The organism is Myxococcales bacterium (assembly GCA_016706225.1).
In the GTDB taxonomy this organism is placed as follows: Bacteria; Myxococcota_A; Polyangia; order Polyangiales; family Polyangiaceae; genus JADJKB01.
In genome coordinates this window covers 55,374-113,044 of record JADJKB010000012.1, presented here as the reverse complement: position 1 = coordinate 113,044, position 57,671 = coordinate 55,374, and the positions used below count along the sequence as shown (strand labels likewise).

Here is a 57,671-nt window from a genome sequence, read left to right as displayed (position 1 = left end):
TCGATGGTAGTGCAGGGCCGACGCATCGGGAACCTTCGCACCGCACGCCTCGCAATATGCGGCACGCTCGTCCATCACCGCCGCACACCGACCGCAGCTGCCGCGTGCACCTTCGTTCAACCCGCGCTGCAGGCTGTCGTCCGCGCGCACGACCACGCGCTCCGCTTCCTCGGCGCCAAAGCCATCGCGGCGAAGCCGCTCGATGACCTGCTCCGGCGTCTTGCTCGCACGAAGCAGGCGCAACGCGAGAAGCCGCGCCTGCCTACGCCGCTCCCGCCGCTCCGCTAGCTCGGCATCGACTCCGCTCATCGTCCCAACCACGTCCCAGTTCGGTGCAGAATAACATGACGCCCCGGCATCTGGACGCGTGCCGCGCCGAGTGGGCGGCGAGCAAGCGTTCCGCCAAGGCACACGCAGGTGTTTCTCTGAGCCCCCTCTCAGAAGAACTCGACCCTGCGCATGACCTTCGGCGGCAGGCTCAAGCTGATCCATTACCGGAGCCGGGCACAAGAGGCGTGGTCGAGAACGCTGGTGAGCTGTCCACGCACCGCGCCGACCGGGTACACTCTCTTCTCCCATGCGCTTCCTCCTCGCCGCGCTCCTCTTCTCCACCACGGCCTCCGCTGCCACGACCTCGGAGAACGCCGCCAAGTACCAAGCGCTGCGCGCGCGCCTGAGCACGGACTTCATCGTCGTCGGTGACGCCCCCGGCATGAGTCAGCCCGCCGACGAGCGCATCGAACCGCAAGGCATCATCCGCTGGTCGGACAGCAGCATCGGCCTGGGCTGTGTAGCTGCCCCCACTCGCCTCGCTGCGCTCGGCGGTCTCCCCCTTACGCGGCAGCGCGCGCCGGTTGAAGTTTTTCCAAGACCACCGGCGCCTTGCCGATGGCGCGCGCTGCGCGCGTGGGGGAGACGCGTCGCTCCGAGTCTGGATCGCCGTCGCGCTCGAAGGGAAGCGTCGCTCCGAGACTGGTGCGCCGTCGCTTCAGTTCCGGGCTCCAGGCGAATGCGAGTGATAGCCATGACAAGGGGCCATCTGGAGCACATGAACCGACACACCCGGTGCGAACGAAACGAGGCCGGTGAACTGCGTGAACGCAGCGGCGGGGATCAGTATCAACCCGCGAGAATGGTCTCGAGACCGACGCCCTTGTGCTGTGCCACCGACCGGAGGATCGCGTGCAACGTTCCGACACGAAGACTCTTGTGAGCCGGAATAGCGATACGTTGGTGCGAAGGCTGCTCGGTCTCTAGGATGAGGTGACTCCCGGCCTGATGCTTCAAGACGTACCCCCAACGCGTGGTGAGCATTTGCGCCAGCCGGCTGCCGCTGAGGTCACGGGGGAGCTTCAAGCCGTCGCCAGCAGTTCGTCACGAACGAGGTGGAGCCGGATATTGGCCGGCATCGGCTTGTCGAAAAAATAGCCGCGCACCGCGTCCCGCACGCTCTCGCGCAACCCATCCCACGAGTCGGCCTGCGTGAAGATGGGGTCGGTCAAGCATTCAGCAACGAACCCGCCGTCCGCTTCTTGCGTCACTTGGAACACCAACTCGTTCACTTCGAACAATGTAGCGAACGGATTGGTACTCGTCCAGCGCGACACTCATGCAGGCCGACCGCTGTCCTTGTTGGCCCTGCAGCAAATGCGCTCGTAGACCTTTCCCGTCTCGTAGGCACCGGGCACCGTCTGGCAGGTGAAGCCGGCTCCGACCTCGCGACAGTCGATGCTGTGGCCGACCTCGGACGCGGGTCATATGGTACGGTCAATCTCGAGCAGCACTTCGATGACATGGGGTTCCGGTGCTGCAAAGACCTGTGCCGACTGAACGCGACCTGGTACGAAAAGAAGTGAGCAGCTCCGTGCCGGCGCCTGCTCTTCCCGCCATGCGCTTCCTCCTCGCCGCGCTCCTCTTCTCCGCCACCGCCTCCGCCGCGACGACCGCCGAGAACGCCGCCAAGTACCAAGCGCTGCGCGCGCGCCTCGCCAGCGAGTTCATCGTCGTCGGTGACGCACCCGGCATGAGTCAGCCCGCGGACGAGCGCATCGAGCCCCAGGGCATCATCCGTTGGTCCGACAGCAGCATCGGCCTCGGCTGTGTAGCTGCCCCCACTCGCCTCGCTGCGCTCGGCGGTCTCCCCCTTACGCGGCAGCGCGCGCCGGTTGAAGTTTTTCCAAGACCACCGGCGCCTTGCCGATGGCGCGCGCCGCGCGCATGGGGGAGACACGTCGCTCCGAGACTGTCGAGTCCTCGCAACGGGAGTGCCGGGGCCGCTCCACGCTGGACGGCGCTCACTTCGATGACGGCGTCGTGAGCTTCCGCGCCGCTGGCTCCTGCCGGCACCGCGGCCGGGCTCTGCCCAAGTGGCGCACGAGTCGCGCCAGCCGCCATGCTCCCGCGAGTGCGCCGCGTGAAACCGACGCGCGCAAGGCGGGCTGCGAGGGATGGAGGCGGCTGTCACGACTCCTGCGCCGTGAGTGGGCAAAGCCCGGCCGCGGTGCCGGACAGGAGGTGCCATGTCTCGGAAGCTCACTCACTCGCACGTCATCGAAGCTCGGGCACGCGCCATGCGCTTCGCGCCAACGCCTGCGGAAGAGGCGCTGTGGCGGGAGCTCTCCGGCCAGAAGCTGGGCGCGGTCGTCCGTCGCCAGTACGTCATCGGCCGGTACATTGCGGACTTCGCCGTTCCTTCCGCGCGCCTCGTGATTGAAGTTGATGGTGCGTATCACGCGGCGCGGCGCGCGGCGGATGCGCGCCGGGACCGCGAGCTTGGTCGCCGCGGGTGGCGCGTGCTGCGGCTGCCGGCAGAGCTCGTGGCGCAAGACCTCGGGGAAGCCGTCGCGCGGGTGCGCGCGGCGCTCGGCGGGTGACGACGGGTAGCACTCCGCCGGGTGTCACGAAGCGCGTCGATCGCCACCCGCTCGCCGGCCGTTCGCCAGCATCGCCACGCGCATTGCCCCGCCTTCCTCGGTGGCACGCGGCTCGCCCAGGCGCGCGTGGCGTGCTGTTCTTCATCGAGCAGGACCGCACGGTGCTTGCCGACAAAAGCTTCCCGCTGAAGAACACCCGCTTCGAGCCCCACGCGCCCTCCGAAATCGCAAGATCCAAGTCCGCTTCGGCCGCTTGAACTTCGACCGCGCCATCGTGTACTTCAAAGGTGAGCGCATGGGCGAAGCGCGCCCCGGCAACTTCGTTGCCAATGACCGAAACCCCTCGTAAAAAAACCCTCGCGAACGCGCCGGCGCGTGACCAAGAAGGCGAGGTCCAGTCGTGGTCCGCGCTCACTTCCCTCTGGTTGAAGAGGCGTCTTCGGGAGAAAGTCTGGCCCTGCTGCCAAACCAGCGGGAAGTGCTCGAGACGCTGCGAGTCCATTTGGTTCCGGGCTCAAGTGCGGTCCAGGCGCGGTATGCGCTGGCACACCAGCGGTGTGTTCGCTGCCTGTGGCGCCTGCGACCACGGTGGTCTTCAGCGCTCTGCTCACGGGGCCGACCCCCTCGTCGACGCCGTCACGCCGTAGCCGAGCCGCGCCTTCTACCCAGGGCCGGCCGGCCGCGAACAGTGCACTTGCCGGGCGGCTACGCTGCTGCACGCGGCGGCCAGAACGAGAGCCGGGCGGGACGGCTCGGGGGATGCAGGTCACGAATGTCGCGCGCACACCGTGAGGGGAAAGAGCGCTTCTCTGGTGCGATGTTCGCCCAAGTTGACGGATGTCATTTTTTTCCTTGCTATCGAGCTTCACGAAGTGGGGCGAGGGGCACGAATCGGGCCCGTCAGCTTGTGCTGTCAGGTCGGGTCGAGCCGGATCCGAGGCGCTTCGATTGCTCGCCGTTTCGGCGATGCTTGGAGCAGCGTTATCTCGTCGTTGCGCTCGCCGTCGTGACGCGGGGCGGCTTGCGACCCGTTCGACGGTCGCTCGGCGCCGTACTATCATTCCCAAAGTCGACGGTGCATGAGAGTTCGGAGACCCTGTAATGAAACACATTTCTAGTTGCCTCGTCGCGCTATGGCTAGTGTCCGTCGCTGGCTGTTCGTCAGACTCTGCAGACAGCGGAAGCAAAGGCCAAACTGGCACTGGAACCGGCGGAACTGCCGGAGAAGGTAACGATGCTGGACAGGACGCGACCGGCGGAACACGCCCCGACTGCGCTCCGAACGTCTCGGGCGGATGCGTTGCGGAAATGTGTCGCCCGGAAGCAAACAACTGCGGGCATCCGTCCTCGATCTTGGATAGCAACGGCTGCTATCGTGCAAAGTGCTCGGCGCCGAGCGAATGTGCAGCCGGCGAGGAATGCCGAGAGGTGACGTACAGCCCGATCACCTGCGGCTACGGCCTGCCGCCGGACGACCAAGTTTGTTCCTGCGGAACGAACCTGAGCCTCATCACTGAGTCGATGTGTTTTCCGAAGTAGTTGCTGTCCAGACTGAAACCGGCGCGCGGACGTCCCCCGCGGCCGCGAGCTTCGGCGCAGCGGGTGGCGGTCGTGTAGCCGCCCGCGGAGCACGTGGTGAACGCTCTCGCGCGGGCCGCTGTGCCTGGTGAAAACCCCGTCCGTCGGGCGATCCTTGAACTTCACTTTAGCGGCGCTCTTGGACTGATCCACTCCACCGGGGGAAGATCACACCTGCTCGGTCCCGGCTCGAGCCGCTCTCCGTCGCGCGCTGGCGCTGCGCGCAAAGGTCGAGCTCGCCGTGAGCCTGGCCAGCCACTCCGTTCCGAGCGCAGCCTTGGCAGCGGTCATCGAGCAAGCGCTCGAACGCTACATCCCTCAGCACGGCTGTGCGGCGTCGAGCTTGGCGCCGAGCCACTCTTGCGTGCCGCCTTCGCGCTCTTGACTCCAGACGGACGTCGGAGCGCGTGAGGGCACAGGTCGCGCGTCCCGAGGCCAAGCTCGGCGTGCGCAAACTACCTCGTCGACCCATCCAAAACCTGGACACGCTCCACCGCGAGTGTGCGCCACGCGACCGCCCTGGGTTCAAACCGCTCGGTAGAACGCTGGTGAGCTGTCCAGGCACCGCGCCGACCAGGTACACTCTCTTCTCCAATGCGCTTCTTGCTCGCCGCGCTCCTCTTCACCACCACCACCACCGCCTCCGCTGCCACCACCGCCGAGAACGCCGCCAAGTAGGGCTGCCCCCACTCGCCTCGCTGCGCTCGGCGGTCTCCCCCCCACGCGGCAGCGCGCGCCGGTTGAAGTTTTTCCAAGACCACCGGCGCCTTGCCGATGGCGCGCGCCGCGCGCGTGGGGGAGACACCTCGTTCCGCGCTGGCGGGGCCTCGCTTCGATAACGGCGGCGTGAGCTTCCTCGCCGTACGCTCCTACCTGCGCCGCGGTCAGGCTCCGCCCAAGTGCCGCACAAGGCGCGTCAGGCACTGGGCCAAGCGAGTGCGCAGCAGCGGGCTCGACAACCGGCGACTCGCGGCGCAAGATCTGGTCATGTCCGCCGCCCGAGTCCGCGAAATCATCGCCAGTGCATCCGCGCTTTCCGAGGACGAACGGCGCGTTGTCGTCGACGCGATCGCTCCTCGGGAATCGATCGCGAAGCTCGCAGCAGATTGGGAAGTCGAAGTTGCCCGGCGCGCCGCGCGAGTGCGGTCCGGACAGTCGCACGGCAAGGCGGGTGACGAAGTCTTCGACCGGCTCGAGTCCAAGCTCAAGGCGCGATGACACTGCGGCTCATCATCGAGCCCGAGGCCGAAACCGAACTCGAAGAGGCGGCAGATCGCTACGAAGAGAGCGTTCCCGGCCTCGGCCTGGAGTTCCTTGAGGAAATGCGGCAACGCACACGCGACGTTCTGGACAATCCGCAGCGCTTTCCGCCATTCGGGGGCGTGGGAGGTGGGCAGTGCGCGCATGCCGTCGGCCGATTCCCACATCTGGTCGTGTACCTGCAGGTCGCCGACGCGGTTCACATTCTCGCGTACATGCACCCTCGGCAGCGCCCCGGTTACTGGGGCGACCGGGTGCCAACTCGATAGGGAAGCCGGCCGATTCGCCAATGCCGAAGGAGACTCGCCAGGAGGACCATGAGCCCGCGCTCGTGCGCCTTGAAGCTCATCCGCGCAACCGAGCGCGCGGCAAAAGTCCCCGGCGGGGGAGAACGCGCCCGCAGCCTGGTCCTGTGGGCCGTCGGACCGTTTCGCGTCCCCGAGTTCGCGCGCATGGGATAGTCCGGGATATGCGCTTCCTCCTCGCCGCGCTCCTCTTCTCCGCCACCGCCTCCGCCGCGACGACCGCCGAGAACGCCGCCAAGTACCAAGCGCTGCGCGCGCGCCTCGCCAGCGAGTTCATCGTCGTCGGTGACGCGCCCGGCAAGAGCCAACCCGCGGACGAGCGCATCGAGCCGCAGGGCATCATCCGATGGTCCGACAGCAGCATCGGCCTCGGTTGGTACATCGGCGCGCTGGCGACCGAGCACTACCTCCTCTCGCACCCCGCGCTCTATCCGGGAGCGCCGGGCACGCTGGCCACGACCGCCGACGAGCTCTACTTCGCGCTGCGAGCGATGGAACGCCTCGATCTGGTCGCGGACGCCTCGTTCCCGCCGCCGTGCAGCCAGGAGCCGAAGCTCAACGGCTTCTTCCTGCGCGACGACGTGCCGGACGGCTTCTACTCGAACTTCCCGCCGATGACCGCGATGACGTCGGACTTCATCGATTCCGCCATCACCAACAAGGAGATGAGCCAAGATCAGGTCTATCACGTGATCCTCGGGCTCGCGCTGGTGAAGGCGCTGGTGCCCAAACAGACCTTCGTGAAGGCGCGCGATCTGAACGCGTGGGCGGTCGAACAAGGCAAACGCATCCTCGAGCACGTGTCGGCTCACAACTGGGTGATCACCAACCCGGCGTGCGCCGATCGAAACGTCGCGCGCGGGCCGCTCGCCTCCGGTTTTTCCCACGGCACCCAGCTCACGGCGGGCTTCCTCTCCGATGGTGCGTTCCTGCCACCAGTCGAGGAGGCGCTGGCTGGGATCTGGGAGCTGTCGAAACAAAGCACCGCGCCGCAGTACATCGATGAGGACAACCTCCACATGGCCATGGCCATCGCCGCCGTTGGCAACGGCTGGGGCAGTGAGACGGCCGAGGTGCTCGCCGAGCTGTCGAAAAAAGAAGACTGGCCCGCCTACCCCCTCGCGCATCGAGTGCTCCACGACCTCGACGCGGGCTGGTGCACGGTCGGCTCGCAGGTCAATCAGCGCGCGCGGCAGATGCTCGATGAGCTCCCGGCAGGCGCCGAGCCGAAGTCTCCGCTGCCCGGCGGGCCGGCTGTCCACGGCTTCACGGTCTGGAACCGCTTCATCCGCGGCAAGAGCCAGCACTACGTCGGCTCGCCCAACAGCGAGGGCATTCGCTACAACGGGGTCGACTACCTTCTCCTCCACAACCTCTACGCCATCGCCACGCCGGCCACCTGGGAGGGAGGCGGCGGCCAAGGCATTCCAAAGTGCCCAGCGCCAGGCAGTGACGCAGGACCCGACGCAGGCACGAGCACCCCGGCCTCCAGCGATGACGCCGGCTGCAGCTGCGAGCTACCGCGCTCCCGCGGCACCGAGGGATGGGCGCTCGCCGGCTTGTTGGCCGGGAGCCTCGGGCTGCGGCGGGCGCGAAGGCGCCTTCGCCCCTGAACGCCCGGGGTCGAGGGGCGTGCTCTCGAAACCCCCTCAGCCCCGCGGCCCAACCATCCGAATCCACTTCTGAATTTATGAGCAGTGGAAGCGGCCTGGGCGCGGTACGAAATGTGCTTGACACCCCCCAGGGCTGGCGCTACCACGCGCCGGTCGTCCACGGGTCCTCACCCGTCCGCCATTGGTGTCGCTAAAGCAGCGCCGCCGGTGGCGTCGGTGGGGCGTCCTATCTCGCACACGAACACGGTCTTGCCCAGCGAAACCGTGAACGGTGCAGTCGCCTCTCAAAACAGGAGTCACTGCCGGTCGGTCAGAGTCGTTACGAGTCATCGCTAGAGCGCACAACGCTGGCGTAGCTCAACCGGTAGAGCACCTGTTTTGTAAACAGGCGGTTAGGGGTTCGAGTCCCCTCGCTAGCTCGAAAGCAAAGAGAACAGATCGAATCGTAGTCAGAAACTTGCGGAGGGTTGCCCGAGTGGCCAAAGGGAGCGGGCTGTAAACCCGCCGGCGTACGCCTACAGTGGTTCGAATCCAATACCCTCCACTCCGAAGACGACAGAACACGAAGGTTAAGAGGAGAACGAACGCGGGAGTAGCTCAGTTGGTAGAGCGTCAGCCTTCCAAGCTGAATGTCGAGGGTTCGAATCCCTTCTCCCGCTCCCAAATTCCGACAGAGCTCAATCGGCCCACATAGCTCAGATGGTAGAGCGCGTCCTTGGTAAGGACGAGGTCAGCAGTTCAATCCTGCTTGTGGGCTCGAAGGCAAAAGACCCTCTGAAATTGCAGCAAAGAAGAAGGTAGTGAAGCGATGGCCAAGGAGAAATTCGTACGTTCGAAGCCCCATGTGAACGTGGGCACGATTGGTCACATCGACCACGGCAAGACGACGCTGACGGCGGCTCTGGTGAAGGTGCAGAGCAAGAAGAATCTCGCGAAGGAGATCAAGTACGCCGACATCGCGAAGGGCGGAATCGTCCGTGACGACACGAAGACGGTGACCATCGCGGTCTCGCACGTGGAGTACGAGACGGCGACCCGGCACTACGCGCACGTCGATTGCCCCGGTCACGCCGACTACATCAAGAACATGATCACCGGCGCAGCGCAGATGGACGGCGCTATTCTGGTGGTGAGCGCGCTGGACAGCGTGATGCCGCAGACTCGTGAGCACGTGCTGCTCGCGCGACAGGTCGGGCTGAACGACATCGTGGTGTTCTTGAACAAGTGCGACGCGGTGGAAGACCCGGAGATGCTCGAGCTGGTCGAGATGGAAGTCCGGGAGCTCCTGGCCAAGTACAAGTTCAAGGGGGACGACGCGAAGATCGTGCGCGGCGCCGCGCTGCCCGCGCTGCAAGGCGATGCGAAGTGGGAAGCGACGATCGACGAGCTGCTCGCCGCGCTGGACTCGGAGATCCCGCAGCCCCAGCGCGAGGTGGACAAGCCCTTCCTGATGGCGGTCGAGGACGTGTTCTCGATCAAGGGCCGTGGAACGGTGGCGACGGGCCGCATCGAGCGCGGCAAGGTCCACATCAACGACGAGGTCGAGGTGATCGGCTTCGAGCGCGACAAGAAGACGGTCGTGACGGGCGTCGAGATGTTCCGCAAGCAGATGGACGAGGGTCAGGCTGGCGACAACGTGGGCTGCCTGCTCCGCGGCATCGACAAGGACATGATCGAGCGCGGTCAGATCATCGCAGCACCGGGTAGCATCAAGCCGCACAAGAAGTTCATGGGCGAGGTGTACGTGCTGAAGAAGGAGGAGGGTGGCCGCCACACTCCGTTCTTCACCAACTACAAACCGCAGTTCTACATCCGGACGACCGACGTCACGGGGAGCGTGAAGCTGCCCGACGGCATCAAGATGGTGATGCCGGGTGACAACGTGACGGTGGAAGTGGAGCTCATCACCAACGTGGCGCTGGAGGAGCAAATGCGCTTCGCCATCCGTGAGGGCGGCAAGACCGTCGGCGCGGGCGTCGTCACCAAGATCATCGAGTAACGAGAGGAGAGTGGCTGCGAACGAAAAGGCCGACCAACCTGGACGGCTCCGTATTGCCCTCGCTTGCGAGGTCTGCGGCGAACGCAACTACAAGACGACAATCGCGCGCCGCGACGGCTCGCAGCCACTCCAGCTCAAGAAGTTCTGCAAGACCTGCGAAAAGCACACGCTGCACAAGGAGAGTAAGTGAGAAAAACCCTGGGAAATTCGACAAAAGCTGTCGATTTCACGGGAACAACAGGGGTTTAGCTCAGTTGGTAGAGCAGCGGATTCCAAATCCGCAGGTCGTGGGTTCGAGTCCCTCAGCCCCTGCAACGTTGAGCGCCGGGTGCACCGGGTTCGACACAAGAAGCACTCGGCGACCGGAAAAACTTTCCGACCAGTCCGGCCCGATCGGGCAACACGGACGCAGAAGAGATCGAAGATGGCACGCAAGGACGAAGACAGAGACGACGAGCTGAACGAGGACGACGAGTCCACGGGCGGCGACGCGTCCGACGGCGAGCGCGAAGCCGACGACGCTTCGGAGTCCTCCGCGCATGACGACGCTCCGGAGTCCTCCGAGGAAGCCGACGACTCGGTCGACGATTCAGAGGACTCCGCTTCGGAGAGCGAGTCCGGCGCGGCCGACGAGAGCGACGACTCCGCCGCGGCTCACGAGCGTGAGCGAAGGGCGAACCTGCGCAACGACCTGGCCGAGGAAGCCAAGACCCTTGCCCACGAGTCGGAGCTAGAGGCCGCGGAGCAGCTGGGTAGCTCGGCGCGCTACGTGCACGCCGCGTTCTTCGTGGCCGGCATCCTCGTCGCTTTCGTCTCGTCGAAGATCATCATCGCGAGCTGGGGTGCGTTGGCCGATTGGCCCGCAGCAACCCGCGCGGTTCCGCAGCTGATGCGCTTCGCCGAAGACGAGCGAGGCAGCTACGCCCTGGGCGCTGGTGCGCTGATTGGCGTCTTGACGATTGTGCAGGTTTACCGCCGGGATCAAGTACGGCGCTGGGCCGACGAGGTAGCTCTCGAGCTCACCAAGGTGACGTGGCCCAACCGCGAGTCGGTGACCAACGGAACCATCGTCGTGATCGTCGCGAGCATGATTGCAACGGTCTACGTGGCGTTGCTCGACCGCTTCTGGTCATTTCTCACTCACCTGGTGTACGGCGCATGACTGAGCCCGAAACGAACGGAATGGTTGCTTCTGCGGCGGAGACTCCGAGCGAGGAGAGCTCTTCGGCCAAGAAGTGGTACGTCGTCACCACCTATTCTGGTTACGAGAACAAGGTGAAGACTGCGCTGCAGGAGCGCATTCGCCAGTTCAAGCTGGAAGAGAAGTTCGGCGAGATCTTGATCCCGTCCGAGACGGTGACCGCGCAGGCCAAGGACGGCAAACAGCGCGTCAAGACCAAGACCAGCTTCCCCGGCTACGTGTTCGTCGAGATGGAGATGAGCGAGCACGCCTGGCACATCGTCAAGGACACGCCCAAGGTCACCGGTTTCATCGGCAACCAGCGTCCCCAAGAGGTGAAGCCCCCGCACATCGAGGATCTCCGCAAGGGCATCGTCGAGGGCGCGGTCAAGCCGAAGGCCCGGCACCAGTTCCAGGAGGGCGACGAGGTGCGCGTGGTAGTCGGCGCCTTCGCCAACTTCTCGGGCACCGTTCAGGAAGTGAAGCCCGACAAACAGAAGCTCAAGGTCATGGTCAGCATCTTCGGACGCCCCACGCCCGTCGAGCTCGACTTCGCTCACGTAGAGAAGAGATGAGTTGACGGACGGGACGCCTGTTGCTCCCAAGAAGACTTGCGCTGGGCCTCCGAGACCTCGCGCCGAATCGCAAACGAACTAGCTCAAAGGCACGCAGATGGCAGCCGCAAAGAAAAAGATCAGTGCGTTCATCAAACTCCAGCTTCCGGCGGGCAAGGCCAATCCTTCGCCTCCGGTCGGCCCCGCGCTCGGCCAGCACGGTGTCAACATCATGGGGTTCTGCAAGGACTTCAACAGCAAGTCCGCGCCGCTCGGTGAGACCATCATCCCGGTCGTCATCACCGTCTACGCCGATCGTTCCTACTCCTTCGTGATGAAGTCGCCGCCGGCGAGCGTGCTGGTCAAGAAGGCCTGCGGCCTGCCGAGCTCGAAGAAGCCGGGCTCCGGCTCGAAAGAGCCGAACAAGGTCAAGGTCGGCTCGCTCACCTGGGCGCAGGTCACCGAGATCGCGAAATCCAAGATCCAGGACATGAACACCACCGACCTCGAAGCCGCGACTCGCAGCATCGCAGGCACGGCTCGCAGCATGGGTGTGGACGTCAGCCGCTAAGCGGCTGGCAACCAACAAACGTACTGGAACGGAGGCTCGGGCCTTCTGCCTCGAGTACCCCGCTCTCCAGGAGTCGAAAGACGAACAAACAATGGCAACCAAAGACAGCAAGAAGAGAACCAAAGCGGTGGCGGTGTTCGACCGCGACAAGCGCTTCACGGTCGAGCAGGCCGCGGAGCTCGTCAAACAGACTGCGTACGCGAAGTTCGACGAGAGCGTCGACATCGCCGTGCGTCTGGGCGTGAACCCGAAGCATGCCGATCAAATGGTGCGTGGGGCCATCATGCTCCCGAACGGCACGGGCAAGAGCGTGCGCGTGCTCGTGTTCGCTCGTGGTGACAAGGAAAAAGAAGCCACGGCGGCGGGGGCGGATTTCGCCGGCGCCGACGAGCTGGTGGCCAAGGTCACCGAGGGTTTCATGGACTTCGACCGCGTGATCGCCACTCCGGACATGATGGGCGCAGTCGGCAAGCTCGGCCGCGTGCTCGGTCCGCGCGGCTTGATGCCGAACCCGAAGGTCGGAACGGTGACCATGGACGTCACCAACGCCGTCAAGGACGCCAAGGCCGGCAAGGTCGAATACCGCGTCGACAAGGCCGGGGTGGTCCACTGCCGCGTCGGTCGTGCGTCGTTCGAGGCGGCGAAGCTCGCCGAGAACACTCACGCGCTGATCCGAGAGCTGAACAACAAGCGTCCTTCGACGGCCAAGGGTGTCTACCTCCGGAGCATCACGCTCTCGAGCACGATGGGACCCGGCGTGCGCGTCGACCCGGGCACGCTGGTCTCCAAGGAAGAGGAGCACTGAGATGCATCGCACCGAAAAAGAGGCGGCGGTCCAGGTCCTCAAGGCCCGCTTCGAGAAGATGACCTCTGCCGTCTTCCTCGACTTCACCGGCATGAAGGTCGAGGACGTAACCAAACTTCGCGACGCGTTCCGCGCCAAAGGCGTGGAGTACAAAGTCGTCAAGAACACCCTGGTCAAGCAGGCTCTCGCGGGAGAAGCCTGGGTCGGTGGGCTCGCCAAGGCCCTGAAGGGCATGACGGGCGTCGCGTGGAGCTACGAAGAACCCAACGCCGCCGCCAAGGTGGTCAAGGAGTTCAAGCGCGAGAACGACAAGCTCCAGGTCAAGGCCGGCGTGCTCGAAGGACAGGTTCTCGACGCCACGAGCGTGGAGAACACCCTGGCGAACATGCCCGGCAAGGACGAGGCGCGCGCGATGTTGCTCGCACAGATGATCGCCCCCGCACAGCGCTTCGTGATGCTGCTCAACGCTCCGGCCCGTGAAATGGTCGGTGTCTTGGCGGCAAAACAGCGCAAGGACGAGGGCTGACCCACGACCCACCGTTCGAAGGGCAAACGCGCTTGGCGGTGGGCCGCAGATTTCACGGAAAAGACGCACCGAACCAATTAACCAAGAACAGATTCCGGCGCCGCGACACACTCGTTTCGGGGCCTTGATGGAGCAAGAAAATGGCTGAGATTACTCGAGAGCAGATCGTCGATTACCTTTCCAACCTCCCGGTCATCCAGATCGCGGAGCTCGTGAAGGAGCTCGAGACCAAGTGGGGCGTGTCCGCTGCACCGGTCGCGGTTGCGGGCGTGGGCGGAGGCGGCGCTCAGGCCGCAGCGGTCGAGGAGAAGACGGAGTTCGACGTCATCCTCGCCGACGCAGGTCCGAGCAAGATCAACGTCATCAAGATCGTCCGCGAGATCACGGGCCTGGGCCTCAAAGAGGCGAAGGACCTGGTCGAAGGCGCGCCGAAGCCCGTCAAGGAGGGCATTGGCAAGGACGAGACGGCCGACATCAAGAAGAAGCTCGAAGAAGCTGGCGCAAAGGTCGAGGTCAAGTGAGGTCCTCGGGGCGGAGGGGCCATGGCGCGCGCCATGGCTCCAACGTCCCGGCCCAATCCAACTTGACCCCGCATCGACTTCGTCAGTCTCGCCCGCGCGTGGCCACCACGTGAAAGCCGTGGTGCGCCGCTGCGCTGGCGTTTTGTCGTCTTGGTCTTCGCTCTGCGAAGGCCGACCGCCCGCTCCACCAGTTTCGCTTTGGGCCCCTGGCCCCTTTTGGTCCCGGTTTGAAGGACCCGCGTCGCCCCGCGACGCTCTCTCGTGACTCCAGCAGAGGAACTACCGAATGGCATCCAAAGTCCAGTCGAACTTCCGGCATCGTAAGAACCTCGGTCAGATCGACTCCGTGGTCGAGATTCCGAACCTGATCGACATCCAGAAGTCCAGCTACGACAAGTTCCTCCAGTCCGAGGTCGGTCCGCGCGATCGGCGGGAAATCGGTCTCGAAGAGGTCTTCCGTAGTGTGTTCCCCATCAAGGATTTCGATGGGACCAGCGAGCTCGTGTACGTCTCGTACAACCTCGAGAAGCCGAAGTACGACGTCGACGAGTGCCGCCAACGCGGCATGACGTTCGCCGCGCCCATCAAGGTGACGACCCAGTTGATGGTCTACGACACTCGCGAGGGTGGCGAGCGCATCGTGCGCGACATCAAGGAGCAAGAGGTCTACTTCGGCGAGATCCCGCTGATGACCGAGACGGGCACCTTCATCATCAACGGCACCGAACGCGTCGTCGTCAGCCAGCTCCACCGCAGCCCCGGCGTGTTCTTCGATCACGACAAGGGCAAGACCCACTCCAGCGGCAAGCTGCTCTATTCCGCTCGCGTCATTCCCTACTCGGGCTCGTGGCTCGACTTCGAGTTCGACCACAAGGACATCATCTACGTGCGCATCGACCGCCGTCGGAAGATGCACGCGACGGTGCTCCTGCGCGCCCTGGGCTACAGCTCTCAGGATCTGCTCAACTACTTCTACAACACCGAGACGGTGTACATGGAGAAGGGCGGCAAGTTCGCCAAGAGCATCGAGTTCGATCTGCTCCCGGGCCAGCGTTCGACGCGCGACATCAAGGTCGGCTCCGAGGTGGTGGTGCGCAAGAACACCAAGTTCACCCGCGCCGCGATCAAGAAGCTGAGAGAGTCGAAGATTGACCGGCTGCCGCTCGAGATCGTCGAGCTGGTGGGCAAGGTCAGTGCTCAGGACGTGATCGACAAGGAGACCGGAGAGGTCCTGCTCGAGTGCAACGAGGAGGTCACCGAGGTGACCCTCGAGCGTCTGCGCGAGGCCAGCATCGACCAGTTCAAGGTGCTGTTCATCGACGGGCTCAACGTCGGTCCCTACCTGCGCGACACGCTGATCGCCGACAAGGTGAAGACCACCGAGGACGCGATCATGGAGATCTACCGGCGCCTGCGCCCGGGTGATCCGCCCACGCTCGAGACGGCCAAACAGCTGTTCAACAACCTGTTCTTCAACCCCGAGCGCTACGACCTCTCGGCGGTCGGCCGGCTGAAGCTCAACTACAAGTTCTACCGCGATCTACCCGAGGATCAGAAGCCGGGTCTGGATCAGACCATCCTGTCCCCGCAGGACATCCTCGAGACGGTGCGTCACCTGATCGAGCTCAAGAACGGCCGTGGTTCGGTGGACGACATCGACCACCTCGGCAACCGCCGCGTGCGCGCGGTCGGAGAGCTGATGGAGAACCAGTACCGCATCGGTCTGGTTCGCATGGAGCGCGCCATCAAGGAGCGCATGAGTGTGTCGCAAGAGATCGACACTCTGATGCCGCACGACCTGATCAACGCCAAGCCGGTCGGTGCCGTCGTCAAGGAGTACTTCGGAAGCTCGCAGCTCTCGCAGTTCATGGACCAGACCAACCCGCTCAGCGAGGTCACTCACAAACGCCGCCTCTCGGCCCTGGGGCCCGGCGGTCTGACGCGGGAGCGCGCCGGCTTCGAGGTGCGCGACGTGCACGCCACCCACTACGGCCGTATCTGCCCGATCGAGACGCCTGAAGGTCCGAACATCGGACTCATCGCCTCGCTGTCGACGTTCGCCCGCGTGAACGAGTACGGCTTCGTCGAGACGCCTTACCGCCGCGTCGAACAGGGCCGCACCACTCCCGACGTGCACTGGTTCAGCGCCCTCGAGGAAGAGCAGAAGTACATCGCTCAGGCCACGGCGGACATCGACGACAAGAGCAAGTTCAAGGGCCCGCTGGTCAGCGCTCGTTTCAACGGCGAGTTCCGCATGGCCACTCCGGACCAGATCGAGCTGCAGGACGTCGCGCCGAACCAGATGGTCAGCGTGGCGGCGGCGCTCGTGCCGTTCTTGGAGCACGACGACGCAAACCGCGCACTCATGGGCGCCAACATGCAGCGCCAGGCCGTGCCGCTGGTCCGCACCGAAGCACCGCTGGTCGGCACTGGAATGGAGAGCCGCGTGGCCATCGATTCCGGCGTCTGTGTCATCGCCAGGCGCGACGGTGTGGTCGAGGGCGTCGACGCCGAGCGCATCGTCGTTCGCGCCACGGGCGACCACGGCGACGAGGTACCGGACATCTACCAGATGACCAAGTACCAGCGCTCGAACCAGAGCACCTGTTACAACCAGAAGCCCATCATCCGTCCGGGTGAGGTGGTCAAGGCCGGTGACGTGCTCGCGGATGGCGCAGCCACGGACATGGGTGAGCTCGCGCTTGGGCAGAACGTGCTCGTCGCGTTCATGCCCTGGCAGGGTTACAACTTCGAGGACTCGATCCTGCTGTCCGAGAAGCTGGTCCGCGAGGACATCTACACCTCGGTCCACATCGAGGAGTTCGAGTGTGTCGCCCGCGACACCAAGCTCGGAAAAGAAGAGATCACCAAAGACATTCCGAACGTCGGTGAAGAGGCCCTCAAGGATCTCGACGACGCCGGCGTGGTGCGCATCGGCGCCGAGGTGAAGCCGGGCGACATCCTGGTGGGCAAGATCACTCCCAAGGGTGAGAGCCAGCTCTCGCCTGAAGAGAAGCTGCTCCGGGCGATCTTCGGCGAGAAGGCCGGCGACGTGCGCGACAGCTCACTGAAGGTGCCGCCGGGCGTCAGTGGCATCGTGATCAACGCGCGGATCTTCAGCCGCAAGGGCACCGACAAGGACGAACGCGCCAAGGCCATCGAAGACCAGGAGCGCGCCAAGCTCGAGCGAAACCGCGACGAGGAAGTGAAGATCTTCCGCGACAGCTACTTCCGCAAGATCCGCCGGGTTCTTTCCGGCAAGGTCACCACCGGCAAGGTCGTCGACGACAAGGGCAAGGTGCTCTTGGCCAAGGGCGCCGAGCTCAACGACGAGGCGCTCGACGGCGTGCCGCGCAAATACTGGGGCGAGATTCCCCTGGAAACCGGCGCGGACCAGGTTGGGCAGCTGCTCGTCGGCCTCGAGGACATGGTTCGGGCGCGCGAGGAGCACTTCCGCGAGAAGATCGAGCGCCTCTCGCGGGGCGACGAGCTGCCGCCCGGCGTGATCAAGATGGTGAAGGTCTACGTCGCCATCAAGCGCAAGATCCAGGTCGGCGACAAGATGGCAGGCCGCCACGGCAACAAGGGTGTCGTCAGCCGCGTGCTTCCGGAGGAGGACATGCCGTACCTCGCCGATGGCACCACGGTGGACATCGTTCTGAACCCGCTCGGTGTGCCAAGCCGCATGAACGTCGGCCAGATCCTCGAGACGCATCTCGGCTGGGCAGGACGCCAGCTCGGACGCCAGCTCAACGAGATGGTCGAGCAGAAGTTCAGCCCGGACAAGGTCAAACAAAAGCTGGCCGACGTCTACGCGGGCGACGAGAAGTTCGTGAAGGTCATCAAGTCGCTTTCGGGTGAAGAGGCCTACGATCTCGCGAGGAAGTTGAAGCTCGGTGTGCTGTTCGGCTCACCGGTGTTCGACGGCGCGCGCGAGTCGCAAATCAAGGAAGCACTCGCGCTCGCGGAGTTGCCGTCGAGCGGTCAGGCGATTCTGTTCGACGGTCGCGGTGGCGACCCGTTCGAGCAGGATGTGACGGTGGGCATCATGTACATGCTGAAGCTCCACCACCTGGTCGACGACAAGATCCACGCTCGGTCCATCGGGCCGTACTCCCTGGTCACGCAGCAGCCGCTGGGTGGCAAGGCGCAGTTCGGCGGACAGCGCTTGGGTGAAATGGAAGTTTGGGCCATGGAGGCGTACGGCGCCGCCTACGCCCTGCAGGAGTTCTTGACCGTGAAGAGCGACGACGTGCAGGGCAGAACCCGCATGTACGAGTCGATCGTCAAGGGTGAGTACGCGCTGGAAGCCGGGCTACCGGAGAGCTTCAACGTGCTCATCAAAGAGCTGCAATCGCTGTGCTTGAACGTGGAATTGGTCGAGGGTCCAGCGACTACGCTGGGCGCTGCGGCCGCGGAAGAGTGATGAGGGAGACCAACCATGCGTGACATCTTTTCGTTTTTCGAGAAGCCCAAGGATCCCCTCTCGTTCTCCGCGATGCGAATCTCGCTCGCGAGCCCAGAGAAGATCCGTGAGTGGTCCCACGGCGAAGTAAAAAAGCCGGAGACCATCAACTACCGAACCTTCAAGCCGGAGCGGGACGGCCTGTTCTGCGCCAAGATCTTTGGTCCGGTGAAGGACTACGAGTGCATCTGCGGCAAGTACAAGCGCATGAAGCACCGCGGCATCGTGTGCGAGAAGTGCGGCGTCGAGGTGATCCAGAGCAAGGTCCGGCGTGAGCGCCTCGGCCACATCAGCCTGGCGACTCCCGTTGCCCACATCTGGTTCTTGAAGAGCCTGCCCAGCCGCATCGGCAACATCCTCGACATCACCCTCAAGGATCTCGAGAAGGTTCTCTACTGCGAGGCCTACATGGTCATCGATCCGAAGGAGACCGGCCTGTCGGCGGGTGAGCTCCTGACCGAGGATCGGTACACCCAGCTGCTCGACGAGTACGGGGACGACAAGTTCTCGGCCGGCATGGGCGGCGAGGCGGTGCTCGAGATGCTGAAGCGCGTCGACGTGCACGGCCTCTCGGAGGTGCTCCGCCACGACATGCGCACCAGCACCAGCGACGCAAAGCGGAAGAAGTTCGCCAAGCGCCTCAAGGTGGTCGAGGCCTTCCGTGGGTCCGGCAACCGTCCGGAGTGGATGATGCTCACGGTCATCCCGGTGCTGCCGCCGGATCTGCGTCCGCTCGTGCCGCTCGATGGCGGGCGTTTCGCCACCAGCGATCTCAACGACCTCTACCGTCGTGTGATCAACCGCAACAACCGCCTGAAGCGCCTGCTCGAGCTCAACGCTCCGGAGATCATCATCCGGAACGAGCGCCGCATGCTGCAAGAGGCCGTCGACGCACTGTTCGACAACGGCCGTCGTGGCAAGACCATCACGGGTCCGAACAAGCGCCCGCTCAAGAGCCTCTCCGACATGCTCAAGGGCAAACAGGGCCGGTTCCGTCAGAACCTGCTCGGCAAGCGCGTCGACTACTCGGGCCGCTCGGTCATCGTGGTCGGCCCGGCGCTGAAGCTGCACCAGTGCGGTCTGCCGAAGAAGATGGCGCTCGAGCTGTTCAAGCCGTTCATCTACAACAAGCTCGAAGAGCGCGGCTACGTCAACACCATCAAGAGCGCCAAGAAGATGGTCGAGAAGGAGCGTCCCGAGGTCTGGGACATCCTCGAAGAGGTCATCACCGAGCATCCGGTGATGCTGAACCGTGCCCCGACCTTGCACCGTCTAGGCATCCAGGCGTTCGAGCCGGTCTTGATCGAGGGCAAGGCCATTCAGCTCCACCCGCTGGTCTGCGCGGCCTTCAACGCCGACTTCGACGGTGACCAGATGGCGGTGCACGTCCCGCTCAGCATCGAGGCGCAGATGGAAGCGCGCGTGCTGATGATGAGCACCAACAACATCCTGTCGCCGGCCAACGGTCGCCCGATCATCAACCCGACGCAGGACATCGTGCTCGGGCTCTACTACGCGACCCGCATGCGCCGGTTCGCACCAGGCTGCTTCCGCGACGGCTCCTTCAAGTTCGACGAGAAGAAGGGCGAGGTCTCGGGCTACCTGCGTGGTGTGTTCTCGTCACCCGGCGAGGTTCGCATGGCCTACGACAACGGCGTCGTCGACCTGCACGCGGACATTCGCGTTCGCGTGACCGACCGCGACGAGGAGGGCCAGCTGCGTACACGCTTGCTCGAGAGCACCGTGGGTCGAGTGCTCATCAGCGAGATCCTGCCGGAGAGCATCCCGTTCGACTACGCGAACAAGGTGCTCAACAAGAAGGCACTGTCGGCGCTGATCGACGTCTGTTACCGCAAACACCGCAACAAGGAGACCGTGCTCCTGGCGGACCGGTTGCGCACACTGGGCTTCAGCTTCGCGACCCTGGGCGGCGTGTCCATCTGTATGGACGACATGATCATTCCGCCGAAGAAGAAGGTGCTCATCGACGAGGCTCAGGCCGAGCTCGAGAAGGTCGTCGACCAGTATCAGGAAGGTCTGATCACCGACGGCGAGCGCTACAACAAGGTCGTCGACATCTGGGCGGGTGTCGCTGACCGCGTCACCGAGGAGATGATGAACGTGATCGGTCGCGAGATCGTGACCGATCCGGAGACGGGCGAGAAGGTCGAGGAGGCCAGCTTCAACCCGGTCTACATCATGGCGGACTCCGGCGCGCGTGGCTCGACGCAGCAAATGCGGCAGCTGGCCGCCATGCGTGGCCTCATGGCCAAGCCGTCTGGCGAGATCATCGAGACGCCGATCACCGCGAACTTCCGCGAGGGCCTCAGCGTGCTGCAGTACTTCGTCAGTACGCACGGCGCGCGTAAGGGCTTGGCGGACACCGCGCTCAAGACCGCGAACTCCGGTTACCTGACCCGTCGTCTCGTCGATGTGGCGCAGGACGCCGTCGTCGCGGAGTTCGACTGCGGCACACTCGACGGCATCCGCGTCACCAAGCTCGAGGAAGCCGGCGAGGTCATCCAACCGCTCGGCGACCGCATCCTGGGTCGTGTGATGCTGGAGGACGTCGTCGATCCGCTGACCGGCGAGGTGCTGGTCGAGAACAACACCGAGCTCGACGAGGCGCTCGTCCGCAAGATCGAGGACGCCGGCATCGAGGAGGTCGTCATTCGCTCGGTGCTCACCTGCCAGACCCGACGTGGTGTGTGCGGCATGTGCTACGGCCGCGACCTGGCGCGCGGCTACCGCGTGAACATGGGTGAGGCCATCGGCATCATCGCGGCGCAGAGCATCGGCGAGCCCGGTACTCAGCTCACGATGCGTACCTTCCACATCGGTGGCGCGGCGGCCCGCGGCAAGATCGAGCAGAGCTCGCTCGAGACGCGGACCGAGGGCACCCTTCGCCTGCGGAACACGCTGCTGGCCAGCAAACAGGACGGCACTATCGCGGTGATGAACCGCCACGGTGAGCTCGTGATCATGGACGACACGGGCCGTGAGCGTGAGCACCACCGGCTGGTGTACGGCGCCATCCTCAAACACCGCGAGGGGGACCGGGTCGCGGCCGGCACCATCGTGGCGGAGTGGGATCCCTTTGCCAGCCCGATCCTCACCGAGGTCGGCGGCATCGTGAAGTTCGGCGACCTGGTCGAGGGTGTGACCGTGATCGAAAAGGTCGACGAGGTCACCGGCCTGTCGCGCAAGATCGTGATCGAGAGCCGCGCCGCGGATCTGCGACCGCGCATCACCATCACCGATCCCCAGACCGGAGAGGCGATGAAGCTGCCGAACTCGGAGCTCGACGCGCGATATCTGCTGCCCGTTGGTGCCAACATCGTGGCGCTGGAGGGCGAGGAGATCCATCCCGGCGAGGCCATTGCCAAGATCCCCCGTGACACGACCAAGGTGCAGGACATCACCGGCGGTCTGCCTCGTGTTGCCGAGCTGTTCGAGGCGCGCAAACCCAAAGATCACGCCATCATCAGCGAGATCGACGGCGAGGTTTCGTTCGGCAAGGACACCAAGGGCAAGCGCAAGATCCTCATCACGCCCTACGGCGCGGATGGTGCGCAGCTGCCCGATCAGGCACGCGAGTACCTGATCCCGAAGGGCAAACACATCCAGGTGCAGCCGGGCGACCGCGTACGCGCGGGTGATCCACTGCAGGACGGCCCGGCCAACCCGCACGACATCTTGAAGGTGAAGGGCGAAAAAGAGCTCGCAGCGTGGCTCGTCAACGAAATCCAGCAGGTTTACCGGCTGCAAGGCGTCGGCATCAACGACAAGCACATCGAGGTGATCGTGCGTCAGATGCTGCGTCGTGTTCGGATCAAGGAGGTGGGTGACACCAACTTCCTGGTCGATGAGCAGGTCGAGAAGTACCTGTTCGAGCGCGAGAACACCCGCGTGATGGAGCGCGGTGGTCAGCCGGCAGTCGCCGAGGCCATGTTGCTCGGCATCACCAAGGCGTCCCTCTCGACGGAGAGCTTCATCAGCGCCTCGTCGTTCCAGGAGACGACCAAGGTGCTCACCGAGGCGGCCATCTGTGGCAAGACCGACGATCTCCGCGGCATCAAGGAGAACGTGATCATGGGTCGCCTGATCCCGGCGGGCACCGGCCTGCCGCCGTACAAACGCTTGAACCTGGTCGTTGATGACCAGGGCGAGCGTTACGCGCCGATTCCGATTCAGCGCGCCACTCCCGCGGAGATTGCCGCGGCGGTCGGCGAAGACTGACCGGGAGCCATTCGGCAAGCGGAGTGAGGCGTTCGATCCACGGGTCGGGCGCCTCGCCTGCTTTGTGTGTTCGGGTCAGCGCCGCGGCGCGTGCCCTGCAACGTGGGCTCCGCGCTCAGCGTGTGCTCCGCCCGTTGCGCGCGCCGGACGTCATTACGCGGTGAGGTCGTCGCGCGTCTTTCAGCCGGTAGTAACTGAAACGGCCGCCGACGCGGTTGGCGTCGTCGGCTCGTTTTGTGCCGATTTCCGCAGGATTCAGTCGCTCGCGGAGTCCGCCGCGGCGTCGCCTGGTGCTGCGTCGGGGTCCGGTCCTGCGTCGGACGGGTTGTCGAGCGCCGTGCAGTACTCGCCGGTGTCGCACGCGGCCCCACAGAAGGTGCAATACTGGCACTTCTCCATCGCGAGGTACAGGGCCTTGCCAGTGGGGTGAACTGCAGCGCACTCGCTCACACAGGCTGCGGCGTCCGTGCTGAACTCGGGCGGGCAGGCCCCGACACCGCCGTCAGCCTCACCGTCGATGACGCAGTCCCACAGTGCAGAACACTCCGCGTCGTCCAAGCAGGCCTGGATTTCGGTGTCGCAAGCGCAGCCAGCACGGTCGTCGTTCTGGCAGACGTCGCATGCGTCCGTCGAATTGGGATCGGGAGCGGGCTTGCATCCGCCACCGCCGCCGGTGCCGCCGCCGCCGGTGCCGCCGCCACCGGTGCCGCCGGTAGTTGAGGTGCCGCCTGTGCCGCCGTCCTTACCGCCGGTGCTGGTACTGCCGCCGCCACCGCCGCCGTCGCTGCTGCTACAGCCACTCGCAAGTGCAGTTCCAACCAAGAGGGTCGTTCCAAGAGCGAAGAGCCCACGCCAAGTTGATCGCATGCAGCAGAGATTACACGAAGCCCATGCAGCGGCGGGCCACTGAAATCTCACGACGATGAGCGCACCTGCGTCCACACGGCGGTGGCGCCGCTCGCAGGAGCTTCACGACCAAGGCTTGGGCGACGGGCCCGGCCGCGGCCGGGCCGCGCCTCCTTGTGCATGGGCGATCCCGGCACGATTTAGGCTGTTTGGGATCACATCAAAAATAGTGGTTGCAGGTACGTAGATGTAGGTGTTAGTTACACACGCACGTACCGATTCGCACCAAGTGGGCAAGTTTTCGGGGAACGCGGTCCCCGGCCCATGCGAGTCGGAGGGTCTCGTCCCACTCCCAAAGGAAATACACCATGCGCCTCGCAAAGCTCACGAGCCTGATTGCTCCGACCCTTCTCGCGCTGGCTGCCGGATGCGCGATGGACACCTCCGAGCCCGGTGGCGGCAGCGGGAATCAGGTCATCGACGGTGACGACCTGGTGAAGCCCGAAGAGGGCAAGGCCGACTCGAGCGTGCAAGCGATCGTCGTCGACTTCGAGTGGGACGGCGAGGCTGTCGTGGACTCGGCGTGGAATGCCAAGCGCACCGTCGAGGACCAGTTGCTCTACACCATTGGTCACCTGAACGCCGACAAGAGCGTTGGGCGCCTGGACAAACTGGAGCTGACCAACGTCAACACCACGGACGAGAACGGCAAGAAGAAGATCACGTATCACGCGAAGATGCCGGTCGCCTGGGGCAAGAAGAACAGCGTCCCGACCAGCTACAAGCTCAGCATCCCGCGCGATGCGAGCTACAGCGGCTACGAGGCCTTCACCGAGAAGTACAAGCACACATGCGTCGACTGGGGCGCGCACGACGTGGACTCGGGCAGCATGTGGTACTACTTCCGCCCGCTGGCGTCGGAATGCCGCCTCGACGAGGCCGACGTTTACACGGCCAGCGCGACCGTGACCGTGAGCTCCGTCAACACGACGGGCAAGTACCCGGAGTACAACAAGGTCTGGGAGGACAACCTCTTCAAGACGGTGGCCATCTTCGGCAAATACGAGGACGGCGCCACCGCCAACTCCGACGCGGGAATCGCGGCCTACAACGAGTTCGTCAATGCGGTGAAGGCACGCTTTGCAGGCGCCGGCATGACCACCGTTCCGGAGAGTGTGCCCTCTTCGCCCGGTGTTGCCCACCCGGACCTCGAGTTCCACGTCACCCTGGCTGATGGCAAACAGGTCGAGATCTACGCCCTGCTCGTCGACAACGTGCGCACCGCCGGTCCGGTCTTCGACGACCGCTACGAGTCGCTCTCGACTACGGCGGACTTCGTCGTCTACAACGGCCACGCCGGCCTCGGCGCGAACATTCGAGCGCTGGCCCAGAAGGGCAAGTGGGCGACGGGCCAGTACGGCATCTTCTTCGAGAACGGGTGCGACAGCTACGCCTACGTGGACGACGAGCTGTGGAAGGAACACGCCGCGATCAACCCGGACGATCCGACCGGCACCAAGTACCTGGACATGGTCATCAACGCGATGCCTGCCTACTTCCGCTCGGACGCCGAGGCGACCATGGCGTTCGTGAACGGACTGCTCAGCTACGACGAGCCCAAGACCTACGAGCAGATCTTCAAGGACGTCGACCCGTCGCAGGTGATCTTGGTCACCGGCGAAGAGGACAACACGTTCGTGCCCGGCGGCGGCGGCGGAAACCCGGTGCCCGCGTGGAGTGGCCTCACCGAAGGTGGAAGCGTGAACAAGTCGGTGGAGACTCGCTACGAGACGCCGACCCTGCCGAAGGGCTCTTACCGGTTCGATCTGACCGGCACGGGTGACGCGGATCTCTACGTGCGCATCGGACAGGCTCCGACCACGAAGCTGTACGACTGCCGGCCCTACAAGGCGGGGTCGAAGGAGAGCTGCAGCGTGGACCTGAACACCGACGCACCGATTCACGTGATGGTGCGCGGTTGGGCCAGCAGCTCGACGTTCCAGCTCGTGGGCAAGTCCCAGTGAGCTGAGTCAACCGGCAGCTCGAGCACCACCTGCCCGGCGGGTTGGCGAAAGCGCTGCTCCAAGTCTAGAGACGAGTTCGATGGGGCCGACCCGCGGTTGGCCCCGTCGCCGTTTTTGTGGATCTTGGCCAGCAGACTCCGGGGAAAACGCGGGACGGCGCACTCACGGAGAAGGGGCCATGAGCTTCTCGGTGTTCATCTTGTCCCAGGCCATGTACGCGCCGTACCCGAGCACCAAGAGCGCGGCGGCGAAGCCGAGGAAGATGAGCGGGCCGCGGCGGCGTGTTCCGAATTTCGATGTGTCCGGGATCGAGTAGAACTCCCGACGCGACGCCGGGTCTTCGGCTGCCGTGATCACCGGTGGCGCGGGGATGGCGATCTTTGGTTTCGTTGCTCGCGTTGGCTCGCTCCCGGCCGCAGGCGGCGCCCTGGGGATGGGGGGTAGCGCGTCGTCGTCCGAGCTCTGCGGCGGCGGGGGCCGATCAGACGCGGGTGCTCGCGGCATCGGTGGCAGTGGACCGGGGGCCTTCTGCACGCTGGCCGGCATGGGGATGTCCGGCAAGTTGGTGGGCGGCTTCTTCAGCGTGGGGGCGTCCGAGAAGGCGGGCGAATCCAGCGACGCGGGCGCGGGCAGCTCCAGCGCGGGTGCGGGTGCGGGCACTGGTGCGGGCGCGGGTGCGGGCGTGGGTGCGGGCGCGGTTGAGGTGGGGTCGCCGATCAGCGCGTCGATGGCGGCGTCCGACGCCTCTTCCGAGCGGGTGAACCCCTGCATCGAAGACGGAGTCTTCAGCTCGAACGCGGCATACAAGCTGCTGCTCGACTGCTCGATGGCGGTCTCGAACTCTTCCACCAGCACCTTGCGCTGTTCTGCGGCCTCGAGCGCTCGGGCCACGGTGCGCTTCCGCCGCGCGAGCCGCTCCGTCATCTTCGAGTTCAGGTAGCCGGCGACATCGGTCTGTGTGGTCGGCCCGCAACACTGAACCAGCGCCCGCTCGATGGAGCGCTGCATTTCGTCGGCGGAAGCAAATCGCCCGTCCGCGCTGTACGAGAGCGCCGTGTAAGCGACATCCGCCACCTCTTTGGGTATTCCGCGGATCGGATCCGGAGGCAGCCCCTGCACTACCCGGTGCAGCGTGGCAATCTGGTTGTCGGCCTCGTAGGGCGTGCGGCCCGCCAGCAGGTGATAGAGCATGATGCCGGCCGACCAGACGTCGGAACGCCGGTCGACGGTCTTCCCGAGCGCTTGCTCGGGGGACATGTACGCGACCTTGCCCTTGATCACACCCGCCGCAGTCTCCGGGGAAATCCTGTCGACGGCCTTCGCGACTCCGAAGTCGATCAGCTTCACTTCGCCGCTGGTGCTGACCAGAACGTTCGAGGGGGATACGTCTCGGTGTACGACGTTCAGGGGCTCGCCCTTGTCGTTCTTGAGCTCGTGAGCCGCGTGGAGTCCAGCGCAGGAGTCCGCCACGATGCGGAGGACGATGTTCAAGGGCATCTTCTCACCCTTGCCGTGCACGGCCCGTCGAATCGCCGCCACGGACTCGCCCTCGACCCACTCGAGCACCAGGAACAAGACACTGCCCTGCTGACCCAGGTCGAGGATCTGAGCGACGTTTGGGTGGCGGATGCGCGCGATGATGTGCGCTTCGTCGAGAAACATTTTCTCGAACCGATCATCCTGAGCGTGCTCGGAAATAACGGTCTTGAGCGCGACGAGCTTCTCGAAACCGAGCTTGCCCTGCATTCGAGCGACCCACACCTGGGCCATGCCGCCCTGGGCGACCGGGCAGAGCAGCTCGTAGCGGTCCAGATTCTGGCCCGGAACGAGCGTGGGCGGCGGCGGGTTCGAGCCCATGCTGAGACTGGTTTTCGGCTGTCTGGGACCGCGTTTCAAGTCGAGAGATTCGCCCGCAGGCCGTGCGGTGGTCCGTGGGGGCCCAGTCGTGGACGCTGGGCGCCCGGTCCCGGGCACAGGAGACCGTTCTCGCCGGGTGCCTACCCGGTGTAGTCTCTAGCTCAAATGGCGACGAACCCCATCCTTGGGCTCGACGTTTACATCGCCCTGGCCGCTGTCGGCTGGGCGGACGGCGAGCTGACGCGCCAGGCGGCGGACGCGATCTTGCGAACCGCGGTGGAGGAGGGCCTCGATATCGAGTCCCTGCAGCGGCTCGAAGAGGCGGTCAAGAGTCCGGTCGACGTGGGGGTGGTCGATCGCATGAACATGTCGAAGTCCGACCGGCTGTTCGTCTACGCAGTCGCGTCGTGGATTGCGACCCTGGACGGTGAGGCATCGGTGCGAACCAGAGAAGCGCTGACGCAGCTTGCGACGGCGCTGGGTGTGCCCGAGCCGCCGCGGCAGCGTGCCGATGAAATCTTGCGCGAGATCGCCGGTGAAGACAACCGCCCCGACCGCTTCGACGTGCGCACGCTGCGCGAGACGCTGGACGCGCGCTTGGACGCCGCGCGTGCCGCGCGCCTGGGTCAAGCCGTCGACCCCTGAGCGTCAAGCGTCGCGGGCGTGGGCATGGCGCACGGTGACCAGCAGCAGACCTATGCGTTGGCGACTGGCTTCCAGGACCTCGAAGCGCACCTCGCCGACCTCGACGGAATCCCCAACCTTCGGCTCGCGCCCGAGCTCTGACAGCACGACTCCGCCGACGGTGTCCTCGTCCCGATCACTGAACTCCACGTTCAGCGCGTCCTCGAGGTCGACAACGAGCATTGCGCCCGAGACGCGGTAGACGTTCTCGCTCTCTCGGGAAATCTCCGGCTTTTCGTGATCGAACTCGTCCTGGATCTGGCCGACAATTTCCTCGATCACATCCTCGAGCGTGACGATTCCGCTCACGCCGCCGTACTCATCGACGACGGCGACCATGTGCTCGCGCTCCTTGCGCATGCGCCTGAGCAGGCGGTCGAGGGTCAGCGTCTCGGGTACGAAGTGGATCTCACGTTTCACCGACTGCAGATCCTTTGGCAGGACGGCCGTGCGGAAGAGATCCTTGATGTGCACGATGCCCACGGCCTGATCGAGATCCTCTTTGCACAGCGGGAAACGCGTGAACTCGGCCTGTCGAGCGATGTCGAGGTTCTCTTCGAGGGAGCGGTGCAGGGACAAGTAGATGACGTCCGCGCGCGGCACCATCACCTGACGCGCCGTGCGGTGGGAGAGCTCGAATACGTTGTCCAGCAGCTCCCGCTTCTGCTTGGAGAGGCGTTCGGTCGGGCCGGACGACAGCAGCAACCGTAGCTCATCTTCGCTGTGTTCGGAGTGCTCGCCGTCCGCAACTTCGACACCGACCCAGCGCAGAACGGTGTTCGTGGAGCGGTTCAACACCCAGGTTAGAGGAAACGTCAGCTTGTGAAAGAGGTAGAGCGGTGCGGCGACCCAGAGGGCGACCGCCTCCGCGTTCTTGATCCCCAACCACTTCGGCGCCTGTTCACCCAGCACGATGTGAAGCGCGGTAATGGTGAAGAAAGCGCCGGTGATGCTCGCGGAGTGCAGCAGAGCGGGACTTGCGCCAGGGATGAACGCAAAGAGCGGGCGTAGGAGCCAAGCAAAGGCTGGTTCACCGATCCAGCCGAGGGCCAAGCTGGCCAGGGTGATGCCGAGTTGAGCGGCGGAGAGGTAGGAGTCCATCTGGCCCAAGATCGTCGCCGTCATCCGCGCGCGGAGCTCGCCGCGATCCGCGCGCGGCTGGATCTGCGTGGGCCGCACCTTGACCAACGCGAACTCTGCGGCGACGAAGAAGCCGTTCAGCGCGACCAGCAGCAAGCCCAGCGCAAGGCCGAGCCACGGGTCCATGGAATTGGGTGCATGCGCTCCCTCCGTCAGGTTCGTGCTCAAACTCCGGGTCCTTGCGCTGTTCGTTCTCGTGCGAAGCCGGCGCGAGCCGGGCTTGCCACCCCGTGCGCGTCAGACACGCACACTTGTGCGAAGACCTATACCGCAGCGCGGGCTCGCGGAAAAACATTGGCTTTTTCCGCTGCTTTGCCGCCGAAATGAGCGGACCGGCGTTGTGCCTTTCGCGCCGAATTCTTGGCCCGAGTCGAAGAATACCGGTACGCGCGTACAGAGGGAGGTTGGACGCATGTTGGGAGCGAGTGAGCTCGACGCTGCATTCATCGGGATCGTGCTGCTGGAGGGGGCGTTCGTTGCCTGGCTGATGGCACGCTCGCGCCGCGAGCCCGGCGCGGGACTCGTTCACGGCGCGGTTCGGCTCGGCATGCAGGCGAGTCGTCGCAGGGTTTGAGACGGGCCGCGCCTGCACTCGACGGGCTGCCCCGGGTCCTGCAGGCTTCCTGCTGCACGTGGGCACGACTAGTCTTGGCTCGAGCGGGGCGGATGGATGAGCGGTCGTCGAATCGTATGGGCGCTGGCGCTCTCGGGTGCGGCGGTCGTCATCTTTCTGCTTTTCCGGCCTCCTACTCTGCCGTCGCCCCGAGCAAGTGAGAACGCGGTCCCGAAGAGCGAGGCGCCGCTCGCCGCGAGCCTGGAGGTCGTGGTTCGCGCTGGCGGCGCGCCGATCAGTGGGGCCAAGGTGGGGCTGGCGCACGAGGACGACCTCCTGGCTTCGGGAGTCACCGACGTGCACGGCGTGCTCGTCCTCGGTCCGCTACAAACCGGCGAGTTTCGCCTGATCGTCGCGCACCCACGGCATCTGCCAGTGGAGCGGAGCCTCGGCATCTCCGCGGGCAAGGCCAGGGTCGAGATCGACCTCGAGCCAGCGGTCGCCGTAGAGATCTGGATCAGTGATTTTCTCCGACGGCCGGTCGCGGGGGCGAAAGTGCGAGTGATTGCTTCGGACGACCGCGAGCGCGGTCACTGCGAGACCGGAGCCGACGGGAAGTGCGAAGTGGGAAGCCTCGAGCCCGGGGAGATCACTCTTGCGGCCGTCTCCGCCCGGCATCGCCCCGGACGCATGACGCTGCGGCTGGAGCCCCAGCCCCCGGTTCAGGTCCAACGACTGACCCTGGACGAGGGCCGGGTGATTTCCGGGCGGGTGGTGGATGGCGCCGGCGTGCCGCTGGTGGGCGCCCACGTGGGGACCTCGGACTCCTCGGGCGGCTTTGCGACCACGGATGCCGAGGGTCGATTCGAGCTTCCGGGCCTCGGGGTCGAACCCGTCAACATCTTCGCGAGCGCCGAAGGTTTCGCGGCGCGTCACCTGCGCGGGGTGCGGACGGGTTCTGCGAACGTCGAGCTCCGACTGTCTGCGCCGGCGAGCGTTGATGCGCGCGTGCAGTTCGCGAGTGGGACTCGGTCGCTGATGGTGAGTGTGTGTGAGTTCAACACGCATTTTGCAAAGGAGATCTGCGTGGCTCGCCGCGCGTATGACCCGGCCGAGTCGGAGGTAGTCCTCGAGGAGTTGCCTTCCGGCACGTACGACGTCGTGCTCGAAGCGCCGGGCCATTTTGCGGAGCGTGTTCGAGTCAACCTGGAGCCCGGCAGGCGAACGAGTCTCGGTTCGGTGCGGCTTCGCCCGGAGTGAGCCTCCGGTTTTCCTGATTGTCAGCCGGTCGCTCCGCGTTCACACTCGCAGCAATGAGGAAGAGTGCTCGCTGGTTCGCTGCGCTCTTGCTTGGATGCGCTCCCGGCTGCGCGAACGTGCTCGGGTACGACGACGTGACGTTCGAGGACGGCACCGGCGGCCAGTACGGAGTTGGAGGTGCGAATAGTGGTGGCGCCAACTCTGGCGGTGCGGGCGGGACGGCAGGAACCGGGGGTGATGGCGGCGCGGCGGGTGCACCGAGCGGCGGAGCCGGCGGCGCGGCGGGTGCCCCCGGTGGCGGCGGAGCACCAAGTGGCGGCGGAGCACCAAGTGGTGGCGGAGCGCCCGGTGGTGGCGGAGCGCCCGGTGGTGGCGGAGCGCCCGGTGGTGGCGGAGCGCCCGGTGGTGGCGGAGCGCCCGGTGGTGGCGGCGGAGCGCCAAGCGGTGGTGGTGGCTCACCGAGTGGTGGCGGTGGCTCACCGAGTGGTGGCGGTGGCTCACCGAGTGGCGGCGGTGGCTCACCGAGTGGCGGCGGTGGATCACCGAGCGGTGGCGGTGGCTCACCGAGCGGTGGCGGAACGGGCGGAACGCCGACCGGGGCACACTACGAGACCAAGACCAACCCGGGTGGTACCGGAAGCGAGGCGGGCAAGCTGATCCCCGTCTGCTGTGTGCCGAGCTCGAGCGAGAAAGCCAAGATCACCGAGGTCTTCAACCTCCTGAATCAATATCGAATCGCCAGCGGCAAGGGTGCTCTCGCCAACGACGCCAAGCTCGAAGCGACCATCGAGGGGCATTGCCACCACATGGCCGTCCACACCTTCTTCTCCCACACCGCCCCCGAAGCCGCCGTGTCCAGCCCCTGGACACGCGCCGGACTGTGCGGAACCAGCGCCAATGGAGAGAACATCGCGGCCGGTTACGCCAACGCGTCCGCCGTCATGACGGGCTGGAAGAATAGCCCGGGCCACAATGCCAACATGCTCAACGGCACCTTCAAGCGGGTGGGGGTGGGGAGCTACGGCAGCCAGTGGGGACAGATCTTCGGTAACTGACGGCCCCCCCCGAGTATCTGCGTGAAACGGCCTTACAGCGCGAGAGCATCGTCGACTTGCCAACTGGAGCGCCCGCCCGAGTGCCGTTAGCTACTGCTCGACGCCGGCGAAGCCGGTAACTTATCGAGCCCATGGCAACGGATCTAGCGGCGGGCTTCGGCGAAGCGTTGGACGCACTGAAGAACACGGTGGTCGACGTCGTGCGCCGCCGGGACGATCCCCTGTGGCGGGAGACGATCCTGTCCGCGCTGCATACCACGCCGATTGCCGTCAGGAAGACGCTGCCCTGGTTGGTGCGCGCTCGTGATGGTCGAGACGAGAGCCTGGAGCGCATGCTGCGCGAACACGCGCGCGTGGACCCAGATGCGCTCGCCCTCGAGATGGACGACCAACAGCTCACCTGGGCCGAGCTGGAAGAGCGGGTGGCGCGCGTCGCAGCCGTGCTGGACCGCGACGGCGTGCGCAAGGGCGACGTCGTGGTGCTTCTGGGAGAAAATTCCCCCAGCTACCTCTGCGTCCTGTTCGGCATTTCCCGGCTCGGCGCCACGGTGTCACTCATCAACAGCCACCTCGAGGGTGCACCCCTCGCTCACGCGATCCGCGTTTCGAACGCGCGCCTCGCGGTGGTGCAGGAGTCCCTCCTCGAGCGCGTGCGCCGACTCGGCGAGGTGGGAGTCACGCGCCTGGTCAGCTTCGATGCGGGCGATCTCGAGGACCGCATGGCGAAGACGTCGCCCCTCGCCGCGCGGAGCAGCTCGGACACGAGCAGCGACTTCGTCTACATCTTCACGTCCGGAACGACGGGCCTGCCGAAACCCTGCCGTGTCACCCACGCACGTTCGGTGCTGGCCGGCGCCGCGTTCGGCCCGCTGCTGTTCGAGTTTCAGCCTGGGGACAAGCTCTATTCGGTGCTGCCGCTCTACCACTCCAGCGCGCTCTTGATCGGCGTGGGCTCCTGCGTGATGACACGCACGCCGCTGGCGATTCGACGCAGCTTCAGCGCCAAGGCCTTCTGGCCGGACGTCCAGCGATATCGCGCGACCGCGATGCTCTACATCGGCGAGCTCTGCAGATACCTGGTCAACAGCCCCAGGTCCGAGCTCGAGCGCAACAATCCAATCCGCGTGGCGGTGGGCAACGGGCTGCGCGCCGATGTGTGGGAGGAGTTCCGGGATCGCTTCCAGATCGCGGCCATCCGTGAGTTCTACAGCGCGACCGAGGCCCCCGGCATCATCGCTAACTTGACCGGCAAGGTCGGGTCGGTTGGTCATGTCCCGTTCCGACGCCTGGGCGCGCTCAAGCTCGCCCGCTACGACGTTGAACGAGACGAGCTCGTGCGGGACGCGTCCGGACACTGCATCGAGTGCGAGCCGGGCGAAGTGGGAGAGCTGCTCATCAAGCTCAAGGAAGTGCCCCGCACCGCGCTCGGAGAATTCCGCGGTTACACCGACGAAGCCGCCACCAAGAAGAAGCAGCTGCGGGACGTGTTCAAGCCGGGCGACCGCTTCTTCCGCTCCGGTGACCTGATGCGCTTCGACGAAAACGACTACTTCTTCTTCGTCGATCGAATCGGCGACACGTACCGCTGGAAGGGCGAGAACGTCTCGACCGCCGAGGTCGCCGAGGTCGTCAGTCTGGCCCCGGGCGTGCAGGGCGCGACCGTCTCATCGGTTCACGTGCCGGGCGCGGAGGGGCAGGCTGGTCTGGCCGCGCTCGAGATCGACGGCGAGTTCGACGCCGGAGGTTTCTGGCAGACGGCCCAAGGCCTGCCGAGCTACGCCCAGCCGCGTTTCGTCCGCATCATCGAGCGATTGAACACGACCGGCACGTTCAAGATCCAGAAGATGCAACTTCGCTCGGATGGCGTCGATCCGACGCGAGTGCCGGATCCCCTGTATCTTCGGACCGACGAGGGATATATCCGTCTCACGCCCGAGCGCTTTGCCGATGTCGTAGAGGGACGCATCCGATTGTGAGTGACGACAGCCAACGCCAACGCATCGTCGTTGCGCTCGCGCTCCTGACTCTCGCGGCTTCGATCTACGGACTCGTGCGCCTTTCCCGTCATCAGCGGCCGGCGCCTGCGGCGGCCGCGCCGTCCAGCAAACCAGCGCCAGCGCTGCCCCCGCTCGCGGCGGAGAGCTGGCTCACGGAGCTCGAGGTGCCCGGCTTCGGTAGCTCGTACGTCGCGGTGCCGATCGGCGCCCGAGAGCCGCGCCCCATCGTGATTGCCCTGCATGGTGGCGCCGATCGCCCGGAGTGGGCGTGCGGGACCTGGACCGGCATCACGAAGGCTCGCGCGTTCGTGCTCTGTCCGCGCGGAGTCGAGACGTCGGGTTCGGGTGGCGCGCTCCGCTACGGTTGGGGCAGCCAGGCAGAAGTCGAGCGAGAGCTACGAGGCGCGCTCAAGGCGTTGAAAGCTCGTTTCGCTGAGCACGTCGCCTCCGGTCCGGTCACGTTGGTGGCCTTTGCAGCCGGGGTGAAATACGCCCTGGAGCTCGCGAGGACCGAACCACCTTTCTTCGCTCGCATCCTGGTAGTCGGTTCGGAGCCCGACACATGGTCCGCAGGGCGCGCCGCCGTTTACGCGCGCGCGGGTGGCAAGCGCCTGCTGTTTGCCGTGTCCGACCCAGCCAGCCGGGCCTCCAGCAGCACCTACTGGGTGTTCGCGAGGGGCGCCGGACTGGAGACCAAGCTGAGCGACCTGGGCGATCTTGGGCTCGTTTTGGACGCCGCCGTAGCCCGCGCGCTCACGCCCCAGTTCGAGTGGCTGGTCTCCGACGACCCGCGCTACCCGAAGTCACCAGGCTAGCAGAGTGGATTCGGTGCTTCAGAGTGGTATCATTCTACCAATGTCCGCTCGAACCTTCGCCGTGGTCCTCGCAGCGTTCACGGTGTTTGGCTGCGACCTGCTCAAGCCTCCGCCGCCAAAGCCGTTTGAAGCGCGGGTCAAGGTGTTCGGTGAGCCCGGCCAGCCGCTGAAGGGCGCAGAGGTCTGGTACAAACAGAAGAAGATTGGCGTGACCGACGACGCCGGAGTCGTGAATTTCCGACTCAAGGGCGCTGAGGGCGAGGTCTACGATTTGACCCTGAAGTGCCCGACGGGGTTTCAGAGTCCCCCGAAGCCGGTCAGCGTCACTCTGCGCAAGACCGCCGACCCCTCGCAGCGCCCCGAGTATCAGGTGGACTGTCCCAAGGCGACCCGCAGCGTGGTCGTTGCGGTGAGGGCGGATTCCGGCCCAAATCTCCCGGTGATGTACCTGGGCCGCGAGGTGGCGCGGACCGACGTGTCCGGCGCAGCCCACGTGTATCTGGATATGCCGCCGAATCAGATGTTCCAGCTGCTTCTGTCCACCGACGCCGACACCGCCAAGGACCTGCGGCCGCAGAACCCGGCGGCGACCTTCGAGGTCAAACACTCCGACGACGTGTTTGTGTTCGACCAGAAGTTCAAGATTGAGAAGAAGCGCGTGATCCGTGGAGGCGGCCACAAGAAGCCGTCCGGGCCGACGCCGATCTGAACGAGTTCCGGCGGCGCCCGGCCCGCCGCAGGGAGGGCTCCGAGCTCGCCGGATACCTGCGCTCGCGGCTGGGCAATCGAAAGCTGGCCAGCGTCGAAGCGTGTTCCGCTCCGCCAGACGTGGCGCCGCGATCGGAACTTTCCGAGCCCGTCGGACGACCCCACAAGCCGACTGGAATTTTTCGCCGAGGACGGCAAAAACATCAAAAAATTCGCGGCCTTCGGGTTCATTTTGTGTTGCGAGATGGGAAGGCTGCCTGCTACCTTCCGTAACAGAGTTGAGAGTGTCGATACGTCTCCGAACGGCACTCCGAGCACCGCTGATGAATCATTCCTCCCCCGTGACTCGACGCCGCATGCGCGCCCTGGCCAGTGATGGCCGCGGGGCAATCATGACGGAGTACGTCGTGCTCCTCGGGACGGTGTGCATCGGCTTCGCGGCGGCCATCCTGGGCCTCGGCCCGAGCCTCGTGGCGAACTACGAGCGCTCCCAGGCCATCATCCTTTCACCCTTCCCCTGACCCAATCTAAACCCCGGCGATCCGGACCCAAAGCACGAGGCAAATGAACATGGACAAGATTCGGCAGCTGATTCAAGACAAGCGTGGCGCGAACATGGTCGAGTACATCATCGTGGTGGCTGTCATCGCGCTGATCGCAATTGCCGCGTTCCGCACGTTCGGCAACAACCTCAACAGCAAGACCAACGAGAAGGCCGGTCAGATCAACGCACTGTGATGGGGTCGCCGGAGGGCGCGCCGAGAGTCGTGAATCGGCGCGCCGCTAGGGACCGCGAGAATGTACGGCGAGCAATACTTTCTACTTGCCGCAGTTCTCGTGACCGGGCTCTCGGCCTGGTTCGACTGGCGCACAGGCGAGATCCCAAACTGGTTGACGCTCGGGCCAATGGCCATCGCACCCCTCGCTCACGCCGGCTTCGGTCTGGCGCGGGAGGGCTGGGGCGCGGCAGGGCAGGGCTTCGCTTTGTCGATCGTCGGAGTCATCACATGTGGAGTGATACCGATCTTCTTGTATCGCTCAGGAGCAATTGGAGGAGGTGACGTCAAGCTACTAGGGGCCATGGGAGCACTGCTCAGACCAATGACAGGCATCGAAATGGAGATGTACTCCTTCATCGTTGCCGCGCTCTACGCCCCGGTGAGATTGGCCTACGAAGGCAAGCTGCTCAGGACCCTAGGAAACAGCGTGTTGCTCGTACGCAACGTGTTCGTTCCGAAGGACAAGCGGAAGGAGCTGACGACGGAGATGATGTCGGAGCTCCGATTTGGGCCTTCGATATTCGTGGCGACCCTCATATCGGTGCTGTTGCACTGGAGGGTGTAGCAAAACTGCTCGAGGCGATTCGAAACAAGCGAGTGAAGGAGGAAAACCCGTGAGCCGTCCCAGTCAGCCGCCTAGCGGTCTAAGAAAAGACAAACGGGGCGCCGTCTACGTGGAGTTCCTCGGGGCATTCTTCCCCATCTTCTTTGGCTTTTGGTGCCTGATGCAGTCGGTCGGCATCTACGCCGGCAAGCTCGTCACGATGCACTCCGCCTACCTGGGAGCGCGCGCCGCAGCTGTCGTGCTGCCGGACAACCCCAAGGGCTACAGCAGCGCAGCAGTTGGTTCCGCCAGCGGCAAGCGCAAGGACGCGATTCAGCGCGCGGTGCAGATGGGTCTCGGAGGCAATCGCAGTCTGCTCTGGCCGCTCGCCCAGGTCACGATTCGTGGCGGCGACGGCAAAGAGAAATCGAGTTTCAAACGGGACGAGGTCGTCACCGTTCGTGTCGAGGTGCCTTATCGCTGCCGCCTGCCGGTGGCCGACAAGGTGATTTGCGGGTTTGCAGGTCTCACCACCGTCAGCGCCGAGGCGAAGATGGTCGTTCATGGAGCGGACTATGAATATCCTTGACCGCTTCCTCCACTGGGTTGGCCGCCCCGAACAGCGCATGCGGCGCTGCGGTGCGGATCGCGGCAATTTGGCCAGCGATCAGAGCGGCGCCATCATGATCGCCGGCGTCTTCATGGCCGCGCTCTTGGCCGCCGGCGTCTTCTACATCATCGGCATGGGCAACGCGATCGTGTATCGCGAGCGCATCCAGGACGCAGCCGACGCCGTCGCCTACACCTCCGCCGGTGTGCACGCGCGCGGCATGAACATCATCGTCTTCATCAACCTGATCATGGCTGCGCTCCTGGCCGTCTTGATCATGATGCGCATGCTCATTCTGATGCTGGGCATCACGATCGTGGCGTGCGGCATCTGTATCGCCGCCACCATTTTCTGCCCGCTCTCGCCAGTGTGCGCCGCCGCCATGCCGACCATGGTCAAGATGGAGCAGGGCCTGATCAAAGGGGCTAACCAGTACGAGAAGATCCTGGACAAGGTCCTGCCGGCACTCAGCATCTTCGAGAAGGTCGTGGCAATGACCACGCCCTACGTGGGTGCGTACAAAGGCAACAAGGTCTCGAAGGCCTACAAACCGCTGATCACGACTGGCGTGGCGATCAGTCCGTCGATGGTGCCCTTCGTGCCCTCATCCAAGAAGCTGGGGCTGCCGGTCGAGGAGATGGAGTGGGGCAAGTTCTGCAAGAAGAGCGCGGAGCTGGCCATCGAGAATGGCTTGGGTTGGATCCCCATCCCGCCCGTCGTGACGGTGTTGAAGGCGATCGCCGGCGCGGTGTCTGGCACGTTCAGCGGTTACTTCTGTGGTGGAGGGGGTGCGAAGAACATCCAAGACATCATGGACAACAAGATCAAAGAGCAGGTCAACAACGGCTGCAAGAATCAGAAAGATGACTGCGCGGACAAGGTCAAGAGCGGGAATTCCTACCCGCAGTGCACTGGAGACGTGGACAAGGACAAGGCCACGCCTTGCATGTCGAAGTTCTGCACGGATCTCGGTGGCAACTTGGCGGAGTTCAACACGGCGAACTGCAAAAAAGAGGGTACGCAGGCAGCCAAAGACAAGATGAACGAGACCGGCTTCGACCCCAAGGGTGGAGGCATCGCGAACACCAAGAACAAGACCCCGAAGGAGATCTGGTCGGGCGCCGAGCACGGCTCGATCTGGTTCCAGGTGTTCGGCTTCACGGGCGGCGACGAAAAGTGGCCGCGCAACGTGGACAAGGGTTTGGCCATCGCCACCAAGACCGGCCAGATGCCGAAGGTGGACGCGGGCTGGGGTAACTGGCGCTTCGGCCAGGCAGAGTTCTACTTCGACGACTCCGGCAAGTGGTCGGACTTGAAGAAGGAATGCATGTGGAAGATGTACTGGCGGGCGCGCCTCCGGCGCTTCTCGGTCAGTGGCATCAACCTGGGTCAGCTGGGCATCGGCAAGGTCTTCGACGTCGTCAAGAAGTACGTCGGCGGCAAGTGGGTCGACCCGGCGGTCAATGGTGGGACCAGCATCATCCTGGGTGGTCTCGGCAAGGACACCTACGACAAACTCGCCGGCAAGCTGAAGTCGACGGTGACGGGTGCGCTTGGCAAGGGGATCGACAACGCAATCGACGGTTGGGTGATGCCATCCTGGGAGGTCATCCATTGAGCTCGCAAATCCTGCTCCAGCGTGCGCGGGCGCGACGAAGGCGTCGCGGCGCGGCCATGACCGAGTCGGCGATCATCGCGGCCTTCATGGTGATTCAGTTCGCCTGTATCTGGGCGTCCGTCAGCTTCCAGAAAGCGAAGATCGGCGTGATGGACGAGGCTCGCCTCGCCGCCTGGCAGACCGCCATCAACTACTGCAGTGGCGGTGGTGACATCTCGACCGACATGGACCAGAACGTCGGTGATTCGAAGGCCGGAGGGGTGCCCGACATCAGCGGCGCTCAGGAACAGGGCGGGGGCTCGTTCGGCCTGGGCAACGACGTCTTCAAGGACTCGGGATATCCGCAGATCACCAAACAGCGGCAGACCAAGTTCCCCAACGTGATCGGTGGTAGCAGCTACACGATGTACGGCAAGATGCACATGCGGTGCAACGAGCCGAAGAAGAACGACAACGGCAAGAAGTACTTCTTGATTGCGCTCGGTGCGGGCGCAATTGGAGCACTTCTCGCGAGTCTGATCTGAGGACGCCATGGCACGTTCCTACCAAGACAGACGAGTCGGCCGCTCCTTCTGGGAGTGGCCCCGCCGCGTGGCGGGCGCCGTGTTCACCCCCCGCGTACGCGGTGTGCTCAGAGTCAGCGCCTATCTGATGATCGTGTCGCTGGTCTGTGCGGGCCTGGCAGCTCGCTCCGCCTACGGCAGCGTTTCGGAGCAAGCGCTGGTGACGGGCCGCCAGCTGGCGAAGCTCGGCGAGTTCACCAAGGACTCGGAGCGGCTGGTCCTGAACGGGCAGCCCATCAACCTGGCTTCGGCCACGACGGATCTGTCCATGGGGCAGGTGCTCGATCGCTTCGAGGCGATCTGCAAAGAAGAAGGCGCGATGCCTCGGGACTTCCGCGAGGTGAAAGGTCTGCTCGAGGATCCGGTCCTCGCCAAGCAGGCCGCGCGTCTCAACTACGGTGTGTTGCGCGAGGAGTCGAAGGACGACGGAGTCATTGCCTGCGCGGTGGCCGACAGCTCGAACGGCAAACGCCGCTTCTGGGATGGGCTCAGCGCCTTTGCGGAGAACTGGGATCTCGCCGAGGTTGGTCACCTGCGTTACGCCTACGTACGCAAGCTCGAGTCGGGTCACACTCACGTTCTGGCCGCTTGGACCGACGGTTCTTTCAAGGTGAACGCCATGGCTCCGCCCACGGAGGGCACTGACGCGCCCGGCGCGGATTCACCGAACGTGCCGCGTCCGCCGAGCTCCGTGCGATATCTCTCCGCCGCGGCCGAAGGCCGTCCACATGGAGTGCGGGTCTACGAGTCGAAGGCCCCGGCCACCGAGATCCTGGCGGGCTACGAGAAACAGCTCGGGGACGCTGGATGGGAGCGGGTCTTCATCGGCGAGGACGCACCCATGGCTCGCTACTTCAGTCGCAACGGGGTGGACGTCATCGTCGCCGCGGAGCAGACCGGCGACCACAGCATCGTCTCGATGCTCGAAACCCGCGGATTCTGAGGCCCGGAGGCGGGCTGGTTGTTCGTGCAGTAGGCGGGCGTGCGCCAAGGTCCGACCCCTGGTCGCCTGAATTCCCCGCTAGTCCCGCCAATCTGGCGTGGTAGGTCTGAGAGCCGCTGAAGGTCGGCTGGAGGATTTCATCTCCGGCAGAACGAGGCGATACTCCGGGTCTGGCATGAACAAGAGGGCATTGCTCATTTCGCTGGTGGTCGGCGTGGTAGGAGTCCTCTTACTCCTGCTGTATCTGTCGCGGTTCGAGCAGGAGGCGTCGGGCGGTGAGCGTGTTCGCCTGCTCATGGCGATGAAGGCCATCGATCCCGGCACCTCGATTCAGGAAGATGCGCTGACCATTCGGGAAGTTCCGCTGGCTTACGTGGAGGACCGAGCCGTCAAGGCGGTCGAGAAGCCGAAGGTCGTCGGGCTTCGAGTGGGCACCAAGGTCGAGGCCAACCAGACCCTCATGTGGACGGACCTGGCGATTGCGGCAGACGAGCGTCGTGACCTGAGCTCGCTCGTACAACCCGGCGCCCGTGCCGTTTCGATTCGCGCCGAGAGCGGTGACAAGAGCTTCTCGATGATCCAGCCCGGCGACTACGTCGATGTGATCGCGAGCATGCCCGGAAGCGACCCGGACAAGCGAAACGCGGTCGTGCTCTTGCAGAAGGTCCTGGCGCTGGCGGTGGGGCTCGAGACCGCGCCGGAGAAGATCAGTGACTCCAAGGACGAGCGGCGCGAGATGGTGCTGACTCTCAGCGTCAGCTTGCAGGAGGCGCAGCTGCTGTCGTTGGCGGCGGAGCGCGGCAAGCTATTGGTCGCGCTCCGGAATCCCGACGACCAGACCCTGCTCGACGGCATTCCCGACATGCCCTCCACGGCCCTCGAGGACAAAGTCATCCGAAACAACATCCAGGGAGCCCGGAAGACGGGTCCTGTCGAGCTCAAGGCGAAGTGAAGATGAAACGAGTTTGGCAAGTCTCCGTTGCACTGTGCCTGGCCGCAGGCGTCACACTGACCGCAATCCCCGCGTTGGCCCAGGATGACTCGGCGGGCTCACCGGATGCGGAAGGTCAAAACGAACTGACCCTGGTCGTCGGTGAGAACAAGACGCTACCTGCGACCGGAGTGAAGAACTACTCCGAAGGCGTCAAGGGCATCGTCGAGGTCAAGCTGACCACCGACAACGCCAAGTTCGTGGTGGCCGGCAAGAAGCCGGGGACGACGACTCTCTTGTTGATCAACAAGGACGACTCGACGGTGACCTGGGTCATCAACGTGTTCTCGCGCGCGCCGGAAGCCGTGAGGAGGGAGCTGCAGCAGCTCCTGGGAGAGATGCCCGGTGTGCGGGTGCGTCGTGTTGGTTCGCGGTTCTTCATCGAGGGCGGTGTGGCCAACGAAGGGGACGTGAAGCGCATCGAGAAGATCGCGGCGCTGTATCCCGGCCAAGTCGAGTCGTTGGTGGTGGCCGGCGGCGGAGGCGTTGCCGATCGCAAGGTCAACATCCGCATCGATTTCTTCTTCATCCGCTACGACAAGACGTCCGGCTACAACGTCGGCGTGGATTGGCCCTCTCGCATCGGCGGGCCCGGCGTGGTCGAAAGCGAGTTCACCTACGATTTCTTGGCCGGCACGGCGACGACCGCCGAGGCATCGGTGGTCAATCAGCCGCTCCCTGCGCTCGACGTGGCGTCGCGGCGCGGTTGGGCCAAGGTGCTGAAGCAGTCCACGGTGATCACCGTCAACGGCACGAAGGCCTCCTGGGAGTCCGGTGGGGAGCAGAACTTCCCCATCGCCTCGGGACTCAGCGCCAACATCAAGGAGATCGCCTTCGGAACCAAGGTGGAGGTCTTGCCTCGACTCGACGAACAGACGGGCGAGCTCGAGGTTCAGGTCGACGCCGACGTGTCCGACCTGACTCCGCCGGTCGAGGCGACCAACCTTCCTGGCCGCAACATCTCCAAGCTGAAGACGCTCGTGCGCCTCAAGCTCGGTCAGTCCCTGGTCTTGTCCGGAATTCGCACGACCAACCGTCGCCACGACATTCGGGGGTTGCCGATCTTGAGTGAAATTCCCGTGATTGGCGTGCTCTTCGGCTCACACCGAGATTCGGCGGAGGACGTCGAAGGCGCGCTGTTCATCATTCCGACGGCGGTCGAGTCCGTTCCCAAACCGGCAATCGAGATCGTCAATGGCGCGCTCAGTCAGTTCGAGGAATACTCAGGGGACATCGAGGCCGTGAACGCCTACAACAAGCGTCCTTCACAGTGGCGCAAGGTGAACAAGTAGCCCCGGACTGTCCCGGGGCCCGGCCCCGGAGCCGTCCTCGGCACGCATCGGGTCATGAACGTCCTCGTCGTCATCGAGTCACAATCGGGCGGCAAACGCACCATTCAGCTGCGGGCGAACGGACTACTATCCATCGGCCGCGATCCGGAGTGCGGCCTGCGGATCAAGAGTGACCTCATCTCGCGCCAGCACGCGGTGGTCGAGTTCAGTGGGCAAGCCGTGCGAGTGGAGGACCGCTCCACCAACGGCACTCTAGCTGGCGACCAGCTGCTGAAGAAGACCAGCGTCTGGGTGCCGTTTGGTACACCAATCGTCGTCGGTGATCACACCTTGACCTTTCAGTCGGCGGGGCCCCCGGTTCGGGAAGACCTGCACGAGGGCACGGTGCGAGGTGGCCCTCAGCACCCTCCGCCGGGTCAGCATCGCGGGCCCGCCATGCCAGCGCCGACGCCGCTGCCGGCGTTTGCCTCGCATCCGGCCCACCCGACACCCCATCAGAGCGGTCCGCATCATCCGCCGCCGCATGCTCCGGGTGGGGCCACGCTGGACATGCGGCGTGCGCCGATGCACTCGCAGCCGCCGCCGGCTGACACGACCGGGCGTCAGGGGGGAACCACCACCGGACAGGGCGGGCAGACCGCGACGGTTGGGCGGCGCAAACGCAGCCCCGAGCAGGAGGCGGTCAACGAGCTGAGGCGGGAGATCCACCGGCAGCTGATCGAGAACCTGGATCTCGCTGCGCTCAAGTCCAAACAAATGGACGACCCGTCCATGCGCCCCAAGGTGATCGGCGCGCTGCGGCGCATCGTCGATCAGATGGGTACGCGACTTCCTCACACCGTCGATCGGGATCGGCTGGTTGGTGAACTGGCAGACGAGGCACTCGGGCTCGGCCCGCTCGAACACTTGCTCGCGGACCCGAGCGTTTCCGAAATCATGGTGGTGGATCCAGACACGATCTACATCGAGCGTAACGGCAAGATTGTGCTGTCGGATCAACATTTCACCGACGACGAGCGCGTGCGCGCAGTGATCGAGCGCATCGTCACGCCGCTCGGGCGCCGAATCGACGAGTCGTCGCCGCTGGTCGATGCCCGCTTGAAAGACGGCTCCCGCGTGAACGCCGTGATCAAGCCCATCGCCCTGCGCGGCTCGGCCATCACGATTCGAAAGTTCGCCAAGGTACCGCTCACGATCGAGAAGCTCTACAGCTTCAACGCCTTGAGCCCGCAAATGGGCCGATTTCTCACCCGCAGTGTGATCGCCAAGAAGAACATCATCATCTCCGGCGGTACCGGCAGCGGCAAGACGACGCTCCTCAACATCTTGTCCGCGGCCATTCCGGACGACGAGCGCATCGTGACCATCGAGGACGCGGCCGAGCTGCAGCTCGTCCAGCCCCACGTCGTGTCGCTCGAGACCCGCCCTGCGAACATGGAGGGCAAGGGTGAGTACTCGATCCGCGATCTGCTCAAGAACGCCATGCGTATGCGTCCGGACCGGGTGGTCGTGGGAGAGTGCCGTGGTGGAGAGGCGCTCGACATGTTGCAGGCGATGAACACCGGCCATGACGGTTCGCTGACGACGACGCACGCGAACTCTCCGACCGAAGCGCTGAAGCGCATCGAGACACTGTGTTTGATGGCGGGCATCGATCTGCCGTCCCGCGCCGTGCGAGAGCAGATCGCCGGCAGCATTCACCTGGTGGTGCAGCAGTCGCGCTTCTCGGATGGGTCCCGAAGGGTGTCGGCGATCTCCGAGGTGCTCGGGCTGGACGACGAGCTCAACTTCGAGATCATCCCGATCTACGCCTTCGTGCGCTCGGGCACGGGGCCGAAGGGAGAGGTGCTCGGCGCCTACAAGGCTACCGGCTATTTGCCCAGCTTCCTCAACGACTTCATCCTGAAGGGATTGATTCCGAAGGGAGGACCGTACCTGTGAACGCAGCCCTCAGCCCAGAGCTCGCCGTACAGCTCCTGAAATGGTCAGGCGTTCTGCTGGTTTTTGTCGGCCTTTTGATCGGCAGCTGGGGTTCCGTCGCGGACACCCAGGGGCCGGTGATGCGCTACTGGCAGCGCTACTGCGCATCGCTCGAGCGCAAGCTGCGCCTGATGTTCATTTGGACTCCGGGGCAGCAGATCGCCATCGGGCAGATCGTCGCCGGAGTGGTGGTGTTGGCGTTGCACGTCGGGATCGGGCTCGACCCGTACTGGTGGATCTTGATGCTCATCATCATCATCGCGCCGTCCCGCTACATCGAATACCTGCGCACTCAGCGTGTGCTGCGACTCGAGGACCAGATCGACGGGTTCCTGACTGCGCTCGCCAACTCGCTGAAGGCGACCCCCAGTGTGTCCAACTCGTTCATCGGCATTCAGCCGCTCTTGCCATCGCCCATTCGCGAAGAGGTCGAGCTGTGCGTCAAAGAGATGAAGGTCGGAAGCACGCTCGACCAAGCGCTCTTGAACATGGGCGGCCGCATCAACAGCCGGCAGCTCGACACGGCGCTCTCGGCGGTGCTGATTGGCCGGCAACTGGGCGGTGACTTGCCGCGCATCTTGGACACGACCGCCAACACCATGCGCGAGATGATCCGCCTGGAAGGCGTGGTCAAGAGCAAGACTGCGGAAGGCAAGGCCCAGCTCTGGGTGCTCGGTGCGTTCCCGTTCGTCTTCGCCGTCGTGCTCAACATGATGGAACCGGGGTTCTACGATCCACTCAAGAAGCCGGTCGCGGGCTGGGCAATCGCGGGCTTTGCCGGCATTTCCTGGCTCGTTTCGATCGTGCTCGCCCGAAAGATATTGTCGGTCGACATATGAAGATCAGCTACCTGGAGATCCGCTACGTCGTCATTCTGCTCCTGGCGAGCGCGGTGGCTTGTGCGGTTTACGCAGTGGCGAGTGCGCCGTCGCGGGTGGCCAGCCGGCTCGGTATGCGCGGACTGCGGCGGCTGCGCGCGCTCGAGAACAGTGACCAGTGGCGGCAAATCGAGCCCTTGGTGCGCTGGCTCGGCGTGCGCGTCAGCGGCATCCTCACGGAAGATCAACGGGCGAAGCTGGACAAACAGCTCGCGTTGGCCGGGGACTACCTGGGCATCACCCCGGAAGAGTACGTCGGGCTGAGCCTGCTCTCGTTCATCGGGGGCGCCCTGTTCGGTCTCATCGCCGGCTGGATGACCGGCATGGGGATCGTGATGGTCATCATCGTCGCACCGCTGGGTGCGGCTGTGCCCTACCTTCAAGTCTCGAGCGCCTCGACGTTGCGGATGCAGCAGGTCAACCGCGGTCTACCCTACGCCGTCGATCTGCTGGCGCTGGCCATGAGCGCTGGTAAGGATTTCCCGGGCGCGGTGCGGCAGGTCGTGGAGAAATCCAGCGATCCCGACGACGCCCTGATCGAGGAGTTCAGCCGCATGCTGCAGGAGCTCAGCATCGGGCGGACTCGGCGGCAGGCGCTGCTCGATTTTGCGGACCGCGTGCCGATCGAGACCGTGCAGGAGTTCGTCAACTCGGTCGTGCAAGCCGAAGAGAAGGGCAATCCACTGGCCGACGTGCTGCAGATTCAAGCCGGAATGTCCCGCATGCGCCGCGGTGTCCGGGCCGAGCAGCAGGCCGCGAAAGCCGGCGTCCAGATGATCGGCCCGCTCGCGCTGCTGTTGCTCTGCATCATTGCGCTGATCCTGGGGCCGATGTTCCTCAAGCTCGGCGACCAAGGGGCCGATACCTGATGCAAGCTCTCAAGTTCGACATCCGCCACCCCGACGGCCGAACCGAGGAAGTTCGTCTCGACTCCGACCGCGCCATGATCGGCAGCGGCGCACACTGCGAAATCCGCCTTGGCATCGACCAGGCGGGGGTCGAGAGTGTTGCCATTCAGCTCACGGCTGCCGGCATCTTCGCCGACGCGCGCTCGTTCCAACCCCCTCCCACGATCAACGGCAGCCCGTTCACGCGCACGCAGATCGCGCCGGGCTCCGTGCTTGGTGTCGGGTACACACAGATCGTCGCAAGCGTCGTCGAGGTGGCCGGCACGGAGGGCGCCGCGCAAAAACCGGAGCAGAAGACCAGCCCGCTCACGCTGCTCATGGCGCTGATCGTGATGCCGCTGGCGCTCTACATCATCTTTCAAGACCCGCCCAACGACGGCGTCGGCAAAGCACCGCACGAGGTGCCCGAGCTCTGGGGGCCGCCGGCGACCCAGTGTCCGCAGTCGGCGCCCCAGGCCGCGATGGCCAAGGGCCTCGAGCAGTTCACCAAGGCGGCATCCAAACAGGAGCGACGCCCCTTCTACGTCCCGGACGGCGTGCAAGCCGTACCGCTGTACGAAGAAGCCGCGGTGTGTTTCCAGGCGGGGGGAGACGCCGAGCGGGCCAAGCGCGCGAGCTCGATGGCGGCGAAGTTGCGCGTGGACGTGGGTGAAGACTTCCGCATGCACCGCGTCCGGCTCGAGCACTCTTTGTCGACCCAGCGCTACGAAACAGCGCAAAAAGAAGTGCGAGTGTTGCTCGCGTTCTTGCAGGGCAAAGAGGGCGAATACGTCGAGTACCTCTCGGTGATCGAGCGCAAGCTGCGCATCAAGTATGGCGATCAGAGCCGCCAGAAGAAGAGCCCATGAGGCTGCGCACGGCGGTCTTGCTGATTTCGATGGCGGCGGCTACCTCCGCTTGCGGGGCTTCACGCGGCGACAAGGTGCGCGAAGCCGAACGCACGGTCCGCGCCGAGCAGACCGCCGACAAGCTGCTTCACCGGGGCAAGCTGTTCGCTCGAGTCGGCGATTTCACACGGGCCTCGCAGTACCTCAATGCCGCGCTCGACGCCGGTGCGAAGCGCGAAGAGGTTTTGCCCACGCTGATGCGGGTCTACGTGGTCAGCGGGCGCTTCCGGACCGCCATTCAGCTTGGTGAGGAAGAGCTGGCCCAGCGTCCAGAGAACCACGCTCTCCGGTTCCTGGTCGGCACCATGTTCTCGGCAATCGGCCGCGAGGACCTGGCTCGCGAGTACTTCGAACGCGTGCTGCTTGCTCAACCCAAACACGCCGAGGCGCATTATGCGCTCGCCGTCCTGCTCCGGGACGGGGAGAACGATCTGGTCGGTGCCGATCGACACTTCCGCGAATATCTCCGACTCGAGCCCACTGGCGCACACGCCGAAGAAGCGCGTGGCTCCTTGCTCAAGGACGTCCCGTGATCCCCCAAGAAATCTTCGAAGAGGCACTGCTGGAGTTCTTCGCCCCGGTGCGGCCCTTCCTCGATGATCCGGCGGTCAGCGAGGTGATGATCAACGGACCGAATCAGGTATTCATCGAGAAGGGCGGCAAGCTCGAGTTGACCGGCGTGAGCTTCGAGAGCACCGACGCACTCATCGCCGCGCTCAGGACGGCGGCACAGTTCGCCGGGAAGTTCGTCGACGAGACCCGACCGATCCTGGAGGGGCGACTGCCGGACGGGTCGCGGCTTCAGGCCATCATTCCACCCGCGGGTCCGGGTGGACCGTTCATCGCAATTCGTCGCTTCTTCAAGGAGACCCTGACCGTCGATCGCCTGGTTCGGTTCGGCTCGATGGGCCAGGACGCCGCGGACACGCTCAAGGTTCTGGTGGAGGCGAAGCTGAACGTGATCATCGCTGGCGGAACCGGTAGCGGTAAGACCAGCATGCTCAACGCCTTGTCGTCGTACATTCCCGAGGGCGAGCGGATCGTGGTGATCGAGGACTCAAAGGAAGTCCAGCTTCAGAAGACGCACGTCGTGCAGCTGGAGGCCCGCGCTGCCGACCCCAAGGGTCGCGGGGCGGTGACGATCCGAGACCTGTTCAGGGCGACGCTGCGCATGCGGCCGGACCGGGTCATCATCGGCGAGATCCGCGGCGGCGAGGCGCTCGACATCGTGCAGGCCATGACCAGCGGTCATGGCGGTTGCATGGGGACCTGCCACGCAACCTATCCGCGCGACACGATGACCCGGCTCGAGACCATGTGCATGATGAGCGACATCGACATGCCGCTGCCGGCAATGAGGGCCCAGCTGGGGTCGGGCATCAACCTGATCGTGCAGGTTTCACGGCTCCAGGACGGCTCCCGTAAGACCACCCACATCACCGAGGTCCTGGGTTACGACACCGACACCGGCAAGTATCAGATGCAGGATATTTTTGCGCGGCAGTACTTGGGGATGGGGCACGACGGAACGATTCAGAGTGAGTTCAAGCCGACGGGCATCATCCCGCACTGTGAGGAGCAGCTGCGGGAGCACGGTGTCGAGCTTCCACCCGTGATATACGATGCTGCGCGGCGGCGCGGCGCCGATCCGAATCATCGTGAGCACGGGTAACCTCACCATCCAGCTCCAGGGCGGCTCGAGCGACCGAGCCTCCGTCCAGCTCGTTGCTGGCACGGCGGTGGAAGCGTTCAGTGTCGGCACCGAGGGCGGCTGGCGTGTGAGCGGTCCGGGGCTCGTCGCCGTGCACGCCTATCTGTTCTTCGACGGCACCACTCTGTACGTCGCCTGTGCGCCGGGCGCCATCGTGCAGCTTGGCCAAGCAACGGTGGGCACGGACTGGAAGCCGGTGTCGGCGCCGGGTGCGATCCGCATGGGGGGGATCACACTGCAGGTCGAGCCGACAGGCGCGGCGCCAAAGGCTGCGGTTCAGCGGCCGCGAGAGAGTGTGCGGCCCGTCGCGCGCCCGCAGCCGAGCGCGCAGCCAGCTGCCCGACCTCAAGCGAGCGCACAGCCAGTTGCCCGACCCCAAGCGAGTGCGCAGCCGGTTGCTCGTCCGCAAGCGAGTGCTGCGCCCGCCGCAGCCCGCCGCGAACCGGGCGCACCCCCCGCACGGCGCGGTCCCCCTCCCATGCAACGTCAGCCGCCGACGCCGCGCCCCGCACCGACGGCGGGGCCGTCCCGCCCGTCGGCTCAGCGCCCGCTTCCGACGAACGCTCCGCGTGCGACCGGACCGACTCCGAGGCCCCAGGCTACCGCCCCGCGCGCGGCCCCGAAGCCCGTCCGTCCTCCGTCGGAGATGCTGGCGGCCGCCGAGAAAGCCAAACCCAGCCCGGGTGATTTTGGTTACGACGACTCCGAGTCGCCGACGCAGTACCAGCCGATGCCGGACGGTTTCAGCGAAAAGACGCTGCCGCCGCAGGAGGCCGCGGTCGGTCCTGGATCCGAGCCGCCGACGCAGATCCACCTGCCATCGGACGAAGAAGTCGTGAGCGAAGAGGCCACGCGGGTGATCCAATCGCCAGCGGACGCCCAGCCTTCTCGACCGCGTACTCCGCAGGCACCACCTGTGTACGCAGCACCGCAAGCGCCGCCGGCGTCTGCACCAAACCAACAGCCGCCGGCTGGTGGTGGGGCCGGGACCTCTGCGAAGCGCACGATGCTTGGCATAGCCCCGCCGGCGATCCCGCCTCCCCCGGGTCAGCAGATGGGGCACTCGCCGGTGGTCGTGTCTGCCGCTGCGCCTCCAGCTCAACCCGAGGTCGCGAGGCCAGAGCGGCCGCAACCACCATCGAGTCCGCCCGCGGGCGACAACGCGACGGTCGTGAAACCGCTCGAGCAGTTTCTGGCGGAAGCGGGAGCGCGCGGCCTTCCCGAATCGCCCGACACTGCGAAGCGACCGCTGCAGGCGCCGCCGGGTCAAGCCGGGGCTCCACCCTGGGCGGGAGAACAGGCGAGCGGCGCGAGTTATCCTCAACAGCAGGCGCCACAGCCGAATGCCTACGGTCAGCAGCCGCAAGGATACGGCGCACCCGAAGGCTACTCTGGCGCGCAGTTTCCGCAGCAGCAGTACAGTGCGCAACAACCCGGCGGTTACGGGCAACAGCAACCCGGCGGTTACGGGCAACAACAACCCGGCGGTTACGGGCAACAACAACCCGACGGTTACGGGCAACAACAACCCGGCGGTTACGGGCAACAACAACCCGGCGGTTACGGGCAACAACAACCCGGCGGCTACGCGCAGCAACAACCCGGCGGCTACGCGCAGCAACAACCCGGCGGCTACGCGCAGCAACAACCCGGCGCGCTCGGCGGTGATCCGGCCGCAGCCTACGCCGCGCAAATGGCGGGCACACAACCGCCTGCTTATGCAGGCCAGTCCGGGTCGTTTGGTGTTCCAGGTGGCGCGGGTGCGTCGGGGCAGTATCCGCAGCAGCAGTACCCGGGAGCGTCGGGCACGTACGGGCAGCCCGGTGCCAGCTACCCGGGACAACCCGGTTGGGTTGCAGCTCCGGCCGCAGCGAAGGGACCGCTTGCGATCTGGCAGGCGATGCCCTTCCCGCGCAAGCTCATGTTCATCATGCTGCCGTTTGGACTGATCGCATTTGCGATCGTGTTCACGGATCCGCCGGCGCCGCGTCCCGCGAAACCAGCGGGGTCGGGTTCGGCATCCGCCGGTCCGTCGTCGAGCGGTGCGCCAGATCCTTCGAGCGCGCCGCCCGGAACCTCACCCGAAACGGTCGGCACCGCGCCGACAGCGTCGGGCGCACCGACCGACACCGGCACACCGCCAGAGGCAACCGGCAAGCCGCCAGAGCCCACGCCAGCCGAAACGACTCCCGCGCCCAGCGCGTCGGCAGAGCCACCCTTGGCGAAGGGAGAGCTCACGCTCGAGCGCAAGGCCGCGGACGCGGTTGCGTCGAACGAATACGCAAAAGCCGCCGAGCTGTACGACCAACTTGCCGCCCAACATCCCGAGCGCGCCGCGTACGCCCGGGCCGCAGAGATCCTGCGCAAGAAGGCCAAGAAGTAGCTACCCGAGTGTTCAGGCATTTTCGAAAGCCTTGACACACGGAGCACCGCGGCTACCCTCCCGTTCCCCCGAAAGCCGGGCCCCCTCGGATAGTCCAGAAATGCCGACGATTCAGCAGCTCATTCGCAAGGGTCGCGACCTCGTGAAGGTCAAGACCGCATCCCCCGCACTCCGTTCATGCCCGCAGAAGCGTGGCGTGTGCACGCGCGTGTACACCACGACTCCGAAGAAGCCGAACTCGGCGCTTCGCAAGGTCTGCCGCGTGCGGCTGACGAACGGGATGGAAGTCACCAGCTACATCCCGGGTGAGGGACACAACCTGCAAGAGCACAGCGTGGTGCTGATCCGCGGCGGCCGCGTCAAGGATCTCCCCGGTGTTCGCTATCACGTGGTGCGTGGAACGCTCGACGCCTCGGGCGCCGTCGGACCGAGCAGCACCAACAAAGCCAACCGCAACCGCAAGCGCTCCAAGTACGGCGTCAAGCGCCCGAAGAGCTGAGACTAGGACAGAGCCATGCCCCGCAGGCGCGACGTACCCAAACGCAAGATCACGCCCGATCCGAAGTACAAGGACAAGCTGGTCGCGAAGTTCACCAACTCTCTGATGGAGGGTGGGAAGAAGTCCGTGGCCGAGGGCATCCTGTACGGTGCGTTCGACATCATCCAGGCCCGGTTCAAGGAGGACGCCCTCGAGGTCTTCCGCAAGGCACTCGATAACGTCAAGCCGAAGCTCGAGGTCAAGAGCCGGCGTGTTGGTGGTGCGACGTATCAGGTTCCGGTCGAGGTTCGCCCCGAGCGCCGTGTTGCGCTGGCGATGCGCTGGATCGTCCAGTACTCCCGCAGCCGCGGTGAGAAGAGCATGCGTGAGCGACTCGCCGCCGAGCTCGTGGACGCGGCGCAGATGCGCGGCAACACGATCAAGAAGAAGGACGACACCCACAAGATGGCAGAGGCCAACAAGGCTTTTGCGCATTATAGGTGGTGAGGAATTTCTTGAAGAAATCCTGATCGTGATCTGACCCTGCCAAGACCCCTGAAGTAGTTCCAGATTCCAGAGATCAGACCGACGGCGATTGCGAATTGTAACGACCTACTAGAGAGCTAACCCTGACTAGATGACCCAGACGACATAAGGATCGGGTTCAACGAGAGACGGCGCCTGTGGCCGGCCCGCACGACGCGGCAGAATCGTCGACCCCGATACCCCTTCCGGCACGATTAGAGCCCCTCAAATGGCGAGGGGACGAGATGGTCGGGAGGGGTTTCGTCCGTCAAGTGACCCCCTGAACCAGAGCAGAGCAGAGAGACGACAATGGCCCGCGAAATTGCAATCGAGCGTACGCGCAACATCGGGATCATGGCCCACATCGACGCGGGCAAGACGACGTGCACCGAGCGCGTTCTTTATTACACCGGCATCACCCACAAGATCGGTGAGGTGCACGACGGCGCCGCGACCATGGACTGGATGGTTCAGGAGCAAGAGCGCGGTATCACCATCACCAGCGCTGCGACGAACTGCTTCTGGACTCCGGGGACTGGCCCGTTCGAAGGCAAGAAGCACCGCATCAACATCATCGACACGCCGGGACACGTCGACTTCACCATCGAGGTCGAGCGCAGCTTGCGGGTGCTCGACGGCGCCGTCGCGGTTTTTGACGGCGGCAACGGGGTGGAGCCGCAGAGTGAAACGGTGTGGCGTCAGGCTGACCGCTACAAGGTGCCGCGCCTCGCCTTCATCAACAAACTCGACAAGACCGGCGCCGACTTCCAGATGAACCTGGACAGCATGAAAGAGCGGCTTGGTTGCCGCCCGGTGCCGCTGCAGTGGCCGGTGGGTCACGAAGATCAGCACAAGGGCATGGTCGACCTCATTCGCATGAAGGCGGCCATCTTTGCCGAGGACACCCTCGGTGCAGAGTACAGCTGGGAGCCCATTCCGGCGGATCTGGTCGAGAAGTGCCAGCAACTGCGCGAGCAGTTGATCGAGGCGTGTGCCGACGTCAACGACGGCATCATGGAGAAGTTCCTCGACGGCCGCTCGGCCGAGGTCACCGACGAGGAGATTCACAGCGCGATCCGCAAGGCAACGGTCACCTTCGCGTTCGTGCCGGTGGTGTGCGGCTCGGCGTTCAAGAACAAGGGTGTGCAGCTCTTGCTCGACGCCGTGATCAACTACCTGCCTTCGCCCGTCGACATCCCGCCGGTCGTAGGCATCCACCCCGATCACGAGGACCGGAGCGAGGAGCGACCGGCAACCGACGAGGCGCCGTTCTCCGCCCTCGCGTTCAAGATCATGAACGACCCGTTCGTCGGGAACCTGTCCTTCTTCAGGGTCTACTCCGGCACGATCGAGTCTGGCACCACGCTGCTCAACTCGACGCGGAGCCAGAAGGAGCGCATCGGCCGCATCTTGCGCATGCACGCCAACAAGCGTGAGGAGCTCAAGGAGTGCCACGCGGGCAACATCTACGCAGCCGTCGGCCTCCGCGACACGCGTACCGGTGACACGCTCTGCGACGACAAGTTTCCGATCGTGCTCGAGCGCATGACGTTCCCGGAGCCCGTCATCTCCATCGCCATCGAGCCGAAGACCCAGGCCGATCTCGACAAGCTCGGCATCTCGATGCAGAAGCTGGCGCAGGAAGACCCGTCGTTCCGCACCTACACCAACGAGGAGACCGGCCAGACCATCATCGCCGGCATGGGCGAGCTCCACCTGGAGATCATCGTCGACCGCCTCAAGCGTGAGTTCAAGGTCGAGGCGAACGTCGGCAAACCCGAGGTTGCCTACCGCGAGTGCATCACCCGCGCCGTGGACGCCGAGTACAAGTACGTGCGTCAGTCGGGTGGTCGCGGCCAGTACGGACACGTCTGCATCCGCATCAAGCCGGCGGAGCGAGGCGCGGGTTTTGTGTTCGTCGACTCGGTCGTCGGCGGCGCGATCCCCCGCGAGTTCATTCCTTCGGTCCAAAAGGGCATTCGCGACGCACTGGGCCGGGGCGTGCTTGCTGGGTATCCCATGGTGGATGTCGAGGCCGAGCTCTACGACGGCACCTATCACGACGTTGATTCCTCGACGCACGCCTTCGAAATTGCGGGCTCACTCGCATTCCAGGACGGCGCCAAGCGCGCCGGCATGCAGCTGCTCGAGCCCATGATGAGCGTCGAAGTCGTCACGCCCACGGACAACATGGGCGACGTCATCGGCGACCTCAACTCGCGCCGCGGGCGCGTGCTCGGCATGAATCAACGCGGCGCGACCACCCAGGTGATCGAGTCCGAGGTACCGCTCGCGACCATGTTCGGGTACGCGACGGATTTGCGCAGCAAGACTCAAGGTCGGGCCACGTACACGATGCAGTTTTCGCATTACGAGCCCGTCCCCAATTCAGTGCAGGAAGAAATCGTGGCTAAAGTCCGCGGGAAGTGAGGCAGGGAAATGGCCAAGGAGAAATTCGTACGTTCGAAGCCCCATGTGAACGTGGGCACGATTGGTCACATCGACCACGGCAAGACGACGCTGACGGCGGCTCTGGTGAAGGTGCAGAGCAAGAAGAATCTCGCGAAGGAGATCAAGTACGCCGACATCGCGAAGGGCGGAATCGTCCGTGACGACACGAAGACGGTGACCATCGCGGTCTCGCACGTGGAGTACGAGACGGCGACCCGGCACTACGCGCACGTCGATTGCCCCGGTCACGCCGACTACATCAAGAACATGATCACCGGCGCAGCGCAGATGGACGGCGCTATTCTGGTGGTGAGCGCGCTGGACAGCGTGATGCCGCAGACTCGTGAGCACGTGCTGCTCGCGCGACAGGTCGGGCTGAACGACATCGTGGTGTTCTTGAACAAGTGCGACGCGGTGGAAGACCCGGAGATGCTCGAGCTGGTCGAGATGGAAGTCCGGGAGCTCCTGGCCAAGTACAAGTTCAAGGGGACGACGCGAAGATCGTGCGCGGCGCCGCGCTGCCTGCGCTGCAAGGCGATGCGAAGTGGGAAGCGACGATCGACGAGCTGCTCGCCGCGCTGGACTCGGAGATCCCGCAGCCCCAGCGCGAGGTGGACAAGCCCTTCCTGATGGCAGTCGAGGACGTGTTCTCGATCAAGGGCCGTGGAACGGTGGCGACGGGCCGCATCGAGCGCGGCAAGGTCCACATCAACGACGAGGTCGAGGTGATCGGCTTCGAGCGCGACAAGAAGACGGTCGTGACGGGCGTCGAGATGTTCCGCAAGCAGATGGACGAGGGTCAGGCTGGCGACAACGTGGGCTGCCTGCTCCGCGGCATCGACAAGGACATGATCGAGCGCGGTCAGATCATCGCAGCACCGGGTAGCATCAAGCCGCACAAGAAGTTCATGGGCGAGGTGTACGTGCTGAAGAAGGAGGAGGGTGGCCGCCACACTCCGTTCTTCACCAACTACAAGCCGCAGTTCTACATCCGGACGACCGACGTCACGGGGAATGCGCTTCGCCATCCGTGAGGGCGGCAAGACCGTCGGCGCGGGCGTCGTCACCAAGATCATCGAGTGAGGGGGAGTCGGAACGAGGCGGCGTCGAGGTCTCGACCTCGACGCCCTTCTCGGCCCGACTCTAGAGCGAAAGACGTGAAACATGGCTGACGCGACCAAAATCAGAATCAGGCTCAAAGCCTTCGACCACCAGCTGCTCGACAAGTCCACGACGGACATCGTCGAGACGGCTCGGCGCACCGGCGCGCGGGTGGCGGGGCCAATCCCACTGCCGACGAGCATTCGGCGCTACACCGTGCTCCGAGGACCGCACATCGACAAGAAGTCGCGTGAGCAGTTCGAAATTCGCACCCACAAACGGCTGATCGACATTCTCGAGCCGACCCCACAAACACTCGACGCGCTGATGAAGCTGGATCTCTCAGCCGGTGTCGACGTGGAGATCAAGAGCTAGGACGGGAGTGGCACCATGCCCAAGCTGGACGTATTCAACTTGAAGCGGGAAAAGGTCGGCGAGCTCGAGCTCGCAGACGAAGTCTTCGCTGCAGAAGTCAAAGAACACTTGCTCCACGAGGTCGTCGTGGCCCAGCTCGCGAGCTCGCGCGCCGGCACCCACTCCGCCAAAGAGCGCTCGGCGGTCCGCGGCACGAGCAAGAAGCTGTACAAACAAAAGGGCACCGGTCAGGCCCGCCACGGCAACAAGCGAGCCCCCATCTTCGTCGGTGGCGGACGTGCCCACCCGCCGAAGCTGCAAGACTGGTCGTACCGTCCCCCGCGGCGTGTGCGTGCCGGCGCGCTCAAATGCGCGCTCAGCCTGCTGGTCAAAGAGGGTCGGCTGACCGTGCTCGAGAACATCGATCTCGGCGAAGCCAAGACCAAGAAACTGGCCGGCGTGCTCGACATCCTCAAGACCCCGCTCAAGACCCTGGTGGTCGATGACAAGGGGAACGACACGTTGCGGCTCTCGATCCGCAACATGAAGAACCGGCAGTTCCTGCCGCCCGAGGGCGTCAACGTTTACGACCTGCTTCGTCACGACCACCTGGTCTTGTCGAAGGACGCGGCCAAGGCCCTCGAGGCCCGGTGCCTGGGGAGCAAGTCATGAACCCGGAACAGATCATCAAGCGCCCCATCGCGCTGACCGAGAAGGCTGCCGACCTCAAGGGTGAGAACAAAATCACCTTCGAGGTCGCCATGCACGCCAACAAGATCGAAATCAAATCGGCGATTGAGTCGCTCTTCGACGTGAAGGTCGCCGACGTGAACACCCAGGTCTACCGCGGCAAGCCGAAGAAGATCGGCCGCATGGAGGCCAAGCGGGTGAACTGGAAGAAAGCCATTGTCACGCTTCGTCCGGGCTCGAGCATCGAGTTCTTCGACGAATCGAAGGAGTGAGCCATGGGCATCCGCGCATTCAAGCCGACCTCGGCAGGACGTCGCTTCTACACGGTGAGCGACTTCAAAGAGCTCACCACCGACAGACCGCAGAAGAAGCTGTGTGAGGCCAAGAACCGCACCGGCGCACGCAACAACAACGGGCGCATCACCAGCCGCTTCCGCGGCGGTGGGCACAAACAGCGCTACCGTCTGATCGACTGGAAGCGCAACAAGATCGGCGTGCCGGCCAAGGTTGCGGAGATCGAGTACGATCCCAACCGCACCGCACGCATCGCGCTGCTC

General features: G+C 64.7%; 52 protein-coding genes, 5 tRNA genes and 1 pseudogene (2 of these 58 cut by a window edge). 52 read left to right on the top strand and 6 right to left on the bottom strand.

What is annotated here, in order from left to right; translation table 11 throughout:
* From IPI67_20255 to IPI67_20245, 3 genes are all read right to left on the bottom strand, one after another.
* Nucleotides 1-309, bottom strand: partial view of a zinc ribbon domain-containing protein gene (locus IPI67_20255; GenBank protein ID MBK7582516.1) — the 5' end (the start) only. It extends 357 nt beyond the left edge of the window; 309 of the gene's 666 nt are visible here — the first part of the coding sequence; the start codon lies at nt 307-309; the stop codon falls past the left edge of the window.
* Nucleotides 310-1,119: 810 nt separating this feature from the next.
* Entirely contained in the window at nt 1,120-1,356 is a 237-nt protein-coding gene (locus IPI67_20250) for a type II toxin-antitoxin system HicA family toxin (GenBank protein ID MBK7582515.1), read from the bottom strand.
* The gene (locus IPI67_20245; GenBank protein MBK7582514.1) at nt 1,353-1,562 is read right to left on the bottom strand and encodes a 2-phospho-L-lactate guanylyltransferase; all 210 of its coding nucleotides are present in this window, start codon (nt 1,560-1,562) and stop codon (nt 1,353-1,355) included. Before IPI67_20245 ends, IPI67_20250 begins: the two co-directional genes overlap by 4 nt.
* 326 nt (nt 1,563-1,888) lie before the next feature.
* Here IPI67_20245 and IPI67_20240 point away from each other — a divergent pair, with 326 nt between their 5' ends.
* From IPI67_20240 to rpoC, 20 genes are all read left to right on the top strand, one after another.
* Entirely contained in the window at nt 1,889-2,317 is a 429-nt protein-coding gene (locus IPI67_20240; GenBank protein ID MBK7582513.1) for a hypothetical protein, read from the top strand.
* 202 nt (nt 2,318-2,519) lie between these two features.
* The gene (locus IPI67_20235; GenBank protein ID MBK7582512.1) at nt 2,520-2,873 is read left to right on the top strand and encodes a DUF559 domain-containing protein; all 354 of its coding nucleotides are present in this window, start codon (nt 2,520-2,522) and stop codon (nt 2,871-2,873) included.
* A gap of 2,424 nt (nt 2,874-5,297) precedes the next feature.
* Entirely contained in the window at nt 5,298-5,669 is a 372-nt protein-coding gene (locus IPI67_20230) for a hypothetical protein (protein MBK7582511.1), read from the top strand.
* Nucleotides 5,666-5,980 (top strand): type II toxin-antitoxin system RelE/ParE family toxin, encoded by a 315-nt coding sequence (locus tag IPI67_20225; protein ID MBK7582510.1) that lies wholly within the window; start codon nt 5,666-5,668, stop codon nt 5,978-5,980. The genes IPI67_20230 and IPI67_20225 overlap by 4 nt, the downstream gene beginning before the upstream one ends.
* A 200-nt stretch (nt 5,981-6,180) precedes the next feature.
* Nucleotides 6,181-7,629, top strand: a complete 1,449-nt coding sequence (locus tag IPI67_20220) for a hypothetical protein (GenBank protein MBK7582509.1) — start codon at nt 6,181-6,183, stop codon at nt 7,627-7,629.
* A gap of 346 nt (nt 7,630-7,975) precedes the next feature.
* Nucleotides 7,976-8,048: transfer RNA gene (locus IPI67_20215), tRNA-Thr, on the top strand.
* 42 nt (nt 8,049-8,090) lie between these two features.
* Nucleotides 8,091-8,173: transfer RNA gene (locus IPI67_20210), tRNA-Tyr, on the top strand.
* Nucleotides 8,174-8,215: 42 nt separating this feature from the next.
* A tRNA-Gly gene (locus tag IPI67_20205) sits at nt 8,216-8,288 on the top strand.
* Between the two features lie 25 nt (nt 8,289-8,313).
* Nucleotides 8,314-8,386: transfer RNA gene (locus IPI67_20200), tRNA-Thr, on the top strand.
* 51 nt (nt 8,387-8,437) lie between these two features.
* The gene (gene tuf / locus IPI67_20195; GenBank protein MBK7582508.1) at nt 8,438-9,628 is read left to right on the top strand and encodes an elongation factor Tu; all 1,191 of its coding nucleotides are present in this window, start codon (nt 8,438-8,440) and stop codon (nt 9,626-9,628) included.
* A gap of 10 nt (nt 9,629-9,638) precedes the next feature.
* The gene (gene rpmG, locus IPI67_20190) at nt 9,639-9,818 is read left to right on the top strand and encodes a 50S ribosomal protein L33 (protein ID MBK7582507.1); all 180 of its coding nucleotides are present in this window, start codon (nt 9,639-9,641) and stop codon (nt 9,816-9,818) included.
* A gap of 49 nt (nt 9,819-9,867) precedes the next feature.
* Nucleotides 9,868-9,940: transfer RNA gene (locus IPI67_20185), tRNA-Trp, on the top strand.
* 112 nt (nt 9,941-10,052) lie between these two features.
* Nucleotides 10,053-10,790 (top strand): preprotein translocase subunit SecE, encoded by a 738-nt coding sequence (gene secE, locus IPI67_20180; protein ID MBK7582506.1) that lies wholly within the window; start codon nt 10,053-10,055, stop codon nt 10,788-10,790.
* Nucleotides 10,791-10,810: 20 nt separating this feature from the next.
* Nucleotides 10,811-11,383, top strand: a complete 573-nt coding sequence (gene nusG / locus IPI67_20175; GenBank protein ID MBK7582505.1) for a transcription termination/antitermination protein NusG — start codon at nt 10,811-10,813, stop codon at nt 11,381-11,383.
* A 97-nt stretch (nt 11,384-11,480) separates the two neighbouring features.
* Nucleotides 11,481-11,933 carry a 50S ribosomal protein L11 gene (gene rplK, locus IPI67_20170; GenBank protein MBK7582504.1) on the top strand — a complete coding sequence of 151 codons (453 nt, stop codon included), beginning with the start codon at nt 11,481-11,483 and terminating at the stop codon, nt 11,931-11,933.
* A 91-nt stretch (nt 11,934-12,024) separates the two neighbouring features.
* Complete coding sequence (locus IPI67_20165; GenBank protein ID MBK7582503.1) at nt 12,025-12,738, top strand: 50S ribosomal protein L1; 714 nt, start codon at nt 12,025-12,027, stop codon at nt 12,736-12,738.
* 1 nt (nt 12,739) lies between these two features.
* On the top strand, nt 12,740-13,264 hold the full coding sequence (locus IPI67_20160; protein ID MBK7582502.1) for a 50S ribosomal protein L10: 525 nt from the start codon (nt 12,740-12,742) through the stop codon (nt 13,262-13,264).
* Between the two features lie 140 nt (nt 13,265-13,404).
* A complete protein-coding gene (gene rplL / locus IPI67_20155) occupies nt 13,405-13,785 on the top strand; it encodes a 50S ribosomal protein L7/L12 (GenBank protein MBK7582501.1) in 381 nt (126 codons plus the stop codon).
* 286 nt (nt 13,786-14,071) lie between these two features.
* Nucleotides 14,072-18,211: a DNA-directed RNA polymerase subunit beta gene (rpoB, locus tag IPI67_20150; protein ID MBK7582500.1), complete on the top strand. Its 4,140-nt coding sequence runs from the start codon at nt 14,072-14,074 to the stop codon at nt 18,209-18,211.
* A 15-nt stretch (nt 18,212-18,226) separates the two neighbouring features.
* Entirely contained in the window at nt 18,227-22,489 is a 4,263-nt protein-coding gene (gene rpoC, locus IPI67_20145) for a DNA-directed RNA polymerase subunit beta' (protein MBK7582499.1), read from the top strand.
* Nucleotides 22,490-22,744: 255 nt separating this feature from the next.
* Here rpoC and IPI67_20140 read toward each other — a convergent pair whose 3' ends face one another.
* Nucleotides 22,745-23,356: a hypothetical protein gene (locus IPI67_20140; GenBank protein MBK7582498.1), complete on the bottom strand. Its 612-nt coding sequence runs from the start codon at nt 23,354-23,356 to the stop codon at nt 22,745-22,747.
* Between the two features lie 347 nt (nt 23,357-23,703).
* Between IPI67_20140 and IPI67_20135 the strand changes: the two genes are divergently transcribed.
* A complete protein-coding gene (locus IPI67_20135; protein MBK7582497.1) occupies nt 23,704-25,359 on the top strand; it encodes a PPC domain-containing protein in 1,656 nt (551 codons plus the stop codon).
* Nucleotides 25,360-25,521: 162 nt separating this feature from the next.
* On the opposite strand, the gene IPI67_20130 is transcribed toward IPI67_20135, so the two are convergent.
* Nucleotides 25,522-27,216, bottom strand: a complete 1,695-nt coding sequence (locus tag IPI67_20130; GenBank protein ID MBK7582496.1) for a serine/threonine protein kinase — start codon at nt 27,214-27,216, stop codon at nt 25,522-25,524.
* Between the two features lie 165 nt (nt 27,217-27,381).
* Between IPI67_20130 and IPI67_20125 the strand changes: the two genes are divergently transcribed.
* Entirely contained in the window at nt 27,382-27,861 is a 480-nt protein-coding gene (locus tag IPI67_20125) for a TerB family tellurite resistance protein (GenBank protein MBK7582495.1), read from the top strand.
* A gap of 3 nt (nt 27,862-27,864) precedes the next feature.
* Here the strand turns inward: IPI67_20125 and IPI67_20120 are convergent, their stop codons facing one another.
* Nucleotides 27,865-29,208 (bottom strand): HlyC/CorC family transporter, encoded by a 1,344-nt coding sequence (locus IPI67_20120; protein ID MBK7582494.1) that lies wholly within the window; start codon nt 29,206-29,208, stop codon nt 27,865-27,867.
* 244 nt (nt 29,209-29,452) lie between these two features.
* Here IPI67_20120 and IPI67_20115 point away from each other — a divergent pair, with 244 nt between their 5' ends.
* From IPI67_20115 to rplB, 30 genes and pseudogenes are all read left to right on the top strand, one after another.
* Nucleotides 29,453-29,614: a hypothetical protein gene (locus IPI67_20115; GenBank protein MBK7582493.1), complete on the top strand. Its 162-nt coding sequence runs from the start codon at nt 29,453-29,455 to the stop codon at nt 29,612-29,614.
* A gap of 96 nt (nt 29,615-29,710) precedes the next feature.
* Entirely contained in the window at nt 29,711-30,853 is a 1,143-nt protein-coding gene (locus tag IPI67_20110) for a carboxypeptidase regulatory-like domain-containing protein (protein ID MBK7582492.1), read from the top strand.
* 53 nt (nt 30,854-30,906) lie between these two features.
* The gene (locus IPI67_20105) at nt 30,907-31,908 is read left to right on the top strand and encodes a CAP domain-containing protein (protein ID MBK7582491.1); all 1,002 of its coding nucleotides are present in this window, start codon (nt 30,907-30,909) and stop codon (nt 31,906-31,908) included.
* A 131-nt stretch (nt 31,909-32,039) separates the two neighbouring features.
* Nucleotides 32,040-33,884, top strand: a complete 1,845-nt coding sequence (locus tag IPI67_20100; GenBank protein MBK7582490.1) for a long-chain-acyl-CoA synthetase — start codon at nt 32,040-32,042, stop codon at nt 33,882-33,884.
* A complete protein-coding gene (locus IPI67_20095; GenBank protein MBK7582489.1) occupies nt 33,881-34,720 on the top strand; it encodes a hypothetical protein in 840 nt (279 codons plus the stop codon). The genes IPI67_20100 and IPI67_20095 overlap by 4 nt, the downstream gene beginning before the upstream one ends.
* 40 nt (nt 34,721-34,760) lie before the next feature.
* Entirely contained in the window at nt 34,761-35,429 is a 669-nt protein-coding gene (locus tag IPI67_20090) for a hypothetical protein (protein ID MBK7582488.1), read from the top strand.
* A 340-nt stretch (nt 35,430-35,769) separates the two neighbouring features.
* On the top strand, nt 35,770-35,949 hold the full coding sequence (locus IPI67_20085; protein MBK7582487.1) for a hypothetical protein: 180 nt from the start codon (nt 35,770-35,772) through the stop codon (nt 35,947-35,949).
* A 49-nt stretch (nt 35,950-35,998) separates the two neighbouring features.
* Complete coding sequence (locus tag IPI67_20080; GenBank protein ID MBK7582486.1) at nt 35,999-36,166, top strand: Flp family type IVb pilin; 168 nt, start codon at nt 35,999-36,001, stop codon at nt 36,164-36,166.
* A 60-nt stretch (nt 36,167-36,226) separates the two neighbouring features.
* Complete coding sequence (locus tag IPI67_20075) at nt 36,227-36,772, top strand: prepilin peptidase (protein ID MBK7582485.1); 546 nt, start codon at nt 36,227-36,229, stop codon at nt 36,770-36,772.
* Between the two features lie 49 nt (nt 36,773-36,821).
* On the top strand, nt 36,822-37,340 hold the full coding sequence (locus tag IPI67_20070; GenBank protein MBK7582484.1) for a hypothetical protein: 519 nt from the start codon (nt 36,822-36,824) through the stop codon (nt 37,338-37,340).
* Complete coding sequence (locus IPI67_20065; protein MBK7582483.1) at nt 37,327-38,979, top strand: Tad domain-containing protein; 1,653 nt, start codon at nt 37,327-37,329, stop codon at nt 38,977-38,979. Before IPI67_20070 ends, IPI67_20065 begins: the two co-directional genes overlap by 14 nt.
* Nucleotides 38,980-39,035: 56 nt before the next feature.
* Complete coding sequence (locus IPI67_20060; GenBank protein ID MBK7582482.1) at nt 39,036-39,503, top strand: hypothetical protein; 468 nt, start codon at nt 39,036-39,038, stop codon at nt 39,501-39,503.
* 7 nt (nt 39,504-39,510) lie between these two features.
* Complete coding sequence (locus IPI67_20055; GenBank protein ID MBK7582481.1) at nt 39,511-40,485, top strand: hypothetical protein; 975 nt, start codon at nt 39,511-39,513, stop codon at nt 40,483-40,485.
* Nucleotides 40,486-40,660: 175 nt separating this feature from the next.
* Nucleotides 40,661-41,437 carry a Flp pilus assembly protein CpaB gene (cpaB, locus tag IPI67_20050; GenBank protein MBK7582480.1) on the top strand — a complete coding sequence of 259 codons (777 nt, stop codon included), beginning with the start codon at nt 40,661-40,663 and terminating at the stop codon, nt 41,435-41,437.
* Nucleotides 41,438-41,439: 2 nt separating this feature from the next.
* Complete coding sequence (locus IPI67_20045) at nt 41,440-42,768, top strand: pilus assembly protein N-terminal domain-containing protein (protein MBK7582479.1); 1,329 nt, start codon at nt 41,440-41,442, stop codon at nt 42,766-42,768.
* Between the two features lie 54 nt (nt 42,769-42,822).
* Nucleotides 42,823-44,709, top strand: a complete 1,887-nt coding sequence (tadA, locus tag IPI67_20040) for a Flp pilus assembly complex ATPase component TadA (GenBank protein MBK7582478.1) — start codon at nt 42,823-42,825, stop codon at nt 44,707-44,709.
* Entirely contained in the window at nt 44,706-45,587 is an 882-nt protein-coding gene (locus tag IPI67_20035; protein ID MBK7582477.1) for a type II secretion system F family protein, read from the top strand. Before tadA ends, IPI67_20035 begins: the two co-directional genes overlap by 4 nt.
* On the top strand, nt 45,584-46,495 hold the full coding sequence (locus IPI67_20030) for a type II secretion system F family protein (protein ID MBK7582476.1): 912 nt from the start codon (nt 45,584-45,586) through the stop codon (nt 46,493-46,495). The genes IPI67_20035 and IPI67_20030 overlap by 4 nt, the downstream gene beginning before the upstream one ends.
* On the top strand, nt 46,495-47,382 hold the full coding sequence (locus IPI67_20025) for a hypothetical protein (protein ID MBK7582475.1): 888 nt from the start codon (nt 46,495-46,497) through the stop codon (nt 47,380-47,382). The genes IPI67_20030 and IPI67_20025 overlap by 1 nt, the downstream gene beginning before the upstream one ends.
* The gene (locus IPI67_20020; protein MBK7582474.1) at nt 47,379-47,954 is read left to right on the top strand and encodes a tetratricopeptide repeat protein; all 576 of its coding nucleotides are present in this window, start codon (nt 47,379-47,381) and stop codon (nt 47,952-47,954) included. Before IPI67_20025 ends, IPI67_20020 begins: the two co-directional genes overlap by 4 nt.
* A complete protein-coding gene (locus tag IPI67_20015) occupies nt 47,951-49,093 on the top strand; it encodes a CpaF family protein (GenBank protein MBK7582473.1) in 1,143 nt (380 codons plus the stop codon). The genes IPI67_20020 and IPI67_20015 overlap by 4 nt, the downstream gene beginning before the upstream one ends.
* Nucleotides 49,044-51,515, top strand: a complete 2,472-nt coding sequence (locus IPI67_20010) for a hypothetical protein (protein ID MBK7582472.1) — start codon at nt 49,044-49,046, stop codon at nt 51,513-51,515. Before IPI67_20015 ends, IPI67_20010 begins: the two co-directional genes overlap by 50 nt.
* A 100-nt stretch (nt 51,516-51,615) precedes the next feature.
* Nucleotides 51,616-52,014 carry a 30S ribosomal protein S12 gene (locus IPI67_20005; GenBank protein ID MBK7582471.1) on the top strand — a complete coding sequence of 133 codons (399 nt, stop codon included), beginning with the start codon at nt 51,616-51,618 and terminating at the stop codon, nt 52,012-52,014.
* A 15-nt stretch (nt 52,015-52,029) separates the two neighbouring features.
* The gene (gene rpsG, locus IPI67_20000; protein MBK7582470.1) at nt 52,030-52,500 is read left to right on the top strand and encodes a 30S ribosomal protein S7; all 471 of its coding nucleotides are present in this window, start codon (nt 52,030-52,032) and stop codon (nt 52,498-52,500) included.
* A gap of 327 nt (nt 52,501-52,827) precedes the next feature.
* The gene (gene fusA / locus IPI67_19995; protein ID MBK7582469.1) at nt 52,828-54,948 is read left to right on the top strand and encodes an elongation factor G; all 2,121 of its coding nucleotides are present in this window, start codon (nt 52,828-52,830) and stop codon (nt 54,946-54,948) included.
* 9 nt (nt 54,949-54,957) lie between these two features.
* Nucleotides 54,958-56,052: pseudogene (tuf, locus tag IPI67_19990) on the top strand (elongation factor Tu).
* 81 nt (nt 56,053-56,133) lie between these two features.
* Nucleotides 56,134-56,445, top strand: coding sequence for a 30S ribosomal protein S10 (gene rpsJ, locus IPI67_19985; GenBank protein MBK7582468.1), 312 nt, complete (start codon nt 56,134-56,136; stop codon nt 56,443-56,445).
* A 15-nt stretch (nt 56,446-56,460) separates the two neighbouring features.
* Nucleotides 56,461-57,096, top strand: coding sequence for a 50S ribosomal protein L4 (gene rplD / locus IPI67_19980; GenBank protein MBK7582467.1), 636 nt, complete (start codon nt 56,461-56,463; stop codon nt 57,094-57,096).
* Nucleotides 57,093-57,386 (top strand): 50S ribosomal protein L23, encoded by a 294-nt coding sequence (gene rplW / locus IPI67_19975; GenBank protein ID MBK7582466.1) that lies wholly within the window; start codon nt 57,093-57,095, stop codon nt 57,384-57,386. The genes rplD and rplW overlap by 4 nt, the downstream gene beginning before the upstream one ends.
* Nucleotides 57,387-57,389: 3 nt before the next feature.
* Nucleotides 57,390-57,671, top strand: the 5' end (the start) of a protein-coding gene (gene rplB / locus IPI67_19970) for a 50S ribosomal protein L2 (GenBank protein ID MBK7582465.1). The gene runs 549 nt beyond the window's last position; the window shows 282 of its 831 coding nt (coding positions 1-282); the start codon lies at nt 57,390-57,392; its stop codon lies beyond the right edge, outside the window.

Bases quoted from the DNA above. Each gene is read 5' to 3' on its own strand.
- IPI67_20240 (MBK7582513.1), top strand. From the start codon at position 1,889: ATGCGCTTCCTCCTCGCCGCGCTCCTCTTCTCCGCCACCGCCTCCGCC.
- IPI67_20235 (MBK7582512.1), top strand. From the start codon at position 2,520: ATGTCTCGGAAGCTCACTCACTCGCACGTCATCGAAGCTCGGGCACGC.
- IPI67_20225 (MBK7582510.1), top strand. From the start codon at position 5,666: ATGACACTGCGGCTCATCATCGAGCCCGAGGCCGAAACCGAACTCGAA.
- IPI67_20220 (MBK7582509.1), top strand. From the start codon at position 6,181: ATGCGCTTCCTCCTCGCCGCGCTCCTCTTCTCCGCCACCGCCTCCGCC.
- tuf (MBK7582508.1), top strand. From the start codon at position 8,438: ATGGCCAAGGAGAAATTCGTACGTTCGAAGCCCCATGTGAACGTGGGC.
- secE (MBK7582506.1), top strand. From the start codon at position 10,053: ATGGCACGCAAGGACGAAGACAGAGACGACGAGCTGAACGAGGACGAC.
- nusG (MBK7582505.1), top strand. From the start codon at position 10,811: ATGGTTGCTTCTGCGGCGGAGACTCCGAGCGAGGAGAGCTCTTCGGCC.
- rplK (MBK7582504.1), top strand. From the start codon at position 11,481: ATGGCAGCCGCAAAGAAAAAGATCAGTGCGTTCATCAAACTCCAGCTT.
- IPI67_20165 (MBK7582503.1), top strand. From the start codon at position 12,025: ATGGCAACCAAAGACAGCAAGAAGAGAACCAAAGCGGTGGCGGTGTTC.
- IPI67_20160 (MBK7582502.1), top strand. From the start codon at position 12,740: ATGCATCGCACCGAAAAAGAGGCGGCGGTCCAGGTCCTCAAGGCCCGC.
- rplL (MBK7582501.1), top strand. From the start codon at position 13,405: ATGGCTGAGATTACTCGAGAGCAGATCGTCGATTACCTTTCCAACCTC.
- rpoB (MBK7582500.1), top strand. From the start codon at position 14,072: ATGGCATCCAAAGTCCAGTCGAACTTCCGGCATCGTAAGAACCTCGGT.
- rpoC (MBK7582499.1), top strand. From the start codon at position 18,227: ATGCGTGACATCTTTTCGTTTTTCGAGAAGCCCAAGGATCCCCTCTCG.
- IPI67_20140 (MBK7582498.1), bottom strand. From the start codon at position 23,356: ATGCGATCAACTTGGCGTGGGCTCTTCGCTCTTGGAACGACCCTCTTG.
- IPI67_20135 (MBK7582497.1), top strand. From the start codon at position 23,704: ATGCGCCTCGCAAAGCTCACGAGCCTGATTGCTCCGACCCTTCTCGCG.
- IPI67_20130 (MBK7582496.1), bottom strand. From the start codon at position 27,216: ATGGGCTCGAACCCGCCGCCGCCCACGCTCGTTCCGGGCCAGAATCTG.
- IPI67_20125 (MBK7582495.1), top strand. From the start codon at position 27,382: ATGGCGACGAACCCCATCCTTGGGCTCGACGTTTACATCGCCCTGGCC.
- IPI67_20115 (MBK7582493.1), top strand. From the start codon at position 29,453: ATGTTGGGAGCGAGTGAGCTCGACGCTGCATTCATCGGGATCGTGCTG.
- IPI67_20110 (MBK7582492.1), top strand. From the start codon at position 29,711: ATGAGCGGTCGTCGAATCGTATGGGCGCTGGCGCTCTCGGGTGCGGCG.
- IPI67_20105 (MBK7582491.1), top strand. From the start codon at position 30,907: ATGAGGAAGAGTGCTCGCTGGTTCGCTGCGCTCTTGCTTGGATGCGCT.
- IPI67_20100 (MBK7582490.1), top strand. From the start codon at position 32,040: ATGGCAACGGATCTAGCGGCGGGCTTCGGCGAAGCGTTGGACGCACTG.
- IPI67_20090 (MBK7582488.1), top strand. From the start codon at position 34,761: ATGTCCGCTCGAACCTTCGCCGTGGTCCTCGCAGCGTTCACGGTGTTT.
- IPI67_20080 (MBK7582486.1), top strand. From the start codon at position 35,999: ATGGACAAGATTCGGCAGCTGATTCAAGACAAGCGTGGCGCGAACATG.
- IPI67_20075 (MBK7582485.1), top strand. From the start codon at position 36,227: ATGTACGGCGAGCAATACTTTCTACTTGCCGCAGTTCTCGTGACCGGG.
- IPI67_20065 (MBK7582483.1), top strand. From the start codon at position 37,327: ATGAATATCCTTGACCGCTTCCTCCACTGGGTTGGCCGCCCCGAACAG.
- IPI67_20060 (MBK7582482.1), top strand. From the start codon at position 39,036: ATGACCGAGTCGGCGATCATCGCGGCCTTCATGGTGATTCAGTTCGCC.
- IPI67_20055 (MBK7582481.1), top strand. From the start codon at position 39,511: ATGGCACGTTCCTACCAAGACAGACGAGTCGGCCGCTCCTTCTGGGAG.
- cpaB (MBK7582480.1), top strand. From the start codon at position 40,661: ATGAACAAGAGGGCATTGCTCATTTCGCTGGTGGTCGGCGTGGTAGGA.
- IPI67_20045 (MBK7582479.1), top strand. From the start codon at position 41,440: ATGAAACGAGTTTGGCAAGTCTCCGTTGCACTGTGCCTGGCCGCAGGC.
- tadA (MBK7582478.1), top strand. From the start codon at position 42,823: ATGAACGTCCTCGTCGTCATCGAGTCACAATCGGGCGGCAAACGCACC.
- IPI67_20030 (MBK7582476.1), top strand. From the start codon at position 45,584: ATGAAGATCAGCTACCTGGAGATCCGCTACGTCGTCATTCTGCTCCTG.
- IPI67_20025 (MBK7582475.1), top strand. From the start codon at position 46,495: ATGCAAGCTCTCAAGTTCGACATCCGCCACCCCGACGGCCGAACCGAG.
- IPI67_20020 (MBK7582474.1), top strand. From the start codon at position 47,379: ATGAGGCTGCGCACGGCGGTCTTGCTGATTTCGATGGCGGCGGCTACC.
- IPI67_20010 (MBK7582472.1), top strand. From the start codon at position 49,044: ATGCTGCGCGGCGGCGCGGCGCCGATCCGAATCATCGTGAGCACGGGT.
- IPI67_20005 (MBK7582471.1), top strand. From the start codon at position 51,616: ATGCCGACGATTCAGCAGCTCATTCGCAAGGGTCGCGACCTCGTGAAG.
- rpsG (MBK7582470.1), top strand. From the start codon at position 52,030: ATGCCCCGCAGGCGCGACGTACCCAAACGCAAGATCACGCCCGATCCG.
- fusA (MBK7582469.1), top strand. From the start codon at position 52,828: ATGGCCCGCGAAATTGCAATCGAGCGTACGCGCAACATCGGGATCATG.
- rpsJ (MBK7582468.1), top strand. From the start codon at position 56,134: ATGGCTGACGCGACCAAAATCAGAATCAGGCTCAAAGCCTTCGACCAC.
- rplD (MBK7582467.1), top strand. From the start codon at position 56,461: ATGCCCAAGCTGGACGTATTCAACTTGAAGCGGGAAAAGGTCGGCGAG.
- rplW (MBK7582466.1), top strand. From the start codon at position 57,093: ATGAACCCGGAACAGATCATCAAGCGCCCCATCGCGCTGACCGAGAAG.